General features: G+C 69.4%; 68 protein-coding genes (2 of these 68 only partly in view). 54 read left to right on the top strand and 14 right to left on the bottom strand.

The features are described 5' to 3' along the window. On the top strand, positions 1-196 hold the 3' portion of the coding sequence (locus AB0N02_RS35095; RefSeq protein WP_363955503.1) for a hypothetical protein. The gene continues 53 nt to the left of window position 1, outside the view; the window shows 196 of its 249 coding nt (coding positions 54-249); its start codon lies beyond the left edge, outside the window; its stop codon occupies positions 194-196. Positions 197-217: 21 nt separating this feature from the next. Here the strand turns inward: AB0N02_RS35095 and AB0N02_RS35090 are convergent, their stop codons facing one another. After that, positions 218-1,018 (bottom strand): hypothetical protein, encoded by an 801-nt coding sequence (locus AB0N02_RS35090; protein WP_363955500.1) that lies wholly within the window; start codon positions 1,016-1,018, stop codon positions 218-220. A 413-nt stretch (positions 1,019-1,431) separates the two neighbouring features. Between AB0N02_RS35090 and AB0N02_RS35085 the strand changes: the two genes are divergently transcribed. The 9 genes from AB0N02_RS35085 to AB0N02_RS35045 all read left to right on the top strand — a co-directional run bounded on the left by AB0N02_RS35085 (position 1,432) and on the right by AB0N02_RS35045 (position 15,382). Beyond that, positions 1,432-7,467, top strand: coding sequence for a hypothetical protein (locus AB0N02_RS35085; protein WP_363955497.1), 6,036 nt, complete (start codon positions 1,432-1,434; stop codon positions 7,465-7,467). Positions 7,468-7,538: 71 nt separating this feature from the next. Next, entirely contained in the window at positions 7,539-10,091 is a 2,553-nt protein-coding gene (locus tag AB0N02_RS35080; RefSeq protein ID WP_363955494.1) for a fibronectin type III domain-containing protein, read from the top strand. A gap of 73 nt (positions 10,092-10,164) precedes the next feature. Next, complete coding sequence (locus AB0N02_RS35075) at positions 10,165-10,647, top strand: hypothetical protein (protein WP_363955491.1); 483 nt, start codon at positions 10,165-10,167, stop codon at positions 10,645-10,647. 10 nt (positions 10,648-10,657) lie between these two features. Next, positions 10,658-11,119: a hypothetical protein gene (locus tag AB0N02_RS35070; protein WP_363955489.1), complete on the top strand. Its 462-nt coding sequence runs from the start codon at positions 10,658-10,660 to the stop codon at positions 11,117-11,119. Positions 11,120-11,128: 9 nt separating this feature from the next. Continuing rightward, positions 11,129-12,835 carry a fibronectin type III domain-containing protein gene (locus AB0N02_RS35065; protein WP_363955487.1) on the top strand — a complete coding sequence of 569 codons (1,707 nt, stop codon included), beginning with the start codon at positions 11,129-11,131 and terminating at the stop codon, positions 12,833-12,835. Between the two features lie 57 nt (positions 12,836-12,892). Next, positions 12,893-13,999 (top strand): hypothetical protein, encoded by a 1,107-nt coding sequence (locus tag AB0N02_RS35060; RefSeq protein WP_363955484.1) that lies wholly within the window; start codon positions 12,893-12,895, stop codon positions 13,997-13,999. Between the two features lie 15 nt (positions 14,000-14,014). Next, positions 14,015-14,494: a hypothetical protein gene (locus AB0N02_RS35055; protein WP_363955481.1), complete on the top strand. Its 480-nt coding sequence runs from the start codon at positions 14,015-14,017 to the stop codon at positions 14,492-14,494. A gap of 101 nt (positions 14,495-14,595) precedes the next feature. After that, complete coding sequence (locus tag AB0N02_RS35050) at positions 14,596-14,961, top strand: hypothetical protein (protein WP_363955478.1); 366 nt, start codon at positions 14,596-14,598, stop codon at positions 14,959-14,961. Between the two features lie 67 nt (positions 14,962-15,028). Continuing rightward, a complete protein-coding gene (locus tag AB0N02_RS35045; protein WP_363955475.1) occupies positions 15,029-15,382 on the top strand; it encodes a hypothetical protein in 354 nt (117 codons plus the stop codon). Positions 15,383-15,545: 163 nt separating this feature from the next. Here AB0N02_RS35045 and AB0N02_RS35040 read toward each other — a convergent pair whose 3' ends face one another. After that, positions 15,546-16,049 (bottom strand): hypothetical protein, encoded by a 504-nt coding sequence (locus AB0N02_RS35040; protein ID WP_363955473.1) that lies wholly within the window; start codon positions 16,047-16,049, stop codon positions 15,546-15,548. Between the two features lie 352 nt (positions 16,050-16,401). Between AB0N02_RS35040 and AB0N02_RS35035 the strand changes: the two genes are divergently transcribed. From AB0N02_RS35035 to AB0N02_RS34865, 35 genes are all read left to right on the top strand, one after another. Beyond that, on the top strand, positions 16,402-17,538 hold the full coding sequence (locus AB0N02_RS35035) for a hypothetical protein (protein WP_363955471.1): 1,137 nt from the start codon (positions 16,402-16,404) through the stop codon (positions 17,536-17,538). After that, entirely contained in the window at positions 17,535-18,269 is a 735-nt protein-coding gene (locus tag AB0N02_RS35030; protein ID WP_363955468.1) for a hypothetical protein, read from the top strand. The genes AB0N02_RS35035 and AB0N02_RS35030 overlap by 4 nt, the downstream gene beginning before the upstream one ends. Beyond that, positions 18,269-18,526, top strand: a complete 258-nt coding sequence (locus AB0N02_RS35025) for a WhiB family transcriptional regulator (protein WP_363955465.1) — start codon at positions 18,269-18,271, stop codon at positions 18,524-18,526. The genes AB0N02_RS35030 and AB0N02_RS35025 overlap by 1 nt, the downstream gene beginning before the upstream one ends. After that, a complete protein-coding gene (locus AB0N02_RS35020; protein ID WP_363955462.1) occupies positions 18,523-18,858 on the top strand; it encodes a hypothetical protein in 336 nt (111 codons plus the stop codon). Before AB0N02_RS35025 ends, AB0N02_RS35020 begins: the two co-directional genes overlap by 4 nt. A 443-nt stretch (positions 18,859-19,301) precedes the next feature. Beyond that, a complete protein-coding gene (locus tag AB0N02_RS35015; RefSeq protein WP_363955460.1) occupies positions 19,302-20,474 on the top strand; it encodes a hypothetical protein in 1,173 nt (390 codons plus the stop codon). Continuing rightward, positions 20,471-21,328, top strand: a complete 858-nt coding sequence (locus AB0N02_RS35010; RefSeq protein ID WP_363955457.1) for a hypothetical protein — start codon at positions 20,471-20,473, stop codon at positions 21,326-21,328. Before AB0N02_RS35015 ends, AB0N02_RS35010 begins: the two co-directional genes overlap by 4 nt. A gap of 9 nt (positions 21,329-21,337) precedes the next feature. Next, the gene (locus tag AB0N02_RS35005; RefSeq protein WP_363955454.1) at positions 21,338-21,721 is read left to right on the top strand and encodes a hypothetical protein; all 384 of its coding nucleotides are present in this window, start codon (positions 21,338-21,340) and stop codon (positions 21,719-21,721) included. Further along, on the top strand, positions 21,718-22,272 hold the full coding sequence (locus AB0N02_RS35000; protein WP_363955451.1) for a helix-turn-helix transcriptional regulator: 555 nt from the start codon (positions 21,718-21,720) through the stop codon (positions 22,270-22,272). Before AB0N02_RS35005 ends, AB0N02_RS35000 begins: the two co-directional genes overlap by 4 nt. Further along, positions 22,269-22,436 carry a hypothetical protein gene (locus AB0N02_RS34995; RefSeq protein ID WP_363955449.1) on the top strand — a complete coding sequence of 56 codons (168 nt, stop codon included), beginning with the start codon at positions 22,269-22,271 and terminating at the stop codon, positions 22,434-22,436. Before AB0N02_RS35000 ends, AB0N02_RS34995 begins: the two co-directional genes overlap by 4 nt. Positions 22,437-22,445: 9 nt before the next feature. Further along, positions 22,446-22,859 carry a hypothetical protein gene (locus tag AB0N02_RS34990; protein WP_363955446.1) on the top strand — a complete coding sequence of 138 codons (414 nt, stop codon included), beginning with the start codon at positions 22,446-22,448 and terminating at the stop codon, positions 22,857-22,859. After that, positions 22,856-23,077, top strand: a complete 222-nt coding sequence (locus tag AB0N02_RS34985) for a hypothetical protein (RefSeq protein ID WP_363955443.1) — start codon at positions 22,856-22,858, stop codon at positions 23,075-23,077. Before AB0N02_RS34990 ends, AB0N02_RS34985 begins: the two co-directional genes overlap by 4 nt. Next, on the top strand, positions 23,074-23,613 hold the full coding sequence (locus AB0N02_RS34980) for a hypothetical protein (protein ID WP_363955440.1): 540 nt from the start codon (positions 23,074-23,076) through the stop codon (positions 23,611-23,613). Before AB0N02_RS34985 ends, AB0N02_RS34980 begins: the two co-directional genes overlap by 4 nt. Continuing rightward, the gene (locus tag AB0N02_RS34975; protein ID WP_363955437.1) at positions 23,610-23,972 is read left to right on the top strand and encodes a hypothetical protein; all 363 of its coding nucleotides are present in this window, start codon (positions 23,610-23,612) and stop codon (positions 23,970-23,972) included. Before AB0N02_RS34980 ends, AB0N02_RS34975 begins: the two co-directional genes overlap by 4 nt. A 26-nt stretch (positions 23,973-23,998) precedes the next feature. Then, the gene (locus tag AB0N02_RS34970) at positions 23,999-24,664 is read left to right on the top strand and encodes a hypothetical protein (protein WP_363955434.1); all 666 of its coding nucleotides are present in this window, start codon (positions 23,999-24,001) and stop codon (positions 24,662-24,664) included. Positions 24,665-24,800: 136 nt separating this feature from the next. After that, positions 24,801-25,004, top strand: coding sequence for a hypothetical protein (locus tag AB0N02_RS34965; protein WP_363955431.1), 204 nt, complete (start codon positions 24,801-24,803; stop codon positions 25,002-25,004). Then, on the top strand, positions 25,001-25,402 hold the full coding sequence (locus AB0N02_RS34960) for a hypothetical protein (RefSeq protein ID WP_363955428.1): 402 nt from the start codon (positions 25,001-25,003) through the stop codon (positions 25,400-25,402). Before AB0N02_RS34965 ends, AB0N02_RS34960 begins: the two co-directional genes overlap by 4 nt. Before the next feature lie 69 nt (positions 25,403-25,471). Continuing rightward, entirely contained in the window at positions 25,472-25,837 is a 366-nt protein-coding gene (locus tag AB0N02_RS34955) for a hypothetical protein (protein ID WP_363955426.1), read from the top strand. A 237-nt stretch (positions 25,838-26,074) separates the two neighbouring features. Next, positions 26,075-26,389: a hypothetical protein gene (locus tag AB0N02_RS34950; RefSeq protein WP_363955423.1), complete on the top strand. Its 315-nt coding sequence runs from the start codon at positions 26,075-26,077 to the stop codon at positions 26,387-26,389. Between the two features lie 81 nt (positions 26,390-26,470). Next, complete coding sequence (locus AB0N02_RS34945; RefSeq protein ID WP_363955420.1) at positions 26,471-26,815, top strand: hypothetical protein; 345 nt, start codon at positions 26,471-26,473, stop codon at positions 26,813-26,815. 30 nt (positions 26,816-26,845) lie between these two features. Next, positions 26,846-27,031, top strand: coding sequence for a hypothetical protein (locus AB0N02_RS34940; RefSeq protein WP_363955418.1), 186 nt, complete (start codon positions 26,846-26,848; stop codon positions 27,029-27,031). Positions 27,032-27,216: 185 nt separating this feature from the next. Further along, positions 27,217-29,169, top strand: a complete 1,953-nt coding sequence (locus AB0N02_RS34935; protein WP_363955415.1) for a DNA cytosine methyltransferase — start codon at positions 27,217-27,219, stop codon at positions 29,167-29,169. 99 nt (positions 29,170-29,268) lie between these two features. After that, positions 29,269-30,477, top strand: a complete 1,209-nt coding sequence (locus AB0N02_RS34930; RefSeq protein WP_363955412.1) for a hypothetical protein — start codon at positions 29,269-29,271, stop codon at positions 30,475-30,477. 52 nt (positions 30,478-30,529) lie between these two features. Beyond that, positions 30,530-31,597 carry a phosphoadenosine phosphosulfate reductase family protein gene (locus AB0N02_RS34925; protein WP_363955409.1) on the top strand — a complete coding sequence of 356 codons (1,068 nt, stop codon included), beginning with the start codon at positions 30,530-30,532 and terminating at the stop codon, positions 31,595-31,597. Between the two features lie 101 nt (positions 31,598-31,698). After that, the gene (locus AB0N02_RS34920; protein WP_363955406.1) at positions 31,699-31,872 is read left to right on the top strand and encodes a hypothetical protein; all 174 of its coding nucleotides are present in this window, start codon (positions 31,699-31,701) and stop codon (positions 31,870-31,872) included. A 97-nt stretch (positions 31,873-31,969) separates the two neighbouring features. Next, positions 31,970-32,368, top strand: a complete 399-nt coding sequence (locus AB0N02_RS34915; protein ID WP_363955404.1) for a hypothetical protein — start codon at positions 31,970-31,972, stop codon at positions 32,366-32,368. Between the two features lie 60 nt (positions 32,369-32,428). After that, positions 32,429-33,376 (top strand): hypothetical protein, encoded by a 948-nt coding sequence (locus AB0N02_RS34910; RefSeq protein ID WP_363955401.1) that lies wholly within the window; start codon positions 32,429-32,431, stop codon positions 33,374-33,376. Positions 33,377-33,407: 31 nt separating this feature from the next. Continuing rightward, positions 33,408-33,806, top strand: a complete 399-nt coding sequence (locus AB0N02_RS34905; protein WP_363955399.1) for a hypothetical protein — start codon at positions 33,408-33,410, stop codon at positions 33,804-33,806. A 72-nt stretch (positions 33,807-33,878) separates the two neighbouring features. Then, positions 33,879-34,490, top strand: a complete 612-nt coding sequence (locus AB0N02_RS34900) for a hypothetical protein (protein ID WP_363955396.1) — start codon at positions 33,879-33,881, stop codon at positions 34,488-34,490. A gap of 89 nt (positions 34,491-34,579) precedes the next feature. Next, on the top strand, positions 34,580-34,939 hold the full coding sequence (locus AB0N02_RS34895) for a hypothetical protein (RefSeq protein ID WP_363955393.1): 360 nt from the start codon (positions 34,580-34,582) through the stop codon (positions 34,937-34,939). Positions 34,940-35,118: 179 nt separating this feature from the next. Further along, complete coding sequence (locus AB0N02_RS34890) at positions 35,119-35,418, top strand: hypothetical protein (RefSeq protein ID WP_363955391.1); 300 nt, start codon at positions 35,119-35,121, stop codon at positions 35,416-35,418. Continuing rightward, positions 35,415-35,609, top strand: a complete 195-nt coding sequence (locus tag AB0N02_RS34885) for a hypothetical protein (RefSeq protein ID WP_363955388.1) — start codon at positions 35,415-35,417, stop codon at positions 35,607-35,609. The genes AB0N02_RS34890 and AB0N02_RS34885 overlap by 4 nt, the downstream gene beginning before the upstream one ends. Before the next feature lie 30 nt (positions 35,610-35,639). After that, positions 35,640-36,332 (top strand): GTP cyclohydrolase I, encoded by a 693-nt coding sequence (locus AB0N02_RS34880; RefSeq protein ID WP_363955385.1) that lies wholly within the window; start codon positions 35,640-35,642, stop codon positions 36,330-36,332. Further along, the gene (locus AB0N02_RS34875; RefSeq protein ID WP_363955382.1) at positions 36,329-36,757 is read left to right on the top strand and encodes a hypothetical protein; all 429 of its coding nucleotides are present in this window, start codon (positions 36,329-36,331) and stop codon (positions 36,755-36,757) included. Before AB0N02_RS34880 ends, AB0N02_RS34875 begins: the two co-directional genes overlap by 4 nt. Further along, a complete protein-coding gene (locus AB0N02_RS34870; RefSeq protein WP_363955380.1) occupies positions 36,754-37,341 on the top strand; it encodes a hypothetical protein in 588 nt (195 codons plus the stop codon). The genes AB0N02_RS34875 and AB0N02_RS34870 overlap by 4 nt, the downstream gene beginning before the upstream one ends. Next, on the top strand, positions 37,338-38,801 hold the full coding sequence (locus AB0N02_RS34865; protein WP_363955377.1) for a hypothetical protein: 1,464 nt from the start codon (positions 37,338-37,340) through the stop codon (positions 38,799-38,801). The genes AB0N02_RS34870 and AB0N02_RS34865 overlap by 4 nt, the downstream gene beginning before the upstream one ends. 207 nt (positions 38,802-39,008) lie before the next feature. Here the strand turns inward: AB0N02_RS34865 and AB0N02_RS34860 are convergent, their stop codons facing one another. From AB0N02_RS34860 to AB0N02_RS34820, 9 genes are all read right to left on the bottom strand, one after another. Next, entirely contained in the window at positions 39,009-39,266 is a 258-nt protein-coding gene (locus tag AB0N02_RS34860) for a hypothetical protein (protein WP_363955374.1), read from the bottom strand. Between the two features lie 110 nt (positions 39,267-39,376). After that, positions 39,377-39,739: a hypothetical protein gene (locus AB0N02_RS34855; protein WP_363955371.1), complete on the bottom strand. Its 363-nt coding sequence runs from the start codon at positions 39,737-39,739 to the stop codon at positions 39,377-39,379. Positions 39,740-40,074: 335 nt separating this feature from the next. Then, on the bottom strand, positions 40,075-40,473 hold the full coding sequence (locus AB0N02_RS34850) for a hypothetical protein (RefSeq protein WP_363955368.1): 399 nt from the start codon (positions 40,471-40,473) through the stop codon (positions 40,075-40,077). 82 nt (positions 40,474-40,555) lie between these two features. Next, the gene (locus AB0N02_RS34845) at positions 40,556-40,882 is read right to left on the bottom strand and encodes a hypothetical protein (protein WP_363955365.1); all 327 of its coding nucleotides are present in this window, start codon (positions 40,880-40,882) and stop codon (positions 40,556-40,558) included. A 113-nt stretch (positions 40,883-40,995) separates the two neighbouring features. Then, complete coding sequence (locus tag AB0N02_RS34840; RefSeq protein WP_363955362.1) at positions 40,996-41,166, bottom strand: hypothetical protein; 171 nt, start codon at positions 41,164-41,166, stop codon at positions 40,996-40,998. Positions 41,167-41,403: 237 nt separating this feature from the next. After that, complete coding sequence (locus tag AB0N02_RS34835) at positions 41,404-41,784, bottom strand: hypothetical protein (RefSeq protein ID WP_363955359.1); 381 nt, start codon at positions 41,782-41,784, stop codon at positions 41,404-41,406. 62 nt (positions 41,785-41,846) lie between these two features. Next, positions 41,847-42,740 carry a hypothetical protein gene (locus AB0N02_RS34830; RefSeq protein WP_363955357.1) on the bottom strand — a complete coding sequence of 298 codons (894 nt, stop codon included), beginning with the start codon at positions 42,738-42,740 and terminating at the stop codon, positions 41,847-41,849. 207 nt (positions 42,741-42,947) lie between these two features. Beyond that, positions 42,948-43,394, bottom strand: a complete 447-nt coding sequence (locus AB0N02_RS34825; RefSeq protein ID WP_363955354.1) for a hypothetical protein — start codon at positions 43,392-43,394, stop codon at positions 42,948-42,950. Positions 43,395-43,450: 56 nt separating this feature from the next. Beyond that, complete coding sequence (locus AB0N02_RS34820) at positions 43,451-43,795, bottom strand: hypothetical protein (RefSeq protein WP_363955350.1); 345 nt, start codon at positions 43,793-43,795, stop codon at positions 43,451-43,453. Positions 43,796-43,893: 98 nt separating this feature from the next. Between AB0N02_RS34820 and AB0N02_RS34815 the strand changes: the two genes are divergently transcribed. From AB0N02_RS34815 to AB0N02_RS34790, 6 genes are all read left to right on the top strand, one after another. Beyond that, entirely contained in the window at positions 43,894-44,532 is a 639-nt protein-coding gene (locus tag AB0N02_RS34815) for a hypothetical protein (protein ID WP_363955347.1), read from the top strand. 62 nt (positions 44,533-44,594) lie between these two features. Continuing rightward, positions 44,595-44,822, top strand: a complete 228-nt coding sequence (locus tag AB0N02_RS34810) for a hypothetical protein (RefSeq protein WP_363955344.1) — start codon at positions 44,595-44,597, stop codon at positions 44,820-44,822. A gap of 116 nt (positions 44,823-44,938) precedes the next feature. After that, positions 44,939-45,988 carry a DUF3560 domain-containing protein gene (locus AB0N02_RS34805; protein ID WP_363955341.1) on the top strand — a complete coding sequence of 350 codons (1,050 nt, stop codon included), beginning with the start codon at positions 44,939-44,941 and terminating at the stop codon, positions 45,986-45,988. Positions 45,989-46,110: 122 nt separating this feature from the next. Then, the gene (locus AB0N02_RS34800; protein WP_363955338.1) at positions 46,111-47,343 is read left to right on the top strand and encodes a hypothetical protein; all 1,233 of its coding nucleotides are present in this window, start codon (positions 46,111-46,113) and stop codon (positions 47,341-47,343) included. Positions 47,344-47,403: 60 nt separating this feature from the next. Further along, complete coding sequence (locus AB0N02_RS34795; RefSeq protein ID WP_363955336.1) at positions 47,404-48,210, top strand: N-acetylmuramoyl-L-alanine amidase; 807 nt, start codon at positions 47,404-47,406, stop codon at positions 48,208-48,210. Between the two features lie 344 nt (positions 48,211-48,554). After that, positions 48,555-49,313: an SAM-dependent methyltransferase gene (locus tag AB0N02_RS34790; RefSeq protein ID WP_363955333.1), complete on the top strand. Its 759-nt coding sequence runs from the start codon at positions 48,555-48,557 to the stop codon at positions 49,311-49,313. Here the strand turns inward: AB0N02_RS34790 and AB0N02_RS34785 are convergent. After that, a complete protein-coding gene (locus tag AB0N02_RS34785) occupies positions 49,310-52,096 on the bottom strand; it encodes a BTAD domain-containing putative transcriptional regulator (RefSeq protein ID WP_363955330.1) in 2,787 nt (928 codons plus the stop codon). The genes AB0N02_RS34790 and AB0N02_RS34785 overlap by 4 nt on opposite strands. A 232-nt stretch (positions 52,097-52,328) precedes the next feature. Between AB0N02_RS34785 and AB0N02_RS34780 the strand changes: the two genes are divergently transcribed. Then, a complete protein-coding gene (locus tag AB0N02_RS34780) occupies positions 52,329-53,810 on the top strand; it encodes a hypothetical protein (RefSeq protein WP_363955327.1) in 1,482 nt (493 codons plus the stop codon). Positions 53,811-53,910: 100 nt separating this feature from the next. Here AB0N02_RS34780 and AB0N02_RS34775 read toward each other — a convergent pair whose 3' ends face one another. Together AB0N02_RS34775 and AB0N02_RS34770 are read right to left on the bottom strand one after the other, a co-directional pair. Beyond that, on the bottom strand, positions 53,911-54,339 hold the full coding sequence (locus tag AB0N02_RS34775) for a hypothetical protein (protein ID WP_363955324.1): 429 nt from the start codon (positions 54,337-54,339) through the stop codon (positions 53,911-53,913). Further along, on the bottom strand, positions 54,336-55,022 hold the full coding sequence (locus tag AB0N02_RS34770; protein ID WP_363955321.1) for a hypothetical protein: 687 nt from the start codon (positions 55,020-55,022) through the stop codon (positions 54,336-54,338). The genes AB0N02_RS34775 and AB0N02_RS34770 overlap by 4 nt, the downstream gene beginning before the upstream one ends. A gap of 147 nt (positions 55,023-55,169) precedes the next feature. Between AB0N02_RS34770 and AB0N02_RS34765 the strand changes: the two genes are divergently transcribed. Further along, entirely contained in the window at positions 55,170-55,913 is a 744-nt protein-coding gene (locus tag AB0N02_RS34765; RefSeq protein WP_363955319.1) for a hypothetical protein, read from the top strand. 19 nt (positions 55,914-55,932) lie between these two features. After that, positions 55,933-56,265, top strand: partial view of a hypothetical protein gene (locus AB0N02_RS34760; protein WP_363955317.1) — the 5' portion only. It continues 87 nt past the right edge of the window; 333 of the gene's 420 nt are visible here — the first part of the coding sequence; the start codon lies at positions 55,933-55,935; its stop codon lies off the right edge, out of view.

Genomic DNA, 56,265 nt, shown 5'->3' with positions numbered 1-56,265 from the left:
GCTGGCCGCCGTTCACCACGAGCAGACCATCGTGGTCGCTGACAAGCGGCGCAAGAAGGAGTGGCGGTGGCCGCGGCCGACGTGGATGGAGGAGGCGGAGAAGGAAGCCAAGCGCCTTCGTGGCGGTCAGCCGTCGCAGGCGAGCATGGACCGGGCGATGAACATGATGATGGCCACCGCCCGGCCCCGGAAGTGAGACGCTGGTGGTGCTGATGTCTCAAGTCCGGATAGTGGGTTCGATGCCCGCGGACCGCAGATCGGCGTAGATCGTTTTGCGGTCTACGCCCAACGCTCTGGACAGGGCGTTGACGTTCCGCGCGCCCGCGCGCCAGACAGCAGCAACCAGCAAAGGCCGGGGGACGGGGATGAACGTGGTGCCCCTCCGCAAGAGCCCTTCCATGGCCTGGGTGAGCCGTTCGGGGGCGGTCACCACCACCTGCTCGGGGTGGCCCTCCGGCCACACGGCGAGCCCATGGACAGTTTCGTCAGCGGCGCGACGCGCCGCGGCCGGGGTGTCTCCGGCGGGGGCGAGGAGGGTCTCGATGCTGGCGGTGGCAGGCTCGGCCACCTGGTAGCGCGCCCAGCTGTCTGGCAGGTCCTCCTCACTGGCGGTGATCCGCTCACGTTCGGCAGCGATCCATGTTGCGACTGCCTCGCCGGCCTGGAGGCTGGTGAGTAGGCCTTGGCGGTAGGTCCGCTCTACCCGGCCGAACATGGCCTCCAGTAGGCCGGAGGCCGCGAGGCGGGCGAGGAGCGTCTCGACCTGGCGCTCGGGGAGCGTTCCGAGGCGGTACCAGATGGTGTCGGCGCCCTCGCGTGGGCCGAGTTCGTCGATCCCGCCGAGGAATTCCATCGTGATACTGACGGCCCGGATTTTGATGATGCTGACCGGCTCGGGGTCCTCCTGCGGTTTGCGGTCGCTGCGGTTCCATCCGCTGATAGAGACGGCGTATTCGTAGCCGCGGGAGAGCGTCCTGGCGGGGAGCGTCCTGACGGGGTCGATCTCGTAAGTTGTCATGTGGAAAATTCTACATGTGGAATATTCCACACTCTAGGCTTTCCTTGGATTAGTTGGGGCTCCAGGGGTGACAACACTCCACCTTCGCGAGGGATGGGAGCGGTGCGGCGGATTGCCCGCCAGCGCGTCGGTTTTCGACTCGTGCACCATCGCCCGGTGCTCCGACGCACGTTCGGCCAACACGATCTGGGCGGGCAAGGGCTACCCCACCAGCCGCGAGCGGTGGTTACCGCCGCCACACGTTGACCTTCTCAGTCACCAGCAGCGGAGCACCCTCCGGACCCTTCACATGGGACGGGATCCACGTCTTGCGACGCAGCTCCGAATGCTGCCCCTTCTCGTCGCCGGACAGTAACGGTCCTTTTCGGCAGCCTCCACCCCTGACGTACGGGGGTGCGCAGGTGGCTGACGGGGTGGACAGCGTCGAGGCAGGGCGGATCGAGCTCGAGGTTGTCGCCGAGTTCGGGCGGGACTTCGAGCGCAAGCTGAAGCGTGAGGCGGAGGCGCGGGTCCGCGATGTGCAGGTTCGGATCCGCGCGGAGGTCGACGCGCGCCGTTTGGCGGTCGAGGCGAAGGCGGCGGCGCGCGCCGCGCAGGCTGAAGCGTCGATCAAGCTCAAGGCGACGCTCGACGATACGGCGCTGCGGCGGGATCTGGCGGCGCTGGTTCGGGAGCTCAGCGGATCCGACGTGAAGGTGCGCGTCACCGCCGACGTCGACCGGCGGCAGCTGCGTGACGACGTCGCGGCTGCGGCGCGCGACAGCGAGACCAGCATCACGGTGCCGGTGAAGGGCGACACGAAGCCGGCCGAGGAGGACACCGACCAGTTCCGCCGTAAGCAGCGGAGCAAACCGGTCACGCTGCCGTTCGGGCTGCACTTGCCGGATGTGCAGAAGGCCGGGCAGGTCGTGGCGACGCTTGGGCGGGTCGGTGCGACCGCGGCCGGGTTCATGCTGGCCGCGGCGGGCGCGACGGCGCTTGCGAGTGGGCTGGTCGCGGTGGCCGGTGCTGGGTCTCAGGCGATCGGCGTGTTGTCGATCCTGCCTGGGGTGGCCACGGCCGGTATCCAGGGGCTGGCGACGCTCCTGGTGGGTTTCAACGGCGTGGGGACGGCGCTGGGGGCGCTGAGCAAGGCGGACAAGGCGTCGGGGGCGTCAGCGGCGTCGTCGGCCGCGGCGCGTGAGGCGGCGGCCGAACGGATCAAGTCGGCCGAGCGGGCGATCCGCGACGCGGTGCACGCCCGGATGCTGGCAGGCGAGAGGGTCGAGGACTCCAGGGACGCCGCTGTTCAGGCGGCCAAGGCCGTCGTGGCGGCCGAGGAGCGCGTCAAGGAGGCGGTTGCCAGGGTCGGCGCGGCACGCGAGCGTGCGGCTGAGGTCGCCGCGGAGGCGGCCGACCGGCAGGCGTCGGCGGCTCGCGCGGTCGAGATGGCCGAGCGCCGCTACGCCGAGGCCCAGCGCTCCAGTCAGCGGGCCACCGAGGCGCTGAGCGAGGCCCGCAAGATCGCCAAGGAGCGCATCGAGGACCTCGCGCTGGCGGTGCGCGGTGGCGCTCTGGACGAGCGTGGGGCGCAGCTCGGTATCGAGCGGGCCAAGATGCAGCTCGATCGGGTCAACGCCGACCCGTTCGCCGACGACCTCAGCAAAAGGGAGGCACAGCTCGCCTACGACCAGGCGCTGTTCCGGCTGGACGAGGTGCGCGAGCGTAACGGTGACCTGGCCGAGGAGCAGGCGGAATCCGACCGTCGCGGGGTGGAGGGGTCCAAGGAGGTCGAGGCGGCAAAGGAGCGGGTCACCGACTCGATCCAGGCCGAGAAGGACGCCGAGTACGCTCTCAGCCAGGCCCGGAAGGAATCAGTCAAAACCGCCGTTGAGGGCGCAAAGGCCGTAGAGCGGGCAAATGATGACATAGTGGCGGCGTTGCGGGGCGTCAAGGACGCCACTGACGACGTCGAGCAGGCCAAGAAAGCGCAGATCCGCGCCGAGCGCGACGTCCGCGAGGCCTTGTGGTCGCAGATGCTCGCAGTCGAGGCCGTCACGGACGCCCAGAAGGAACTGGCCAAGGCCAAGAAGGCAGCGGCAGAGGCCGGACGCGGCGGCGGGGGCGGGGGCGGGGTCGATCCGGTCGCCCAGGCCATGGCGGACCTCTCGCCCGGCATGCAGCAGTTCGTGCTGTACCTGCACAACGTCGTCCGCCCTGAACTGCGGAAAATCCGGGAGGACGTGCAGGAGGCGATCGCGCCGGGCCTCAAGGCCGGCGTTAAGGCCGCCATGCCGGTCCTGAACACCCTGCGCGGTGGCCTGTCGGCCACCGGGTCGGTGATCGGCACCATCGCGAAGAACCTCGGGGAGTTCCTGGGCAGTGACAGCTTCAACCTGGACCTGTCGCAGATCATGGGCCGCAACAACCAGGCACTCGCATTGTTCGGCAAGACCGGGCAGTCGTTCCTTCGGGGGATCGTCGACATCCTCGTCGAGTCCGGCCCGTTCGTGGTCAAGTTCGCGGAGGGGCTGGAGCGTGGCGGGGAGGCCTTCGCTCGGTTCACCGATCGGACCCGCCGAAGCGGGGAGATGGCCGACTTCTTCGGCCGGGCCTGGGAGATGGCCTCCAAGCTGTGGCGCATCGTGTCCAATCTCGGTGGGGCGATCGGCGGGCTGTTCAAAGCCGCCTCTCCCGCTGGCGGGACCCTGCTGGAGGACCTCGCGAAGGCCGCGGAGGACTTTAACAAGTGGATCAACCAGCCGGAGACCCAGAAGCGGCTGACGAAGTTCTTCGACAACCTGGTGCCGCTGATGCGGCAGGCCGGTGGGTTGATCAAGGACGTCGTGGTGTTCCTCGGCAAGCTCACCGAGGCCGTCGTCAATGACGGCACGCTGACCGACTTCATCACCTTCCTGCGGGACTTGGTCGGCTGGCTGACGGGTCTGACGGAGATCCCGATCATTGGTGACCTGATGAAGTGGGTGCTGATCTTCGGGCTGGTGGCGGCTGCGGTCGGCACGCTGATAGCGAAGCTGGGTGGGCTGATCAAGGGGATGCGGCTCCTGCTCAAGTTGGGCAAGGGGCTGGGCAAGTTGACGGGCCTGTCGAAGCTGTTCGGTGGCGGCAAGGGCAAGGGGGGCGGCGACGGAGGGCCGGAACTGCCGGACATCGGTGGCGGTGACGGCAAGGAGAAGGGCCGGAAGAAGGGAGGCAAAACCGGCGCGGGCGCCGGTCTCGACGCCGGCGACCTCGCTGACGTCGCCGCGGACCTGGTTGATCTCGGTGACAGCGCGGACAAGGCCGATAAGAAGACCCGCGATCTCGGCAAGGGGCTCGACGATGTCGGCAAGAAGGCCGACGTCGGCGGGAAGAAAACGGGCCTGTTCTCGAAGGCGCTGGGCGGCCTTAAGGATGTAGCGGGTAAGGCCGGGGGGCTGCTGGGGGATCTGGCGGCAGCGGCTGGCCTGGACAAGCTCGGTGATCTGGCGGGGAAGGTCAAGACGGCGTTCTCGAAGGTCGACCTGGCGGGCGCAATCAAGAAGCTGAACCCGGCGATGCTGATCGACAAGATCAAGGGGAAGATCGATCCCGGGGCGTGGATCGGCAAGCTGAACCCGAAGAACCTGCTGTCGAATATCGGAGCGAAGATCAACCCGGCGGGGTGGCTGTCGAAGCTGAACCCGAAGAGCCTGCTCAACAGCATCGGCTCCAAGATCAACCCAGGGGCGTGGATCGCCAAGCTCAACCCGAAGAACTTGATCGGTTCTATCGGGGCGAAGATCGACCCGTCCGGGTGGCTGTCGAAGGTCAACCCCGCAGGCATCTTCGGCAAGCTCAAATCGAAGATTGACATTTCGTCGTGGTTCTCAAAGGTCAACCCGGTCGACCTCATCGACGACGTCGGCGGCGGCGCGGGCAAGGACGGAAAGGGTGGCAAGGGCGGCAAGGGAGGCAAGGGAGGCGTCGGCGGGAAGGCTCTGGCGGGTGCCGGCCTGGCTACCGCTGGGACCGCCGGATTACTGGTCACAGGTGGTATCGCCGGACTGACTGGGGCGATGCAGGCGACCGGCGAGCCGATGGACCATCCGGTCAACGTCGGTCTGGCGAGCCTCGGGAATATGTTCGGTATCGGGGAGATCTCCAAGGCTTTCGCCTTCGGGGATGAGTACTGGGCCGACCAGAAAAAGAAGATCAACGAAGTCCTTGGCGTCTTTCGGTCGGCGCCGGAGCGCGCGCAGCAGTACTGGGGCCAGCTGTGGGAGTCGGTCGCGAAGGGGACCGACATCGGAGCGTCTGGCACCGCGGCCCGGCTGGGCGCGTTTCTGACCACCACTCAAGGTAAGTTCTCGCAGCTCAGCAGTGACGCGCCGCCGAAGGTACAGCAGATGTGGGCTGACATCCAGCGGGACCTGGCCGCCGGGGTCACCCCCAGCCAAGCCAAGATCGACGCGTTCGTGCAGGCAGGCGGCGGCAAGTTCCTGGAGCTGTCGAAGAACGCGCCAGACGCCCTGAAGCAGGGATGGTCGGCGGTGCAAGCCGGAATTGACTCGTTCACGTCGATCGCCGCGAACAAGTTGGGCGAGTTCGCCAACTCGGCGAATGCAAAGTTCCTCACCCTCAAGACGAACGCGCCGAGCCATCTTCAGGCGATGTGGTCGGACATCCAGGCGAAGATCACCGCTGGGACGCCGGTACCGCAGAAGATGATCGATGACTTCGTCGCGGCGGGCGGCGGGAAGTTCCTCGGTCTGCGGAAAGACGCGCCGCAGGCCGTGCGGGACATGCTCACCGATATCCAGGGGAGCCTGACGGCTGGGCTGGCGCAGGCCGCGCAGAAGATCGGCCAGTTCATCTCGGATGGCGGCGGGAAGTTCCTGCGGCTGCGGCAGGACGCGCCGAAGCACATCGTCTCGATGTGGTCGGACATCCAGCGTGACATTGACACTGGTCGTCAGCCCAGCCAAGCCAAGATCGATGCGTTCGTGCAGGCGGGCGGCGGCAAGTTCGTGAACCTGTCGAAGGACGCGCCCGCGTCCATGCGTAAGACCTGGACCGACATCCAAGCCGGGGTCGACCCTGGCCTCGATCCGGCGAAGAAGAAGGTCAGCGAGGCGACGCTGGCCATGGCGAAGTCCTTCGGCACCGCCAAGGACGGCATTGGCCGCGAGTGGGAGAAGATCCCCGCGGTGTTGAGGGGGCCGATCGCGTGGATTGTCAACAACGCCTACACGGGTGGCGTCAAGCGCATCTGGGACGCCATCGCGGGCCCGATGGGGCTGACGCCGCTGCCAGAGGTGAAGCTCGGGTTCGCGCGGGGTGGTGTCGTGCCGGGGCCTGGCGTGGTGCCGGGGTATGCGCCGGGGCAGGACCGGATGCTCGCGGCGGTGGCCCCTGGCGAGGGATTCCTGCGGCCGGAGCTGGTGCGGGCGCTCGGCGTGGCGTGGGTAGACGGCGGGAACCAGGCCGCACGCATGGGCGGTGTGGCGGGGGCGGCGCGGTTCCTCGCCGAGGCGGGGACCCCGGGGATGGGCTTCGCGTCCGGTGGTGTCGTGCCGGGGCCTGGCGGGAAGGCCACGGCGAAAGGCACAGCGAAGGGCGGTAAGCAGCCGACCGCGCTGGAGCGGCTCTTGGCGGGTGTCGGCACACAGTTCAGGACCCTGTTCGCCAAGGGACTCGGCGCGGGGGCGAGAACCGCGCTCAACCCGATCAAGGCGGCTATCGCCGCGGCGATCGGAGACCGTACCCAGTTGCAGCGGCTGCTGGGCGCGGTGCCACGCAAGATGATCGACAACGTGATCGCGAAGTTCGACGCGCGAGACGTCGAGCTCAACCGGGACTCCGGGGGGCCGGTGCCGCCGGGCCGGTCGCTGGTCTTCAACGGCACCGGTGAGGACGAATGGGTGATCACCGCTGATGCGGTGGATGCGCTGGGCGGTCCGGCCGCTGTCGCGGCGCTGAACGCCGGCGCGGTGAGTCAGACGGCTGCGGTGGGGAATCCGCTGGCGGCGTTTGGCCTCGATGTGCGCTCCCCGGAGCAGGCTCGGCAGGCGGTTGAGGCGGCCCAGGCCGCTGACCAGCTCGCCACGCGCATCACCGCGGCGATCCGGGACGCCTACTCGGGGCCCGGCGGTGTCATCGAACTGCTGCGGACGCTGACGTCCAGCACGGCCGGAGGAAGCGGGGCGAGCAGCGGCGCCGGAAGCGCTCCGTCTGCCGGGGAGATCGGCACCGCGGTGGCCGACGCCGTCTCTTCCCAGGATGGGCTGGATCGCAGGGTGGTGGAGAAGCTCGTGACGTCGTGGGGGAGCGTCGTGTCCGCCGGGTCCGGGCTGGTGGAGGGCCGTTCGTCCGGCGGGTCGTCAACGGCGCCAGGGAAGATCGAGGTCAACGTCTACCCGCAGCCGGGCCAATCGGAGTTGGAGATCGCCACGATCGCGGCGCGGAGGGTGGGGGCGCTCATCCGCTGATGAGGAGGTCGTGGGCGGACCGTAGCGGGCCGGTTCGCCCATGATGCGCCCTGACATCGGAGGGGGCGTGGATGAGCTACGTCGTGCAGGAGAAGGTTTACACAGCCGGGTCGGCGTCGTCGTCGCATACGGTGTCGTTCTCCTCGACGCGCGCGAACTCCCGGGTCGTGGTGATCGTCAACTCCTACGCCGGAGTGACGGGCATCAGTTCCGGCTACGGGCAGCATGAGTGGACGGCGCACACGCTCGGTATTCGCCTGTACAGCAAGCTGTCGAGCGGTGGTGACACGTCGATCACGGTGAGTCTGAGCGACGCCACCGACCGGATCTTCATGTGGATGTTCGAACTGGCGGACGCCCCGACCTTCTTCGGGTCCGCCACGGGGTTGAGCAGCGGGGCGGCGTATTTCTCGGCCAGTAGCCTGCCGGCTGGGTGTGTGGCGGTGGCCGGGGTGTCGCACTACCTGACCGGCCCTACCGATAACTCCAGCACCTCGTGGCCGAGCGGGTTCTCCGGCCGCGGGTACGCCTTCAAGGACTGGATGGACTCCGGTCTCCGGAAACGCGTGTGGTCGTCGGCGGCCGTCAACGACTCGGTTTCGGAGTCGCTGAGCTTCAGCCAGGACCTGGTGGTGGGCGACTCCTTGCAGACGGCGTGGGTGGTCGGTGTGTGGGGGCCCAACCCGGACACCGAGCCGCCTACGGTACCGACCGGGTTACGCCTGACCGGGATGACGAATACCAGCGTCACCGTGGAGTGGAACGCCTCCAGCGACGCCGGGGTCGGGGTGTCGCGCTACAGCGTGTATCGCGACGGCGCATGGGTGGCCGACTCCTACGAGCTCACCGCGACTGTCAGCGGCCTGACCGCAGGGCAGACATACCTGATCGGTGTGGACGCGGTCGACTACAACGGCAATCGGTCGGAGAAGGCTACGACGTCGGTGACGGTGATCGCCGATACGACGGCGCCGACTGTGCCAGGCAACCTGCGGATCACCGCGCTGGGTGCCGGGTCTTTCAGCCTGGCGTGGGATGCCTCGACCGACAACATCGGCGTGGTCGGCTATGGCATCTACCGCAACGGCACCAAGGTCGGTAGCGACCAGACCGCGTTGACGAAGGCGTTCTCTGGGCTGGTCAACGGCAGCACGCACACCGTCGAGGTCGACGCCGTCGACATGCACGGCAACCGCAGCGCACGGGCGTCGATCACGGTGCTGGCCGCGCCCGACAGCACGCCACCGACCGTGCCGGGCACCCTGCGCACCACCGCGGTGTCGGGGGCGAGCATCGCCATCGCCTGGGATCCGTCGACGGACGCCCACATCGGCCTGGCCGGGTACGGCGTCTATAAGGACAACATCAAGATCGGCGGTGACATCACCGCGACGAGCTACCGGTTCAACGCCCTCACCGAGAACCAGACGTATCTGCTGGCCGTCGACGCTGTGGACCGGGCTGGCAACCGGTCCGCGAAGGCGTCGATCAGCGTGCAGGCGGTCACCGAGACCGTGCCGCCCACCACGCCGGGAAGCCTCGTGGTGACGGAGGCGACGCACACAACGATCAGCCTGTCCTGGACAGCGAGCACGGACAACGACGAGGTGATCCGCTACGACGTGCTCGTCGATGGAGTCCGGCGCGGCGACACCGCAGGCCTAGTGTTCACGGTGCAGGAGCTCACGCCAAACACGACGTTCGTGGTGGCGGTGCGGGCGGTCGACCGGTCCGGCAACGTATCGGGGCTCGCCGAGGTGGTGGCGGCCACGACGGAGCCGCCGTACGTGCCGCTTGCGACGCCGGTGTATCTGCTGGCCGGGTGGGCGGGCAACACCCGTGACAGCGACGGCGTGCAGTGGGTCGTTGAGGAAGAGGATGGGTGGTCGTCGTCGGCGGAGGTGACCGGGCTGGGCGACGACCAGGACGGCGATGACGGCGGATTCGCCGGGCCCGGCCGGTTCGGAGGCAAAGTCATCACTCTGTCTGGGACGGCGGTCGCGCCTGACCGCGCCAGGATGGCGCAGGCGATGGATCGGCTGGCGGCGATCCTCCACCCCGGTCAGCTGACGGAGTTGCGGGTTGTCGAAGAGCACATGACGCGGCGGGCGATGGTGCGGCTGTCAGACCAGGTGCAGATCACGTCGCGCGGGAGCAGGGCGTTCGGGTGGGAGTTCACCGCGGCCGCCGACGATCCACGCCGGTACGGCACACCGATCCGGCACGAGACCTCTGGAGAGGCGCCGGCCCCGGTGGAGGTCGTGGTGGAGGTGTACGGCGACTACCCGGACGGGATCCCGGCCGCGTTGACGATCCAGGACGCCATCGCCGCCCCGCGACTGTTGCACGTGGAGACCGGCGTACAGATCACTTTCGACGACGATGTGATCATCAACCCGGGGTACACGGTGCGGGTGGACCTGCTTGCCCGGGACGTGACCGTGTTCAACCCCACCTTGCCGGTCGGGCAGCAGACCGCGTCGGGCATGCGCTCCATGATCGCCTCATCGACGTGGTTCCAGTTCGTTCCCGGCCCTAACACGGTCCGGCTGTTGGGACAGTCGCACCCGACGACGCCGGGCCCGGTGACGCTCATGGTGGATACCGCGGACTGCTGGACCTGAGGGCGGACGGTAACCGGCGCCGGTCGGCATGCTGCCCTCCGGTAACGCAAGGAATCGCCTCCGGGGGGATGACATGGGCGGGTACACGGCGACAGCGGACGCGGTCGCATCCGGGACGGCACAGAAGACCGTGCTGCAACTGGCCAATCCGGCGGCGAACCCGGCGTCGCACCGGATCGCGGTGTACGGCATCTGGGTGGGCATGAAAGGCACCACGTCCAACGCGGTGCCGCCGCGGCTGCTCATCGCCCGCCAGACGACCGCCGGAGTCGGCAGCGCCGCGCTGGCCGCCGGGCACGGGCCGGTACCGCTGGACTCGGCGTTGCCCGCCTCGGCGATGACGGCCGTCAAAGGACCCGCCGGCACCTGGGGGACGGAGCCGACGACGACCGATGTGCTGTGGGCGCGGGAGATACATCCCCAGACGTCCGGCGGCGAATACATCCCGCTGGGCGACGAGATCCGGCTGGCGCCCGGCGGCTACCTCGGCGTGCTCATCATCGCCGCAGCGACGGTCCAGGTGACCGCCCAGCTGTACTGGCGCGAAGGCCACTGAGGCGGTCGGCGTGCTCGTCGAGGACTTCGAAGACACCAACTACATCTTCACGATCACCAGCGCGGGCGGGTGGGCGCGTAACAACAGCCGCGCCAAGACCGGCTCCTGGTCGTACAAGTCGGCCGCGATCAGCCACAACGCGACAGCGGACGCGGTCATCACCGTCCCTGCGGGGGCGCTGACGGTCCGGTTCTGGTACACGGTGGACTCCGAGCCCGGCTACGACTTCTTCCGCTTCAAGGTCGGCTCCACACAGCAGCTGGAGGCGTCGGGAAACGTCGACTGGACGCAGACACCGGAGTACCCGCTCGGCGCGGCAACGCAGATCACGTTCTCCTACTCCAAGGACGGCTCCGGCTCGAACGGCGCGGACGCCGTGTGGGTGGACGACGTCACGTTCACAATGCCCCTACCGCACCTGGTGCAGCCGCCGCGCTCGGTTGCGGCGCTGCATCGCGCGTCTCGCTGGTGAGGTGAAACCGTGGCACGTTTCGGCCGTAGATATCCGGCGCCGCCGTTCCGGTCACGGTTGCCGCTGTCGACGCTGCCGCCGCCACCGGAGAACCTGAGAGTCACCGCCTCGGCGCCGACCACGGTGACGATCACCTGGGACGCTCCAGCCGGAGGCGCGGCCGGGTACGGCGTTTATCTCGACGGGGCGGCGCAGGGCCCCGACCAGACCGGCCTGTCGTACACCGTCACCGGCCTGGTCGAGGGGCACACCTACCTGGTCGAGGTCGACGCGGTCAACGGTAGCGGCAACCGGTCGGAACGGGCCTGGCTGAGCGTCACCACACCGGACGTCACCGTACCCACCACGCCAGCGAACCTCGTCGCCACCGCGGTGTCGCACACCGCGATCACCGTGGGGTGGGAGGCGGCGTCCGACAACGTCGGCGTGACCGGCTACCAGGCCTACCTCGGCGGGGCCGCGCACGGCCCGCAACAGACCGGCCTGTCGCACTCCTTCACCGGCCTGTCGCACGGCACCGCCTACCTGGTCGAGGTCGAGGCGGTCGACGCCCAGGGCAACCGCAGCATCCGCGCGCAGCAAACCGTTGCCACGCTGGTGGATCAGCCTCCTTCGGCGCCGCCCGGCTTGACCGCCGAGCACGGCGAAGAACAGGTCACCCTCACGTGGGGTGCCGCCACCGACGATCTCGGCGTCACCGGGTATGAGGTCCTCGTCGACTCTCAGGTCGTCGCCACGTTGGGGCCGGCGGCGCGCACGTACACGGTGCTGGACGTCGTGCCGGGCATCACTGTGGCGTCAGCGGCGGTCCGTGCTCTCGACACGGGCGGGCACACCGGCCCGGAGGCGTCGGTGTCGCTGCTGGCGCCGTACATGCCGCTCGACATGCCGGTGTATCGGCTGGGCGGGTGGGCGGGCAACGTGGTCGACGAGCACGGCGTGCAGTGGGTGGTGAAAGAGGAGGAAGGCTGGACATCGTCTCCGGCGGTGCGGGCACGCTCGAGGCCGCGCGGCGGCCTGGACGGGCAGATCAGCAACCCCGGCCTGTACGGGCGGCGCACCATCACGCTGAAGGGGACGGCGGTCGCACCGTCCCGGCTGGAGATGCTGGCCGCGCAGCAGCGGCTGGTGTCGGTGGTGTCGCCGCGCAGGGAGGCGCTGCTGCGGGTGCTGGAGGTGCACCGTGCCCGGCAGGCCCGGGTCCGGCTGGTGGGGCAGGTGCAGATCACCGACCGCGGTTCCCGGGTGTTCACCTGGTCGATGACGGTGAGGGCGGCTGACCCGCGCCGGTATGCGCTGCTGCCGACACGGGGGGAGGCGGTGATCGATGCGTTGCCGGGCGCGGCTGAGGTGCGGGTCGTCTTGGATGGGACGTACCGGTACATCCCCGGGGTGCTGCACCTGTGGGGGCCGATCCGGAACTTCCGGATTACACACGCCGAGTCGGGTGGGCAGCTGGTGGCGGCGGCCGGGGTGGAGATCCCCGCGGACCCGGATTACAGCGTCGCGATCGACCTGGGGGCACGGTCGGTGACGGCGTACGTGCCGGTCTCGGTGTGGCCGGAGCCGCGCCCTGGGCGGGGCTTGCTGCGGCACCCGCCGGCCTGGTTCACCCTTCAACCCGGGCTGAACACGCTGCTGGTGGAGGGGCAGCCGGTTGTCGGGCAGAGCGGGGCGCCCCGGCTGGCGGTGGAGACCCGCGACGCCTGGGCGTGACCGGACGTAAGCCGTTCCGCTCGGCAGGGTCCGCCACGAGCGGACCCGGGGGGCGTGGTGGCGGAGCAAGAGCTGTGGGAGTACGTGTTCTACGACTGGGCGTCGCACACCCCGATCGACGCGTTGCCGCTGCAAGGGGTGACGTTCAGTCTGGGGATGCGCGCGACGGGTCAGATGAGCGCGAGCATCCCGCTGTACGACTCCCGGTACAACATCTCCCGGGTGACTGCGGCGACGCTGCCGGAGCGCACCATCTGCGTGATCTTCCGCGACCGGCGGTACGTCGGCGCGTACAGGATGATCGACCCTCAGGACTACGACTCGGCGACCGGCGTCATGAGCATCACGGGAGAGGAGCTTCCGGCGATCCTCGCGTTCCGGTTCGTCAACTACACCGGGCCGCGTACGGCGACGCCGTACAACGAGGTCAAGTGGCTGATGGAGCATGCTGCGGATCCGGCGGACACCCGGTGGGTGCCGTGGATCTACGGGTCCGGCGGAACCGGCACGGTGACCCGCGCCTACCGGCGGGAGGAGTTCATGCCGATCCTCGACCAGATGAACGAGGTGACGGACGTGCCGACCGCGTTCGACTGGTGGGCAAGACCAGAGTGGGACACCGCTCATGACCGGCCGGCGTTCGCGATAAAGGGTGTCGGCCGGGGGACACCGGAGCCCGCGGGGCTGGTGCTGGAGTATCCCGGCAGTGCGGAGCGGTTCACCCGTAAAACCAGGCGGGGGCTGCTGACGAGGGTGCATGGCCGTCTCCAGACCGATACCGCGGGAACGGTCATCGAGACGGTGGACCGGCCAGGGCGGCGCGCGGCGGGGTATCCGTTGATCGAGCAGGTCTTTCAAATCGACTCCGCCACGTCCCGGCAGGACCTGATCGACCAGCTCACCCGGATCGCGGACACTGCGGCCGGGCCGAAGCTGCTGTTCGAGTGGGATCTCGGGGTCAGCGCTGCTACGGAGTGGTGGGGGTGGGAGCTGGGCACCTATCCACGGTGCCTGGCGACGGACTACCTGTATCCGGCGTTGCCTGACGGGTCGGCCGGGCTGGACCGGCCGATGCAGCTGGTGTCGGTCGAGGTGACGCCGCAGGGCGACGACGGGGAGCGGGTCAAGGCCCTCACGGGCGAGTTCACGCAGGCCACGGTGTAGAAGGAGGGGGGCAGGGTGACGCGGTGGAGTCATCTGGAGCTGCGGGAGCGCAGCATGGTGGAGGTCGCCGGGGATCTTCGGACCCGGACGGGACGGCTTGAGAATGGGGCGGGATCGGCGCGGCCGGTGGCGCTGCACCCCATCGACCTGTTTTGGAGAGAGACGGGGTCGGGGGCGGCGATCACGCATCAGGGAGTGCTTGCCCGGTCGGGGACTACGATCACGTGCCTGGTCGTGGTGGCTCCGTCTTCTGGGACGATGTCGTGCCGCCTGGTCGCCGCTGTCAACGGGGTGTTGACGTACGGGGCGGCGGTCGTGGCGGGGAGTCCCTCGCCGATCCCGCCGGGCGGGGTGGATGACGCCACCTGGGGCGGGGTGCGGATACCCGTGGTGATGGATCTGCCTGCCGCCTGGCTGCCGGGAGACTCACACACGCTGGCGCTGGAAGTGACCGGGGTCGGCTTGGTCGGGGTGTTGTCGGCCTGGCAGCGCTGACCGGCCTGCTTGACGGCGGGTCGGTTGGAGGCTGACGTTACCGCTGGTCGGCGGGCAGCATGCGGCACCGACAGGCAAGAGGGGACGAGGCGGGGGCCGACATGGTGGACGAGCAGGAGCCGACAAGGGGTGAGCTCGCCCGGACGATGCGCCGGTTCGAGGACGCGTTGAGCGAGATCCGCGCCGATATCAAGGCCTTCGCGACGACGTGGAGCAGCCAGGCTGCGGCCGCGAGCGTACTCACCTTGCGGGTGGAGGCGCTCGAGGCGTGGAAGGGCGACATCACCCGGGAGTTCGACCAGCAGGACAAACGGCTGGACGCGGCCGAGCGGGACCTGTTTGCCCGGCAGGACGCCTACGAGCGGGAGAATGAGCGGCGCCGTCAGACGTCGGGGCGGATCTCGATCGGCATCGCCGCGGTAGGGGCGGTCGTGGCGATCGTGGCGCTGATCCTCAAGCTGAACTGAGAGCAGACGCAAGCCCTGCCGGGTGGCAGCCTCCCGCGGTGTCATCCCCGACCCTGGAGGCTTTCCGATGCGAGACACAGTCCTGTCCTACATCCGCACGTTCGTGCCGGTGTGGGTGGCGTCCCTGGTGGCGCTGGCAGCCAAGGCGGGCATCGACCTGCCACTGAACCAGACCACGATCGTCGTGCTGGCCGCGGCGATCTCCGGCTACTACCTGATCGGCCGGCTGCTGGAGAAGGTGCCGCCGCTGGCGTGGCTGGGCAAGCTGCTGCTGTCGGCCGGGCTGGCGGGTGAGCCGACCTACGGCGACCGCGGCCGTTCTTCGCAGGGCGGCAGCCCGTACGCCTACGGCGGGTACGTGCGTGGCGACGACGGACGTCTGGGCAGGGGCGACACCGGGAGCGGTTACCCGGGTAGTTGATCAGCCCCTACACTGACCGGTGAACTCCGGCCGTGAGGTTGGTGTTCCTTTCCGGTGCGCCGCTCGGGCGCGTCTGGGGATCGGGACCCTCTTCGTGAGGGGCCGCACCCGATCTTTAACTGGGCGTGCCTGGGCGGCGCATTTTCATGCCCGCCCGCCGGAGTTACAGGTGTGCGCTGACGGCTCGTTCGGGGGCGTCGGTGGGGTGGTCGTCGGGCTGGTTCCAGCGCCGGTACCAGTCGTCGAGTTCGGCGGCCGCGGTCTCGGGGGTGGGGGCGCATCCGCCGGGGATGGGGTTGATGCAGGTCTTTCCGAGGATGTCCCAGACGGCTTGACCGGGGCCTGCGGCGTGCTCGCAGAGGTCGGCGTGACCGAACTGGTGCCGGACTTCCTCTTCGCCCATCCGGAGGCGGTCGGCGATGACGGGCCAGGGGGTGCCGTTCATCCGTTCCATGGTGACGCAGCGGAACAGGATCTCCATCGTCATGTTGCGTAGTCGGCGGCCGTAGTCGATCCAGTCGCCTGGGGCGGCGTGTTCGTCGCTGGTGGTGGCGACACGGCTGGCGGCGAATTCGGCGACTTCGCGGAGGCCGGCGGATACGCCGACGCGTGTGGCTTGGCGGCCGTCGAGGGTGGGGTGGCCATCGTCGTGGGGGGGATGAGACACCGAGGTCCTCCGGGGTGTGGCGGGCGTTCGGGTCCGCGTTGGTATCAGGGTAGAGATCTGCGGTTGCTCTGCCCAGGGTTTACGTCTCTATACATCTCGGAAACCTGTTGCTTACCCAAGAAAACCCGAATACGCTGTATTCAAGCTTCATGTGAGTCCACGGGTTTTTGTGTGGGATCGGACGTAAGGCAGGGGTGCGCGGCACGCTCGCCTGCGATGGCCGCCTCCCTACTCGGACCTGTGTAGTGCGGCGTCTCGGACGCCGGGCGCGGGAAGCGGCCCCGCTGCCTGGCCGAGACGAAGGAACAGGAGAGGAACACCTATGACGTTTGCTTTTGCCCCTGCTCAGCGTGTGGCTGAGCATGCCCGGATCCTGCTGGACGGTTTGCCGGGTGCTGGGACGCTTCCGGTTGCGCTGCGGATCGCTCGCGGCCTGGTGGGTGAGGACGGTGTGATCGGCGTGGTCGACACCCAGCGGGGTGCCGCCGCCCGGTATGCCGACGAGCACCGGTTCCTGCACCTGCGGGTCGACTCGTGTTCGCCGAAGGCGATGCCGGACATCGTCATGGCGGCGGTCGCCGCCGGGGTGGATTGCCTGATCGTCGACACGTTCACGTCGTTCTGGTCGGGCCGGGACGGGCTGCTGATGCTGGTCGACCAGCACCGCAAGTCACCGACGCAGTCCGGGTGGGCTGAGGCTCGCCCGTACGAGCAGGCCATGATGGACGCCCTGCTGGACTACCCGGGCCACATCATCGCGACCCTGCGGGTCCGCTCAGAGATCGCGGTCGGCGCCGACGACACCGGGCGCCCCTCGCCGTGGAAGGTCGCGCTCAAGCCCGACCACCGCGACGGCCTGGAATACGACTTCCAGGTGGCCGCGTCCCTCGGCCTGGACGGCGCGCTGACCATCACCTCGACCTGCGTGGAGGACGTCCTCGACCTCCAACTCGGCGCGGTCCACGCCAAGCCGGGGGAGGAGTTCGGGCAGCAACTCGCCGCCTGGCTCGGCCAGGGCGTCGTCGAGCCGACGTTGCGTGACTACCTCGCGCGGTGCGCCGCACCGGACGCGACCAGCGCGGAACTGTTCGCGCTGGCTGAGCAGGTGCAGGCGCGCGGCATGGCCGGGCTGACCGTCCGCAACCGGCAGGGGCAGACCGGGCCGCTCATCTCCCTGCTGACCGCGAAAGCGAAGTGGCTGGCCCGGCGCGAGCAGCAGACGCCTTCGCCGCCTCCGGCGCCGGACACCAGCAGCTTGGTCCCGCCCGCCTCGGGTGTGCCGGACTACGTGCCCGACGACAAGATGACCGTCGCCGAGTTGACCCTGCGGATCGCGCACGCCCCCGACCACGACGGGCTCAACACTGTCGAGCAGGACCTCGCCGACCTCAAGGCCAACAACGTCATCAGCTCCAACGACCACGGCCACCTGTACCGGCAGGTGGAGCAGCGTCGCTACAACCTCACTCACGCGGGGGCCCAGCAGTGACCGCGACCCTGCCTGAGACCCTGCCCGCCCCTACGGCGCCGCCTTCGGTCGAGCGGCCGGTCAAGGTGCGGTGGCCGCGCCCCACGACCGGCGCCCGCGCCGTACGGTGTGCGCCGTCGCGACGGGACGTCGCGACCCAGCTCGCCAAGCGGAGGCTGCTGGCCGAACGGCTCGCCGCGCTGATCGCCGCCAACGTCGCCCAGCTCAAGCAGGTGCAGCGTGACGGGCGGTCGTGGATGTGCCCCGGTGACGACGAGACCGTCTTTCTCGGCGCCGAGCGGATCGGCTACGTCAGCATGCCCGAGACCGGCCACACCCTGTCGATCAGTGACGAGGACGCGTTCTTCGCCTGGCTGATCGATGAGGGGCACTCCTCGGAGATCGTGTGGCGGATCGAGATGACCGCCGCCCAGTTCCAGCGGTTCCTGGGCGGTGAGGCCGCCCCGGGCAGCGACGCCCCGGCCACGCCGTCCGTACGGCCCGCGTTCTGGAAGCTCCTGACGGACGCGGTGAAGACCACCGGCCGGACCGTGCACCCCCGTACGGGCGAAGTGAGCCCCATCCCCGGCCTCGCCGTCGTCGCCACAAACCCTTCTCCCGCGTTCAACAAGGCCCCCGGAGTCAAACACCCGAAGATCGCCTGCGCGGCCCGCAGCGGCGATCTCAGTGCCGCAGACGTGGCTTCCCTGCTTGATCTCCCCACCCCCACCGTTCAGAGCGGAGACTCCTAATGCGTTTCACCAACACCCCGCTGTGCGCCGACCCCGCCGTCGACCCCGAGATCTTCTTCCCCATCAGCGAGATCGACCCGCGCGAGGTCGAGCAGACCGAGAAGGCCAAGGCGATCTGCCGGTCCTGCCGGGCTCAGGAAGAGTGCCTGGAGAAGGCTCTCGACGGCGGCCCGTTCACCGCCTTCGGCGTCTGGGGGGCCCTGACCGAGCAGGAGCGCCGCAACCTCAAGCGCCGCCGTGCCCGGAGCGCGGCATGAACATCTCCCCACAGGAACTGCCTGGTCACTGCCCGGCCACCGGCAAGTACCGGTACGCCACCCGTGAAGAGGCCCGCGCCGCAGTGCGCCGCTACCACCCGGGCCTGCGCATGGTCGAGTACGACGACTGCCCGCACTGCTCCGGCTTCTGGCACTGCGGCCGTCCCCGCTACTGGGGGCGCGTCCCCGGCGCGATCTGCGGTGTGTCCACGGACCCGGCGTTCCGGCGGGAAGGTGCGGTCCGCGCGGCGCACATCCTCGCCGGGCCGGGCCACGCCGTGACCCGCTGCGGCAGCCACTGGCACCTCGCGCCGGTCCCGCTCGCCGCCTGAAAACGGACATACCACTGGGCGGTATGTGGGTCGGGGGCGGACACAAGCCCGCCCGGTCTGCTCCCATCACCCTCCCCTGCTCGTCCGCTCGGGCCAACGGGTCCGCCGACCCCGCCATCAGGTGGCGGTTAAGGCGCCTACCCGGCCCCAGCCGGCGAGCGGGGGACACCTCCGCCCGGCACACACCACGAGGTCCTCAACATGCGTCATCTCCCCGGCCACGCCGCCCAGGACGGCGACCGCCTGGAGGCCGGAAACCACAACGGCGACCCCCGCAAGGGTCGCCGCCGCAGCCGGGCGGACGGGCCAACGTCCGCCGGACTGCCTCGCTCATCCACGAACAAGCACCATGAGGAGGCCACCGTGAGCGTAACCGACGCTCCACGCGGTCTTGCTGAATCCGCTGCTCTCTGCCCCTCCGAGATCCTCACGGAGGTGTCGGCGTGAGCAACATCTCTGAAGAGTGGGCGATGTACCACTCCCCGGTGAAGACCCCGGTGGAGCGGCTTGTCCTGGTCGCGCTCGCACAGCGAACCGGCGACGACGGCTGCGACGGCTACAAGTCCGCCAAGACACTCGCCAAGGCGGCGCTCTGCCACCCCGACGTCGCGTCGCGGACCCTGCGGGAGCTCAAGGCTCGCGGGATCGTCAAGCTCGGCGACCAGAGGGCCGCCGAGCACATCGCCGAGTACTGCCGCCCCGTCGTTTACGACATCCAGATCCCTTACTCCTGGTACAGCGCCGCTCAGATGGAGCACCTCAACCAGGAGCGTGCTGCCAAGGGGCGCGCGCCGCTGATGCCTTCCGGCCGGCCGGATCTTGCGCCTGCCCCGGAGCGGACGTCCCGCAGCGACAAGGGCAAGAAGGCGCCGCAGCGCCGCCCGAAGTCTCTGGGCCCGCGCGAGGAGGTCGCCAGCGACGAGCAGCACGAGGGGACTGACAGTCAGGGGGGGACTGAGAGTCCGGGGGGACTGACAGTCACCGGAGGGGGGGATTCTCAGTCACCGGAGGGGGGGACTCTCAGTCACTCAGGGGGGGACTCTGAATCTAACAATTCCCTTAGAGAACTCCCTGGGGTTAATTCCTCTTCTTCTTCGGACTCCTTCGCTAACGCTCAGGAGTCCGCGGGGGAGGGGCAGCAGGCGAGCCTTCTCGGCGACGACGACCCCACCCCGGCGCCGAAGAAGACCAGCCGCAAGGGCAAGACCAAGGAACGCACCGAAGACGAGCAGGCCCGGTTCGACCAGGCGCACGCCCTCGCGACCGGCTGGTGGGAGCGCTGCGAGGCCCTCGGCATCCCGAACATCAAGCGCAGCAACACCGGGCCGAGCGGCTTCGTCGGCTTCCGGGCGATGCTGGAGCGCGCCCTGGCCTCCGACTGCACGGTCTACGAGATCAAGTGCGCCCTGGACAGCCTGCGCACCCCGTTCCCCAGCGTCACTCGCTTCCAGGACGCCGTCGCCAAGCAGCGCGGCATCGCCTCCGCCCCGCAGAGCAACTACGGCAAGCCGCCCAAGCCACGCGTCCACAACCCCGCCGTTGACGCCGACGACCGCGCCGCCGCCGCAGCGGCGTTCGGCGAGACCCCCTCGACCTCGTTCGGAGCTTCCTGGTGACCCAGCCTGCCCGGCGCCCCAACCGCCACCACATCCCCGTCCACCAGATCGAGACCACCCAGGCGGGCAACGGCCTGGCCGACGTCGTGCCCATCACCGGCCGCGTGCCCGCCCACCTCGCTGACGTCCTGCGCGGCAAGAAGCAGATGAGCCCGGAGGAGGCCGCCCGCGCCGACGCCCTCATGGCGCGCGACGAGCAGGCGGCATTCGCCGACGCTGCCGCCCGCCGCGAAGCAGGCCGGGCCCGTCTGTGGGCGCGCCGCTGCCCCCGTAAGTACCAGGCCGCCGCCTACGCCCAGTTCCACCCCCAGCAGGACCCCACCGGCACCCACCTGGCCACCCGCACCAAGACGGCCAACGCCGTCACCACCTGGCTGGACAGCCCCCACCAGGGCCTGCTGCTCAAAGGGCCATCCCGGCACGGCAAGTCCTACGTCGCCTACGCCATCGGCCACGCCGCCCGCGCCCGCGGCCTATACGTGTCCGCCTGGTCCATCCCTGTGCTCAACAAAGCGCTGCGTGGAGACCTCGGCGAGAAAGAAGCCGCCGCCGCGTGGGCCGAAGCCTTCGACTCCGACCTGTTCCTCGTCGACGACCTCGGCCAAGAGAACACCACCGGCTGGACCAAGGAACAGCTCTACGTCATCGCCGAATACCGGCTCACCGCCGGAGACGACGACGGCGAAGGCGGCACCCGCCCCTACCCACGCCGCATGGTCACCACGACGAACTTCGGCTACAGCGAGCTGGCCAGCATGTACGACGACCCGCTCATCGAACGGCTCCTCGAAGACACCGTCGTCGCCGTCATCGAAGGCCAGAAGCTCTCCGCCTTCGCCACCGACCCCTTCTGAGAGACCACCGTGATCACCCTCGACCGGGCCGCCCCGTGCATCAGCACGGGCGGCCACGCCCTCAAGGCGTGGATGGACAGCGAGGCGAAGCCGCCCCGCCCGATCGGCCTCACCTGCACAAACTGCGGCTCCTGGTGGCCGATCGCCGTCAGCCACTACGTCATCTTCATCATCGAAGCCTGGCGGGGCCACAACGTCGGCCACACCATCGACGGCCGCCACCTCGACCGCACCCGCTGCGGCATACCCATGACGCCCGGCACCTGGACCACCACCGAACACCCCCGTCATGGGTGCACCGCCTGCCTGCCCACCCCCAACCGCGACGACACCGAGACCGGCACCGCCGGAGACGGGGAGAACCAGCTCGGCCTGTGGCAGGACGTCCAGTGAAGACCACCGACCGGCAGAAGTACGACGCCGCGCTGCGCGCCCAGCAGCGCGCCCGCACACAGTCGCCCACCCCGGTGCCGTACCGCATCACGACCGCACTCGACATGCGGATGCTGTACGGCCCCGAAGTCGACCGCGCCCTCGGCGTAGAAGAACCCGCCGTCGACCAGTGGGAGACCGGCGAGCTGGTCCCCACCCGCGAGCAAGTCGAGGCCCTGGCCAAGCTCACCGACTACCCGGTCGAGTTCTTCTACCGGCCCGTCGACCCCACGGACCGGGGCGCCACCGGCTTCCTGTGCAGCAGCAGCTGGCCGAAGGGCCGTCGCTGCGAACGCATCGAGCTCGGCCCGCCCCCGCCGGCCGCCCCCGTCATCCCGCTGCCCGGCCGCGGACGCCCCGTCTGGTACTGCCGCATCCCCAGCTGCCGATCGCCCGGTCCGCACTCTGCCTCCACCGCCCAGGCCGCCGCCGCGGCCTGGCGCCGCCACTACCTGTGTGAACACTTCCAGCCGCCCGCCCCGACCCCGGCCCGCCCGAAAGGATCTCGATGAACCGCCGCCGCAACCTCCTGCACGGCCTCGGCTGGCTCCTAGCCGCCACCGCCTTCCTCGCATTCCCGCTGCTCGGCCTGTCCCTCTGGTACGTCCCTGTCGTCTTCTGTGCGTGGGTCGGCGTCATGCTCGTCGCCCAGGCCGCCCTCAACGTCGAGGAGTAAGGCCCCGCCATGCCCCGCACAACCCATGACCGCGTGTTCCGCGTCTGGCGCACCCTGTCCTTCACCGCCGCACCCCCCGGCTGGCGGCTGATCTACATCGTCCCCGACGAACCAGACGGCATCCTCGCCGTGCCGATGCCCGGCTGGGTCACCCAGGAGGCATGCCTCCTCAACCCGGTCACCGACACCATGACCCGCGCCCCCATCCCCGAAACCCGCGTCGTCGCCGCCAGCACCCACGACAACGGCGAGATCGAAGAAGCCTGTCTCACCGACAACCTCTGGCTCGCCCTGCCTCCCGACGCCGACCTGCCCACCGCCGACGCCATCCAGGAAGCCGCCGCCGAGTACCGGCAGGCAGCCGAACGGCGCCGCACGACCGCCGAGCAGCACCGCCCCGCCGAACAGGAGACAGCCAGGTGAGCACCCACGAGGCACAGCAGCCGATCTACGAAGTCCGCTGCAACCACGACGGCTGTACGGCAACCTTCACCCCGGAGACCGGCTTCTCCAGCCGCTTCGCCCGCCAGGCCCGCCATGCCGCCAAACAGGCCGGATGGGACGTCCCGCCGCCGTACGGTAAAGGCTCCCGCTCTCCACTCGACTTCTGCCCCGAGCACGTCCAGCGGCGCCCCCGGTGACCACCCGCCCCCACCCGCAGCCCGGCACCACCGCGTGCCGGGCCTGCGGCGGCACCCTCCCCGGCGACGGCCCCAACGAGACCGTCTGCCGATGCGGCTCCATGTGGGAGACCAGCGAACCCGACTGGCGCACCATCCGCCACCGGCTCGCCCTCCGCGCCGGCCACGCCTGCGAAATCTGCGGCGCCACGCTCGGCCCCGGTCGGGAAGGCACCGTCCACCACCGGCAGCCGCGGGGGATGGGCGGCACCCGCCGCCACACCATCCACTCTCTGGCCAACCTCATGCTTCTGTGCGGCGGACGGCTCGGCGGCATCACCGGCTGCCACGGCCTGCGCGTCGAACTCGACCGCGCCGCCGCCCAGGCGCTCGGCTGGATCGTCCCGCACGGCGGCGGTCCCGACGCCGACCCCCGCAGGGTGCCCATCGTCCTGTGGCACTCCGGCCGCCGCGTTCGCCTCGACGACGTCGAAGCCACCTACCTGCCGCCCCTCGACGGCCCCGCCTACTACATCCCGACCCTGGAGACAGTATGACCACCGACCAGCCCACCACCGCTACCGAGACCGAGACCGAGGAAACCCGCGGCTGCCACCGCGTCGGCTGCACCTTCGAAGTCGTCACCGCCCACGCGCACGGCCCCATCGCGATCGTCTGTACCGGCACCTGCGGCCGCTCCTGGCCGGTCACCCCCGCCGAGAACGTTGCCGGGTACCTCGTCGTCAGCACCCGCGGCACCGACACGAGACTGTGGAACGCCCCTCGGATCTGCCGCACCCCCGCAGAAGCTAAGACCGAACTCGCCTTCTGGCAGAAGTCCCACGCCGCGATGAACCGCGACATCACCCTCCGCACCGCCGCGGTCGTCTTCCTGCCGGATCAGACCGGACAGTAACGACGATGCTCAGCAGACTCCCCGCCATGACCCTTCACAGCGAAACCACAGCACCTGACACCAGCACGGCCGACACACCGCGCCTACCCAACTGGCCGCGGGCGGACAACGGCGGCGGCATCGGCTACCCCCGCCTCCTCCAAATCCGCGGCGCAGGAGGAGCCTGGCATCTCTTCATCGACGGCGAGGAATTCCCCTACTTCTACGACCCGAACGCGGTCGTGCCCATCGCCCGAGACAACATGCCGGGAGTGACGATCACCCTGCTCGCCCGACACTTGCAGGTCGACCAGACCCTCACCCCAGCCGACGAGAACCCCAACGCCTGGGACACCTCCCACACGCCGTACGTCACCACCCGAGAGGAGACCGCCAAGTGGGCACGCACCGTCCGCGACCGGCTCCAGGAAGACGAATACGGCCACACGAACGGCGCCCAGGGCCTCGCCGGGCTCGTCCAGGTCCACCGTAGCTACCGGGGGTGGAGGCTGGTCATCGACACCATCCCCTTCCCCTACCTGCTTGCTCCCGACGCCGTCGTTCCCGTCCGCAGAGCGGAGCTTCCCACCGTGGAGATCACTCTCCTGGCGCAGCGCGTCCAGCTCGACCTTGCCGTTCCCTTCGCCCTTCCCCACCCTGCCGCATGGGACACCAGTACGAACCTCGCCCCCGACCAGCGGCCGACTCCCTGAACAGCAACAGGCTCCGCGCCGTTCAACGCGGTGCGGAGCCCAGCTTCCCCCTGCAGAAGAATGCCTCCATGACCAGCCACTTCGATTTCCCTTAACGGCATGGAGACACAAGCCCCCGCCTGGGTACGCTGAACACATGCACGCCGCCCCCGCCCAGAACGCCGAGACCGTCGACTACACCGACGAAGTGCGAGACGCCGCACTCGACCAGCTCCGCGAGCTGTTCGGCGGCCAGCCGCCCGCCGAGGACCTCATCACCCGCGCCCGCGCGTTCGCCGCCGACCCCAGCACGGCTGCCGCCTTCCACACGCAGGCCGACGCCGCCGAGCAGCCGGAGTGATCGGAGGCCGCGTACTCGACACCAGCGCCCTCTACGCCTGGAGCCGACGCTCCCCCTACCTCGAAGCCGTCGCGTGGTCCAGCCTCCAGGACCACATCGTGATCGCCGTCCCCATCCCCGCGCTCGCCGCCGCCTACGGCCAGATCCGCGACCGCGACCGCGACATCCTCGACGTCCTGCTGAACCTGCCGGTCACCATCACCACCGGCGAACTCACCCGAGCCAACGCCTCCAGCCTCGCCCGCACCCTGCGGTCCGCAGGCGGCCACGCCCCCGCAGCACTCACCGCCGCCTCCGTCGTCGAAGCCGCCACCTCCAGAGACTGGCCCGTCCTGACGGCCGAGCCGTACCCACTGCGGGCCCTCGCCCCGCACCTCGTCATCGAACCCCTCCCCTGATCCGCCCCGCTCAGAGACGAGCGAGCCGTTCGCCTCTCCCCGGAGCGTTCCGGCTGATATCCAAGGCGGATGGCCTTAGACGATGAACCCCAGTGGCGGGAGCTCCTCGAGCGCGCCCACGCCGCAGGAGTGGACGCCTTCCGCAGAGCCGCGACCGAGCCCTACGCCGACCTCTGCGGCGGCGCGAAAGTACTGATCACCCCGGAAGACGATGACCTCGCCCGCTGGCTGACCCGAACCGGCGGCTTCCACCCGGACCCCGACCACAAGGGAGCGGTCAGCAGAAGAGCCGAGGTCAAACCGGAGGAAGCCCCCGGCATACGACCTCCGATCGTCGCCCAGTCCTACCTCGCGGCCCACGCCTACGCCGGCGTCTACGTCGCAGTCCTGGTCACGGCTGGAGTTTCCGCGCACCCCCGTTCCTGGCTGAACTGACCCCCGCCCTCGGCCCGCCGCCCCTCCCCGGGACGGCGGGCTTTCGCATACCCGCCCCGGGCACCCGCACTGAGGCCAGACACTAACCCTCCGGCCCTGCCATCCTCCCCGCGTCGTCCTGACAGCCGGACCGCGAGGAGACGCCACCATGGCCATACCCGCCTGCTCACCCGTACCCCGCCTGCCCGCGCCCCGCCATCCTGGGCGTGCCCGGCGGGCCGGCCGATGAGGCGCCCAGTGCCCGCCGTCGTCGCCTCCGTCCTGGCCGCCAACGCCGCCCTGCTCCTGGGGGCCGCCGCCATCGCCTACATGGCCGGCCACCGCCGAGGCCGACGCGAGAACCGGCAGGAGATCGCCCGTCTGACGGCGCGCCTGGGCACCTTCACCCGGATCCTCCGCCCGCTCCCGGCGTCGCTCCAGCTCGGCAACAAGGGCGTCCGCCTCCCGCCGGAAGACCTCGCGACGCTCGCGATCCTGGTCCGCCACCCCGGCCCGGACGGTGAGCAGATCCTCGCCCTGGAAGCCACTTTCAATTCCCCGGAAAACCCGTAGACGCCAATTCAAAGAAGCATTATAGTTATGGGTGTCGAGAGGGGCATGCGGCGCCCCTCCCCACACCGGAAAGGCACACCAGTGCGCGAATACCTGAACCACCTGGCCGACGACCTGCGCGCCGCCGGATTCCCCGCCGGAGCCAACTCCTTCGAGGACTACCGGGTCCGCGTCTACGACGCCAACGACGACGTCCACGTCGCCATCAACACCGAGACCGGCCACGTCACCATCGCCCGCCTCCTCCCCAACAGCCCCCGCGACATCCGCTGGGAGATCGACTACGGCAACCCCTGGCCCGTCCTCACCGGCGACACCCGCCCCGCCTGGGAAACCCGCTGCACCCCCCACACCCCGGCCGCCATCGTCCTCGCCATCACCCGCGAGGCCCACACGCTGCGCCGCTTCGAGCCCACCCCCGTCTGACCCGCCAACCACCTGCATAGGAAAAACAGAATGAAGATCATCGCCCTCCTCGGGTTGGTCTGCTCCATCGGCCTCCTCGCCTTCGGCATCTACGACGTGGCCACGATCGGCAACGGGTGGACCCAGATCCTCTTCGGCAGCGCTGGCCTGGTCATTCACGCCCTTTATCTGCGACCGAAGCGCACGCCCAGCAGCCGCACCAAGACCACCCGCTGACACTTCTGCCGCCCCCGCCCAGCGGGGGCGGCCCACGAGCCTTCAAGAGGAAACCTCGTGATCACCAACCTGTTCGCAGGCCCAGCCGGATGGGACATAGGCGCCAGCGTCCTCGGCCTCGACACACCCATGCACGGCTACGACCACCGCCGATGCAACCCGCATGTCTCTCGGAAGGAGTCTCGGTGAGTCGCCGCCCTTCGCAGCAGCGCCGCGTTGCGACACATCGCCCCGCCGTACGCCAGCGCCGGTTCCGCCACGACGGGCTCATCGCCGTAGACCTGTTCTCCGGTTTCGGCGGGCTCACGAAGGGCATCGAGCTCGCGGGATTCACCACGATCATGGCGGCGAACCACGACTCCTACAAGGTCGAGGTCCACGAGGCCAACCACCCGCACGCCGAGCACTGGATCGCGGACCTGGTGGACCCGGAGTCGTCCGACTACCACTCCGCCAGGGACCTTCCCCCGGCTGATCTCCTGGTCGCTGGCGTGAGCTGCGTGAACCACTCGCAGGCCAACACCCAGAAGGCATACGAGCAGCGGCTGTCGCTGTTCGACCTCGACGACCCCGAGTTCGAGGCGCGCGTCACCAAGTCAGAGCGCGACCGTGCCACAGCGAACTGCGCGCTTCACTACACCGCCCAGCATCACCCTCGGATGATCCTCATCGAGTGCACCACCGAACTCACCTCCTGGGGCCCGGCGGTGCCAGGCAAGAAGTACGGCGACGGCACCACCTTCCGCTGGTGGATCAAGCAGTTCGGTATCGAGGGCTACAAGCACCGCGTCCTCTACCTCAACTCGATGTTCTTCGGCGTCCCACAGTCCCGGGACCGGATCTACATCGTCTTCTGGGACAAGCGCCTGCCCGCCCCGGACCTTGACCACAGGCCCGAGTCGTGGTGCTCCTTCTGCGACACCCTCGTGCAAGCCGTGTGGACCTGGAAGACCGGGATCCCGCCCACCGGCAGCGTCCGCTACGGCAAGCAGTACGAGTACCGGTGCCCCTCATGCAGGGGTCTCGTGATACCTCCGTTCGCGCCGTCGCTGCATGCGCTCGACCTCTCCAACCTCGGCACCAAGATCGGTGACAAGCCGCTCCGCGAGTTCAAGGACAAGGAGACCGGCGAGATCGTCCTCAGCCCACTCGCGCCAGCCACCATGGCCCGAGCGGAGCGATGCAGACAGCGGTTCGCCGACTTTCCCGCCGTGCTCATGCCAGCCAAGGCTCAGCGCGGCTCAGAACGCCACCCCTGGCAGCCCCTCGTGACGCAAACCAGCCAGCAGGAGACAGCGGTCATCTCGACCGGCGCGCTCATCGCCGCAGCGAGCAACACCTACGAGCGCCCTGGCTCCGACTGCCGCACGCGCGATCTGGGCGCACCTATGCCCTCACAGACCGCGACCAACACCCAGGCGTTGCTCACGCCCCCGGCCGCCATGGTGACCGGACAGGTGATGGTTGCGCATCGTCACAACGGCGACGGCCAGCACATCACCCGGCCGATGGACACGGTCACGAGCACGCACGAGAAGGCGGTCCTGCTCGCGGTGAACAACTTCCAGGGGGTGCCTCGCGGCGTCAACGAGACGCTCCCCACACAGGGCGGCTCGGAGACCCTGTCGCTGCTCTCCACTGGTGTCCTCCCGTTCCGGAAGAACACCACCCCAACGGCGCATGCCGAAGCCATGCCGACCGTCACGTCCGATCAGATTCCCGGCGTGCTCACCGCAGCCGGGACCATCAAGAACAACGGGTCGATCGACGAGGCGAAGTACCGCGCCCACGGCCTCGACGACCCGCTCGGCACTGTCGTTGGATCCGCGATCACCCAAGGCATGCTCTTCTCCGGCTGGCACGAGCAGGACGGCACCGAACTACCCCACGCCGAATGGCGCGAGGTCCTCGCGACCCTGAAGCTCGAAGACTGCTACTTCCGCATGATGGGCCCGCACGAGGTCGGCCGAGGCTGTGGCTTCGACGTCGACTTCGCTGGCCGCCCCGGCACCTTCACCGTCTGGGGCTCAGCACGCGACCAGGTCGACGGCTTCGGCAACGCCGTCAGCCCCCCGGTCGGGCACTGGATCGGCAGCCGCCTCCGCGCCGCCCTCCACGCCGAAGAAGGCCGCGCATGACCACCAGCACCGACGACTGGTTCGACCTCGTCGACGACGCCTGACCACCGTCCGCCTGGGGCGGCGCCCACCGCGCCGCCCCTCACGCCGGAGACCACCTTGAGCACCAACACCACCCACGCCACCCCGGCCGCCGCGCCGGTAATTCTCTCCTACGGGCTCGGCGTGGACTCCACCGCGATCCTGCTCCGCTGGCTCCTGGAACCCGAGACCCGCGACTTCGACCTGGCCAACCTCGTCGTCCTCACCGCCCAGACCGGCAACGAATGGCCCGAGACCGGCCGCCTCGTCGAGCAGCACATCTACCCGCTGCTACGCGAGCACGGCATCCGCACCGTCCAGGTGGCGCGCGCCACCTCCTCCCAGAGCGACGGCATCACCATCCTCGGCGACACCCGCACCCCGGAACGCTGCTACATCGCCGGGGCCTACACCCTGGCCGAAGAGATGTTCGCAGCGGGCACCGTCCCGCAAACCGGCGGCGCCCGCCTGTGCTCGGTCAAGTCCAAGGGCTGGTGCCTGGACCAGTGGATCAAGAACCACACCCAGGGCGGCCCGCACCGGCACGTGATCGGCTTCGAGGCTGAGGAGATGCGGCGCGTCCTGCGTGACTCCCAGCTCGGGCTGCCTGGCCGCATACCCTCCTACCCGCTGGTCGAGTGGGGATGGACCCGCCAGACATGCGAGGACTACATCCTCGCCCACCTCGGCGTCGCCTGGCCCAAGTCCGCGTGCTCGTTCTGCCCCTATGCCCTGACCAGCCAGGCGGGCCTGGAGCGCACCCTGACCCGCTACATCGCCCACCCCGAGGAGGCGATGCTGCCCCTGCTCATGGAACACATCGCCGTCGCCCTCAACCCCCGCCAGGGACTCATCGCGGGCGACCGCCTGGCCGACGCCCTCGTCGCCCGGCCCGACGCCGGGCCGCTCCTGGCCGCCTTCGACGCCCACCTCGACGCCCAGCCGTGGACCGTCTACGAGGTCAAGCGCGCCTTCCGTGCCCACCCCGACGACATGATGCGCCCCGCCAACGCCGTCCGGTCCCTGCAACGCTTGGCCGAGCTGGACGGCACCCGCACCGACGCCCTCAACCGCCTCAACCTCCTGGCCGACCTCCACGAGACGCCCGTCGAGCACGACGGCGCCCACCGCCGCGTCTGGCTCCGCCACCGCAACATCTACTACCCGTGCGCCGAACACGCCCTCGTCGCCGCGCCCGCCCTCGTGCCCGACAAGGTCGGCCCCGGCTTCGACACCGCGTGGGACACCGCTCAGCGCGGCCCGTCTCAGCTGTCCCTCCTCACCTGAACCCGCCCCGGGGCGGCGCTCACCGCGCCGCCCCACCCGCCCGGAGACTCCTGTGCAGCTCACCCTCGACGCCCCCGAACTTACGCCGCCGCCCGCGGCCTTCCCGAACCTCCACGACCACGACGCGATCGTGATCTGCTCCAGCGGCGGCCAGGACTCCACCGCCATGACGGCCTACCTCGCCGAGCAGATCACCACTCAGAACTACACCGACCCCGTCGTCGTCATCCACAACGACCTCGGCACCACCGACACCGGTGAACCCATCGAATGGGCCGGCGCCGAGCAGCTCGCCCGCGAGCACGCCGCCGCCTACGGGTTCCGCTTCGAGGTCCTGCGCCGTGAGAAAGGCGGTCTGTGGCAGCAGCTCCTGACCGAACGGCACCTCTGGATGGGGGAGCGGGCCCGCTGGTGCACTGCCGACCAGAAGACCAGCCAGGGCATGAAGTTCGTCACCCGCCTCACCACCGAGCTCCGCGACCAGCTCGGCATCACCGGCCGGCCCGTCCGCGTCCTGTACTGCCTGGGGCTGCGCGCCGAAGAGTCCGCGGGCCGCCGTAAGCAGCCGCCCCTGGCCGTCGACACCGCGCACTCCAGCGGCGCCCGGACCGTCACCCGGTGGCTCCCCATCCACGCCTGGACCCTCGACCAGGTGTGGGAGCAAATCCGCAAGGCGGGCCTGCGCACCCACGACGCCTACACCCGCGGCATGGCCCGCCTGTCGTGCCGCCTGTGCATCCTCGCGTCCGTCGACGACCTCATGCTCTCCGGCGCGCTGAACCCCGCGGTGCTCGCCGACTACCGGCGGGCCGAACGCGAGCTCGGGCACCGCTTCACCGCCACCCTGTCCATCACCCAGATCACCGCCGCCCTGACCGCCGCCCGCCTCGCACTCACCAACCCCGACCTGGCAGCCGTCCAGGAGGGCACCCTCTACCACCTCACCCGGGAGATCGTGGACGAACAGAACGAGCTGCGCACCGGCACCTATGTCCGCACCGGCAAACCCCGGCGATGGACCGCCCAGCAGGTCGACGAGCGTACCCGCGCCCGCGTCGCTCAGCTCATGGTCTCCGCTCGCCGGGCCATACGGCTCGCCACCTCACCTCTCGTGCAGTAAAACCCGTAGACGCATCTCCAAAAAAGCATTAATATTTGAGGTGTGGAACGGGATTGACCTCCGCTCGCAACGCCCCAAGAACCTTCGCAAGGGAGATGCCAATGGCCGAGATGAGCCCCGGAAGCCGCGCGATCCTCCACCAGGCCATCACGGACGCCCACCTCGCCGACCGCACCGGAATCGACACCAGCCAGCTGCTCCACCTGGACGGCATGTCCGAGGAGGACGCCGCACCAGCGATCGACGACGTCTACGGACAGATCCACTTCGACTAGCCGAAACAGGCGGCGGGCCCCCACCCGCCGCCTCCTCATCTCCCCGCCCGACACGCCGTACCCCTCATCACAAACCGCCATCAGGCAGGAGCGCCACATGAGCACCACCCCCACGCCGATCAGCGCCGACGACGTCGCCGAACTCTTCACCGGAAGCGACAACGACCTCTGCGAGGACCTGAACGCCTGGCCCGGCCTGACCAGCAAGGGCAACGTCGTCTTCATCAAGATGACCCCCGCGATCGACGGTGAAGCCGACAAGAACGCCGTCACCCACTTCCGCGCCGTCGTCGCCCCCGTCACCGACGAAGCCCTCCAGTACGGGCCGCTGGAGGAGCCGATCATCACGGCCAAGGGTGAGGTGTACATCCCCTACCCCGAGGGTGGCGGCGTGTTCCTGACCCCCGAGGAGGCCTACGCGCAGAGCGCCGTGTTCGCTGCCGCCGCCGGACTCGCCGAGAAGGCCCGTCGGTCCGCCGCCCCTGACGAGGACTAACTCCGCCCGGCCGCCCCACCACCCGGGGCGGCCCCCTCACCCCTGGAAGGGAGGAACAGCGTGATCTGCGACGAGGAAGACCTGCACTTCTACCTCGGCACCCACCGGCCCGGCTGGATCCATACCGCCCCGGCCGGCGTGTCCCTGTTCATCTCCCACCGGGTCCTCCGCACGTACAAGACGCTCCCCACCCTGGAATGGCCGGTCCATCGGCACGTCGCGATCGACTCCGGCGCGTTCACCGAACTGTCGCTCCACGGCGAGTTCGTCACCACCCCCGAGGAGTACGTCCGCGCGCTGGCCCGCTACGACGACGAGATCACCGACCTGGACTGGGCAGCCCCCCAGGACTGGATGTGCGAGCCGTTCATGCTCGCCAAGACCGGCCTCACCGTGGCCGAGCATCAGCGCCGCACCGTCACCAACTTCGTCCGCCTCGTCGAGCTGTGGCCCCAGTACAGCGACGCCACCGAATGCCCCGTCATGCCCGTCATCCAGGGCTGGACCGTGGACGACTACCTCGCCTGCGTCGACCTCTACGAGCAGCACGGCGTCCGCCTCGCCCAGGACTACCCGGTCGTCGGCGTCGGCTCCGTCTGCCGCCGCCAAGCCACCCGCGAGATCGGCGACATCTTCCGCACCCTCGCCCAGCTCGACCTGCCCCTGCACGGCTTCGGCGTCAAGCTCGCCGGAATCCGCCAGTACGGCCGCTACCTCACCACCGCCGACTCCATGGCCTGGTCCTACGCCGGCCGCCGCACCCCCACCCAGTGCGGCTCCACCACCCACCGCTCCGAAGCGAACTGCCAGACGTTCGCCCTGGCCTGGCGCGACCGCGTCGAAGCCGCCGCCGCCGAAGCCAAACGCGAGCGCTTCACCCCCGACCAGCTCGACCTGTTCCCCACCCCGCGCCGCACCACCCCAGAGCACACCGCCAAGCCCGCCCAGCAGACCACGACCGAACAGCGCAGCCAGTCCACCCAGCTCGGCCTGTTCCTCGCCGCCTGACCCATCACCAACCAGAACGGAGCACCACCCCGTGACCGACATCAACGACTGGAACGACGACCGCAGGCCGTACGACGACTCCCCGGAACCGCCCGAGGAACCGCCGCTCAACCTCGACGACGTCGCCAAGCACTACCACAAGGCGCTCGCCGAGGACATGACCGGCATCCCGAAGCACTCCGCCGAAGCGCTGGCCGCCGTCCCCGAACTCCTGGCCCGGCTGCGCTTCGCCGAGGCCGAGGTCGAACGCCTGCGCAACCTGCCCCGCACCTACCAGTACGCCGTCACCAAGGGCAGCCCGCCGACCGCCCGCACGCGCCCCGTCACCCGGGAGGAAGCCGAAGCCGCATGGAGGCAGCCCAACCGCGTCCCCTGGGTCCAGACCCACATCACCGACCCCTGGGGCGTGATGGAGGAGCCCCCCTTCTGACACACCGCCCCGAACCTGACCCCGGCCGCCCCGAACCCGGGGAGGCCCCCACCCGACAAGGAGCTTCACACCGTGAGCATCGACAACCGTGTCCTCACTGCCCGCGTTCACACCAGCGTCGGCCCCGACATCATCGAGATCGGCCGTTCCTTCCGGGACGACCCTCTCACCCCCTACATCACCCACCGTGACACCGACGTCGACGACCGCGGCTACCACCCCGGCGGGCAGCGCATCGACTCCGCCGACCTCGTCCTGCCCGCCACCGGCCTCGACAACGTCATCGGCGTTGTCCTGCGCTTCACCGACCCCGACGACGTCCTCGACGTCATGAACCGCCTTCACGGAATCCGGGAGCGCCTGTCGAAGCGCTTCACCGACGACGACTTCCGCGACCTCACCGAAGACGAGGCAGTGAAGGCAAACGACCAGATGCTGAACGATCACATCGACCAGATCGACGAGCTGGAAAAGGCGTGGACGGAGATCCACTACGGTCCCGGCACATACCGATCCGGGGCCGACCACGACCTCGACCAGCGCCGATGGGACGCCCTCGTCACCGCGAAGAACAAGATCGGCATGTGCCTGGAACCGCACTGCCGCAGCATCGGCCTCTGCCAGGAGCACGGCACCGGATCCCCCCGCGACGCCTCCCAGGCGACCGCATCCATCGCGATCTGAAGACCTCCGCCTACCCCTGAGCCTCCCGCCTGCCCCCGCGCGCACCACGCGGGGGCTATCACTTCGAGCACACCCGAAGGGACAACTACATGAACGCCCCTCGCAGAACCGCGCTGGACATGCTGACCAGCCGAGCTTCGTCTGACGACATGATCGAGGAGCTCGCCACCGCGTTCCTCGACAGGCTCGCTCACGAACACCCGAAGCCAGGCGAAGGAGAAGACTGGTATTGCCTGAACCTGACCTCGTTCATGGGGGAACGCATGGGCGGCGTACTCGTCCGCCTCCGCGAGGCCGAGACCGAGGTGAACCGGCTCCGCACCGAGCTGGCCTCCGTCCAACAGGACGCCACCAAGTGGAGGCGTATCGAGTTCGAGATCGAGCGCGCCGCCGACCACGGCGCCTCAGACGCCCAAGACCTTCTCGCCACCGCCAACGGCGAGAACTGATCACCTGTTCTGACCCCGAAAGTCACCGCCGAAGGCGGGATCCGGGACTCGCACTTCTCTCAGAACGTCACGACGGCGGCCACCCCTCGCGCAGGGACGGCCGCCGTTCGCGTTCCTCGACTCCAACCCTTCCGGTCGAGACCAGACGTAAACCCCACTGGCCCGCTACACCAGCCCGTATGGACACGCACGCAGCCCTGACCAGCCCCTTCCACGCCGCATGGTTCACCACCGACCCTGGCACCCCCATCTACGACGACCTCACCCGCGAACGCGGCATCACCCCCGCCGGACTGCCCAGTCCCCGGCCGCGCGGCATGTTCGAACCCGCCGTCCCCGTTCCCGTTGAGGCCTCCACCCGCCAGGCGCACCCGAACCCGTACCCGCCAGCCGCCGGGGCGGACGAGCACCGTGGCGAGGTCGACGAGCCGACCCAGGTGTACCCGCGACATCCCGCCCGCCCCCTGGCGGCGCGATGAGCCACCGCCAACCCGGCCAGGAACCCGGCGCCTGGTGGGCCACCGCCGCACTCCACACCGGGCTCCTGGCCCTCGCCGGGATCCTCGTGTGGGCCGCGGCCACCACCACCATCACGCCGCTGCGCTACGCCGCCTACACCGCCGCCGCCGCGGTCGTCCTCGCCGAGATCGCCCGCTTCACCCTCACCTGAACCCACCTTCGAGAAAGCCGGAGCCCAGCTGTGACCTCTCCCGACACCGTCGCCCGCACCGCTGTGACCACCCGCATCACCGACAACCTCCCCGGCCCCTGGGAGCCCGCCCGCGACGAAACCAGCAGCCCCGCAGCCGACGCGGAGGGCCTGTCCCTCAACGACCACGCCACCGGACTCCTCGAAGGCCTCGGCATCGACACCACCTCCAGCCCCACCAAGGGCACCGGCCGCCGCTTCGCGACGGCGATGCGCAACCTCACCTACGGCCTGCACGTCAACCCCGGCCGCTACCTCGAAACCCTCACCCGCCACACCCCGGACGGCTTCCACACCCCGGCCGCCCACATCGCCGTCTGCGCCATCCCCGTCCGCGGCATCTGCACCTGCCACGCCCTGCCGTACACCGGCACCGTCGACGTCGCCCACCTGCCGCCCGGGGGCGGCGTCTACCCCCACGCCGGGCAGATCACCCGCTTCGTCCAAGCGCTCGCCGCCCGCCCCACCAACCCCGAGACCCTCATCCACTCCATCGTCGCCGTCCTCGCCGGCCGCCTCGGCGCGCTCACCAACGGAGTCGCCGCCCGCGTCACCCTGCGCCCCATGTGCGACCTCATGCACAACGGCTCAAGCAGCGCCGCAGTCACTGCGTTCCACGCCACCGGCGACCTCCTCGACCCCGCCCAGCACACCGCCCTCCTCACCGCCTGGAGCACACGATGACCACCCCCAAGCCGTCCGCCATCGCCACCGTCACCCTGCCCCGCGACCTCGCCGACGCCCTGATCGCCGCCGGCGTCGCCACCCCCCACGGCGCCGACGACACCCTGTTCCCTCTCACCTCCCCGGCGCCGGTCGAGGCGAGCAAGCACCGATACGCCGCCCCCGGATCCGCTGTTGAGAAAGCCGAGCAGGTCTACGCCGCCATCGTGCAAGCCGGAATCAACGGTGTGTTCCGCTCCGCCGTCGACTCCATCACCGGCAGCGAAGGCAGCAGCAAGCACGCCCTCGACACCCTCATCCGGCAGGGCCGTGTCTTTCGCGTCGGCAAGTCCATCGCCACCCGCTACTACGCCACCTGCCACCGTGCCGCCCTGGAAGCCGACCTCATCGCCCGCACCCTCGGAACCATCACGGAGAAGCCATGACCACCAGCCAGGACTTCACCACCGCGGACGGCCAGGAGCAGGAGGAGGAGAACGGCAAGTTCGGCCGCAAGACGAAGCTCACCCCGGAACTTCAGGAAGAGCTGTGCCGACACCTCGCCGCCGGCCAGTACCTCAGAACCGCCTGCGACCTCACCGGCGTCCATGAGTCGACTGTTTACCGGTGGCTCGACCAAGGCGAACCTGAAGACGCGCCGGAGCTGTTCCGTGACTTCCGCGACGCCGTCACCCGCGCCCGCGCCGAGGCAGAGGCCGAGATGGTCGACGTCGTGGTGCTCGCAGCCAAGGGCGGCGCCGTGGTCAAGGAGGTCACCCGCACCCGGCCGGACGGCTCGGAGGAGACCGAAACCCAGTACACGCCACCTGACGGAAAGGTCGCACTGGAGTACCTGGCCCGCACCCGCGGCAAGGACTGGAGACCCGTCAAGGCCGTCGAGGTGTCCGGCCCGGACGGCGGCGCCGTCCACCTCTCCCACGGCGTCAACCTCGACGCGCTCGCCGCACGCGTCTCGAAAGCCCGCCAGGACCACGAAGCCAACCAGACCCCCGAGGAGTCCCCGAAGTGACGCCATGCGACTGCACCACGAAGACCGCGCGGGCCGAACTCCGCACCGAAGCCGCCATCCGCCGCCTGGGCCAAGTGGCCGACCTCGCCGCTCAGCACCTCGCCGACACCCAATCCCGCAACGGTCGGCCGCCCATCGTCGGCCTGACGGCCGGAGGGCCCGCGGTCGCGCACCTCGCCGAGCTGGTGCTCGCCCTCACCGGCCCGGCCTCCCCTTCGAGGGGAGGGCTGTGGTGGCCGGAGCGCGGCCGTGAAGACCTGTGGATGGTGCTCCTCGACGCCGTTCGCCACCGCAGCCGGGGCCTGTGGGAGCTCCTCACCCAGCGCTGCGTCACCATCGACCTGAGCTTGCCCGGCCTCTATCCCCCCTCCGCCATCCGGATGCTCACGCTCGGGTTCGACGGCGACGACGCCAACTCCAACTTCCTGTACCTGAACGGGTACAGCCGCGTGGGTGAGCTGCTGACCGCCATCACCGGCACCCGCTGGGACGTCGACTCACGTGTTGACCCGCCCGTCTTCGCCGAGCTGCCCACCGCCCCAGCCGAACTCGATGAGAACACCATCGAGGGGCGAGTACGGCACGACATCGCCGCCCGCCTCCGCGGCCAACAGCAGCGGTGTCCGGACCACCCGCCGGGCTCCGGCGTGCGCCCCTCCTGCCAGGTGTGCAGCGTCAACTTCACGCTGCGCGCCGCCGAGCAGATCGCGCTCGGCCAGTGGAACCCCTCCACAGGGCAGAAACCCCTCAGCGAGGTCCCGGAGTACGGCACCCCGGAGTACGACTGGTGGATCGCCGGGATCCGCCGCGCCCACCAGTACGCCACGGACGGCCTCGGAGGCCAGGCGCTCGAGTTCCTGGAGACTGCCGAGACTCTCGCGCGCCGTCACCCGGCCGCGACCGCGGCCGACCTCGCCGGGGACCTGGCCGCTGCCTACCCGCACGCTGACACCGGGACCGCCGCAGAGCCGGCCCCGCCTGCCGTGGCCGACATCGTTGAGCGTGCCCTGACCGCGGCACAGCAGAGGATCGAAGCGTCCGCAGCCGAAGCGTTCGACCGCCTGGTGATCGGCGACCGCGAACCACGCTTCACTGGCATCCTCGGATACCCGGCACCCTTCACCCCGCAACTCCTGCGGGATGCCGTGGAGAAGGTCCGCCGGGCACCTGCCTGGACGCCGCACGCCTACTTCCGCGGCCCCGCCGAACCGTGCCCCTGGACCGGTGACGGTCTGCGGTGGGAGCCGAAGGAAGCCCCGGCCACACCTGCCCGGCCGAGCGGTCCAGTGCGGGAGACGAAGGAGAACCCCGCCCCCGACGCCCACCCTGAAGACGAGCCGGACGACGACACCGAAGACGACGCCCCACCCTCGATCGCCTGGCTACGGTTCGGCGTCGACTTCGCCAGGCCCGGGGATCCGGTCCTCTACGACGCGGGCACGCGCCAGTTCCTGTCGTAGAAACGCCTGTGGGCGCCAGCTGTACAGTACGGCTGGCGCCCACAAACTCCTGGTGCTTCCTCCTACGAGGTGTACGTGACCTGAATATCCCTCTTGCAGGTAGGGCACGTGACAGTCATAGCGTTTTCCGGCACACGCAGTTCTCCCCCGCAGGGACCGCAGTACATGATGTAGACCTTCACGATGACGTCCTTCGGTTCCGTGGGGTCAGCAGTCGCCGATCGCGGCCTGCTCGTCGTAGTTCTCGACCGGCTCCGGCGGTGTATCCGACGCCGTCCCGGCTGGGGCGGGCTCACACTCCTCGACCGGCTCTGGCGCCTTCTTCGACTTTTTGTGGTGAACCTCCTGAGATGACGAGCTCCCCGAGGAGCGGGAGTCGCCGCCGTCGACGGGCGTGCACGCGGTCACAGCGCCGACCAGGACCAGCGCGGCGACGGCCGACAGAACAAGGCGGATTTTGGGCATGGCGGAACGCTCCTTCACGGGTTGGGGGTTTGACGTTCCGTCCTCCGCCACTCCCACCACCGTCCGGCACGGTGGGGGAGAGGCGGCCAGCGCAGCGTCAGACGGCCCAGTCAGACGGTCCACACGACGAAGCTGGAGTCGTAGCCCACGTCGAGCTCGTCGGGGTTCTCACGCGACCACCGGACGAGCCGCTCCGCCTCCTGCCGGGCGCGGCGGCCCGCCTCGGCCATGCCGCCGGGCGGCCCGCCAGGGGAGGCGTACAGCAGATCCCACGTCAGCACCTCGACGAGCGCGGCCATCCACTGCCCGGCCTCGGCGTACGACCTCGTCTGAGCCTCGGCAGTCCGGGTCGCGAGCACCAAGCACGCGGTCGCGAACCGGTCCGGCTTCTTGTCCTGCTCCTCCAGCTCCTCGGCGAGCTGCGCGGCCAGCTCCTGGATTCGCGCGGCGGCCTTCGTGGTGCTGCTGTTCATGAGCGAACTCCTCAGGTCGGTGTTGTTCAGGTCGGTGATGCGTCGCCCGGTGCCCGCCCCGATAGGGCAGCCGGGCGGGAGAGGAGATCAGGCCCCCGCGCCGGGGCGCGGGGGCGTCGGATTCATCAGCAGGAACGGCAATCACGGTAGGTGTTGCCGCTTCCGCACTCGCAGGGCTCGTCAAAGCTCCAGCCCATCTCATCTCCCTCAAGGAGAGGAGGAACGTCGCGATCCGGCATGTGATCTCCTCTGTTGAATTGTTGCCCCTGTGAACACCTAAAACTCTAATGTCTTTACAGAATGGCGTCTAGGGGTTTATTTGGGGAAAGTTATGGTTACGCTTCACGGTTCCGGAAGAACTCCTGCAACGCCCTCAGATGCGCCTCCTCAGCCGCCGCGACGTCTCCCGTGTCCCCGTGACCGGCCGCGAACTCGCACCACGCCACAGCCGTGCGCAGGCCGTCGAACTCCGCCCCCGGCTCCTGCTCCACGGGCTCCGGCGGCGCGGTCACCGCGTCGTAGCGCCGCTCGAGCTCGCCCCACACCGCGGCGTCGTCCTGGCCGGCCGCCCGCCACAGCAACGCGATCTCGCCGCCCGGCAGCGCCTCGGCCTCGCCGCCGACGATGAGCACCCCGTAGGCGCCCGTGATGCGCAACTCCACCACACCGGCCGGGCCGTCCAAGAAGAACCGCAGCGAGTCGGCGGTGTGGGCGGTGAAGCGGTTGCGGTTCATGCGGCTCTCTCTCCTCGGTGGCCGGTTCTTCTGGAAGCGGTGGCCCGCCCGAGACGGGCAGGCCACCGCCCGGCGGGCAGGGTTACCCCCACACCACCGGCACATGGTGTTGGTGAGCCCAGCAGGCGAGCTCCTGGAGTTCGGCGAGCCGCCCGGCCAGGTAGCCGGGGGCCGTGCCGCATGAGACGAACCGACCGTCGAAGACGGTCAGCCGCCCGTGCTCGTCATCGGTGGCGATGTCGAGCAGGCCCAGGGCGAGCAGGGCCCGGCCGAGGAAGTCCTCCGCCGGAGCCTGCCCCCACCCCTCCTGTCCGTCGTAGCCGAGCAGGCCAAGCAGCCAGGCGGCGTTGCCGTTGGCGAGGTTGACCTCCGGCCCGATGCGGAGCGAGGTGTGGAAGGTGATCGACATGGTGACCTCCGATTTGTTGGGTATCGGTGGCCCCGGCGCGTAGCCGGTCCTGGAGGTCCCGTGTCGGTCCTTCTCCTGGGCGGGCGCCCGGGGTTACCTCCGGGCGCCGAGCGTCAGCCGCACAGAACCTGGCGGAGGGCCCAGGCACGGGCCTCCTGCGGAGTCCCGGGGTAGGGCGCCTGGCGGAGGAACTGCCCGCCGGGGGTGTAGATGTTGACCCGCTGAACGTGGACTCCGTCGCGGAACCGCTCGGCGGGAACCTCCCTGGTGGCAGTGCTGTGCATGGTGACCCCTCTCGCATTCGATGTCCTGGCGACACTTCAAATATTAATGTTTCTTTTAAATGGCGTCTATAGGTTTGAGTGGGTTGATTTGGGGTGTCCGCCGCACGGCGGACACCGGGTCACAAGCCCGCGAGCGCCGCCAGCCCAACGGCCGGCCCCCTTGGGCATCGCCGAGACCTTCGGCGCAGGGGAGGGGCGCCCGCACCCCCGATCGGAACGGGCGCCCCAAGAGGAAGATCAGGCAGGAGAGGAAGACTCGGCCTCGGCGTCCCACCGGGCGTCGTAGTCCGCCCACATCGCCATCAGCTCCCGTGTGACGATCTCGGCCGCACGCGCGTCCTTGGCCTGCGCTGCTGTCTGCGCCTGCATCACCGCGATGTTCTGCGCCCGGTTCGCCGCCCGAGCAGCACGCCACCGAAGCTGTGTCCGCTCCAGCTGCTCGGCGGTCCACTCGTCACTGCGCTGCTCGTGCTGCCCCTTGGCCCTGGCTACTGCCGTGCTGGCATCCTCCAGCTCCCGCATGGGCTTGAGCTGGTCTCGCCCCCACTCCAGGTAGCGGTTCGCGGCCGTGCAGCCCGTGGCGGCCAACCGGTCACGGACCACGTGCCTCTGCCTCACGATGTCCTCCTCTCGGGAGCCGCCCCCGCCCCGCACGGGACGGGGGCGGCCATGATGACCGGTCAGACCTCAGAGCGTCCGGGCTCGCGCCGGTTCCGGCTGGCCATGAACAGCCAGACGACGAACCCGACCGCACCCACCGCCATCAACGTGGCCACGACCACGATGAGCGCCACACCCAACCCGCCGTCACCGGCAGCCACCGGCGCCATCTGAAACGCCATGGGAGGCTCCGGAGCGGCCAGTGTGACCACAGGCAGCACCACGGGCATCTGCACGTCCCTGGACGTCTCAGAGACCGCCGGGAGCGCAACCACCGGGGCGGGGGGCTGAGCAGGCGGCGCGCTGCTCACGAGCGGCGCCGGAGAAGCCACAGCGCGCGCCACACTCGGCGTCGCCGTTACCGACGCGCTCGGCGTCGGGCTCGGCGTCGGGGTCGGCTTCTTGGTGGGCTTCGGTGACATCGTGACCGTCGCGACGACCGTGGGGGTCGGTGCCGGGCTCTGCGCCGCCGTTTCCCGGGGCGCGGTCGGCGTCGGGGACATGGTCGGCGTCTCAGTCGGCGTGGGGGTCGGCGCGATGGTCACGGGGGCAGCCACCACACCCACAGCGCGCGATGCCACCGTGAGTGTGCCTTCGGCCACCGCGACCGTGTGCGTGCCCGCCATGGTCGGCGTCCACGTCCCCGACAGGGTGATGGTGGCGGTGCACAAAGCACCCCCGTTGCCGGTCGCGACCCGCACCGGCTCACCGCCGGGCGGGGTGACCAGTAGTTCCGGGGCACACACCCCCGATGCGGTCGCTTCGAAGACGACCGCCTCACCAGCGGTCAAGACCGCCCCCTCGGCGGGGGAGACGACGGCGCCCTTGGCGGGCGCCGCGACGGCGGGGGAGGGGAGAGCAACGGCGACCATGGCCGCCGCCAGGGCCATCAACAGGCCCATGATGAAACGCATCAAGGCGTTCCCTTCCGGTTGAAGCTGGGCAGCGGCCCCGCATGGCCGCCGCCCCGAACACCTCAAACTCTAACAGTTCTTTTATGTGGCGTCTATGGGTTTTTTGGGGTTCGCGTGAGTGGGGAAACGTCACGACCAGGAACAACACCCGCAAACACCAACAGGGGGTCGCGCCCCACCCGGACGCGGCCCCCTGTATCGCCTACCTCACCTCCACCACAAGCGCACCGTGTGCGGCCGCGCATCCTCCCGCGGCCTGCCCTCGCGCACGCCCCCGTCCTCGTCAATCCACGTCACAGACTCGGCGCCGCTCCGCCGGCCGACCTTCATTAGCTGCCGCGCGGTCCTCTGCATGCCCTCCGCAGGGATGAGCCGGTTCTCCGACTCGGTCCGGTCGCGCTGCTGGTAGGTCTCAGACGCGATCCTCGCCACGATCAGCGGAGACGTCGCCCGCCCCACCTGAACCCACCGCAGCTTCCCGAACAGGTCCTCCGACAGAAGGCCAATGACCTCCTCGGCGTCGAACCGGTTGTACCGGCGAATCGCCCGCAGGCACTCCCGGAACGTCGCCAGGGTGGTCACGTTGACCAGAAACTCCGTGGACGCGCCGCAGTATCCGCGCCGCACGAACTCCACCACGTCGTGATTCAGCATCGTGTTCCTTCCCAGGGGTGAAACGGGGGTCGGGCCGCTCCCGACCCCCACGTAGATCAGCTTTCGACTTGTCCCACCAGCCGGACCCGGCCGTGCCTCGGGATGCCGATGTGCTCCGGCCCTCGCCAGCACGAACCGCACAGCGGGTTTCCGTCGCGGTTGCGGCGCGCGTCCACGCTCAGAAGGGTTCGGGGGCACCGGTAGCAGGTGACAAGGCATCCGCAGTCCCCATCGTCGGCACCGTGGCATGCCTGCTCACCGCAGCACGTCGTTTCCATCCCCTCCCCCGCCTCGACCGTCCCAGGGAACGGCGTGCCGCAGTTGGGGCAGTGCAGGTCGGTGAACGGGTTTGCCGGGGGAAGGTCGATGGACGGGTCGAGTGCCTTGACCAGCAAAGTCATGGGGTGGGTGTTCCTTCCGATGGGGCGGTGCCGCTCACCGCCACACCCCAAACATACCCCTTTTAACCCATAGACGCTAGATCAAAGAAGTGTTAGAGTTGGAGGTGTTGGAAGGGGTGGCCAAGCGGGGCCACCCCGGCACCGGAAGGAACATCTACATGGCCACCACCCGTAACGACAGCCTTCACGTCGTCTACCTCCTTCGCCTCGCGGCGACCCTGCTCGGCTGGAAACCCATCAACCCCCGGCGGGACGGTCTCACCCTCGCCCGCCAGATCGACGCCCTTCACGACCTGACCAGCCGCCACGAGGACGACCCCACCGCCTACCGCGCCATCACGGCCAACGCCGCCGTTGCGCTCGCCTACATGGGGCGCCACCTCGCCGTGTGCAACGACTTCGGCCACGTCCGCGCGGACTTCATCACCGTCCGAGACATGGCCAACGCCTACCTGCGTAGCCTCACCCCCGACCAGCGCCGCATGCTCGCCGCGTTCGAAGGGTTCAAGCACGCCCATCTCGTGGAAGAGAACACCCGCCCCGGCGGCGATGGTGCGCTCGTGATGTGGCTTAACCCCGTCTACGACTCCCAGACCAACCCTGACCTGCTCAAGGTCCAGCACAAGGCCCTGAACCGCTACGCCGAGCGTTACCCCGACCTGGAGACGGCAGACCAGGAACTCGGCCTGATCGTGGGTGACGCTCCCGCCAACGTCACCGTCCTGACTTTCGTCTGATCCACCCCACACAAGCCGTCCCGCCACCCGGGCGGGACGGCACTCCGACCTGAGGAGGGTCCATGCTCACCAATAACCCCGCTGACGCCGACGATTACACCGTCAGTGTCCGCGTAGGCGACCGCGTCCGCCACGTTCAGGGCGGCCGACCCGGCACCGTTACGGGCGACGCCGAACCCGCCAGTTACGACACCGGCGGCGAGATTCTCGGCAGCGCCTATGTCCACTGGGACGGCACCCACGGCCCCGGCATAACCGGCGTCGCGGTGAGCTTCCTCACCGCCGCCTGACGGCCTGCGCCCCTGCCCACACAGGGCAGGGGCGCCAGACCGTCGCATCATCCAGCGAGAGCCGCACAAGCGGCGTGCGGCTCCCAACCCATGCTCTCCTGGAAAGGCACCACCCGTTGATCACGGTTCACTGTTCATCCGCCGAAGGCATCACCGTCACCGGCACCAGCCGCGCAGACGGTTCCAACAAGCTCCTTGGCAACCGCTCCAAGGGAGGCCTCGGCCTCAAGTGGGGCAGCCACATTGACGCCTGGTACGTCCCCCACTCCCGCGACCGCCACAACAGCCTCAACCGCGCCCGCGTCGAGGAGATCGCCACCCGGCTCCGGGGCGCCGGGTTCACCGTTGAGGTCGAATACAGCGACCAGACCCGCACCGCCGAGGCCCGCGAGACGGAGCTGTACGAGCGGGCCGACGCCCGCGCCGACGCCTACACCGGGTTCGCCCGCAACGCTGCCCGCCGCTCCGACACCCACCGGGAGACCGCTCGCGCCGCGACCGCCGGGATCCCACTCGGCCAGCCCATCCTCCTCGGCCACCACTCCCAGCGCCGCCACGAAAGGGCCCTGGAGCGCAGCGACAACCACACCCGCAAGGCCATCGCCGAAGGCGACCGCGCGGCGCACTGGGCAGGCCGCGCGAACGCCGCCGCCCACCTGGAAGAACACCGCAAGAACCCGGGCGTCACGCGTCGCCGCATCGAACGCCTAGAAGAGCAACTGCGCCGCGTACAGCGCGCCATCGACGGCACCCCGCCGCCCGGCCGCCGACGCTGGTACGGCGAGCCCATGCCCGCCACGGGCGAGCACCTCGACCGCCTCCAGCACGACAAGGCCCAGCTCGCCGACGAGATCGCCCACTGGGGGGCGATCATCGCGCAGGCCGAAGCCGAAGGCGTGAAGATCTGGGGCCCCGACGACTTCCAGCGCGGCGACTTCGTGCTCTACTCCGGCACCTGGTGGGAGATCAAGCGCGTCAACAAGAAGACCCTCACCGTCCCCTGGGGACACCTCGGCATCGGCCGGACCATCATGCGCTTCGCTGACGCCTACAACCGGCACGGCCAGCTGTCCACCGACACCGACACCCTGCCCTACGACAAGGTGCAAGGCCACATGAGCGCCGCCGACGCCGCCGAAAAGTTCCCGCCACCCGCCGCCGTCTGACCCCTGACAGCAGGCGGCCCCCTCGGAAGGAACCCAGCGTGAAAAGGCGCCCGCCGCACGGCGGGCGCCCCTCGCCGTGCACTCCCCAGATCGAAGCAAGACACAAGCCCCGCCCATCCGGCATGGTGCCCGCCATGACGACCCCCGCAGGCATCGAAGCCCCCGCCGAACCGGCCACCATCACTCAGATTCGAACCCTCGACCAGGCAGGCCACGCCCCCCGCGCCATCGCCACGCAACTCGGCCTGCCCTCGTTCCGGCTCGCCCCCGTGCTGGCCCTGGCCGACGACGACCTCACCACCCGCCACCGGGCCGGCCAGTCCATCGCCGACATCAGCGCCGATGTCGGCCTCCCTCCCCGTCTGATCCGCTGCATCCTCATCCGCGACGGAGAGCACCCGACCGCCCCGCCCAAGACGCCGGACCCGCAGGTGAGCGGTAGGCCCACGTTGCCCAGCAAGGTACGCGCCAAAACGGGAATCAGCCTGACCCGCGTCTGGACCCTGCACGAGGAAACCCACACCGTCGAGGACATCGCGCGCCACTACAACACCACCCCGGAGCACATCGCTCAGCTCCTGGCCATCACTGACGACGACCTCACCCGCATGTACGACGCCGGGCAGACCATCCAGGAAATCGCCGAACACCTCGACGTCGCGCGCGGCAGCGTCCACCGGGTCCTCAAGAACGCAGACGTCACCTTCCGCCCCTCCAGCAAACGGCCGTGGTCGCAAGCCGTCGCGGAGCGCGCCATAGCCCTCTACAAGGACGGCAAAGCGATCCGCGAGGTAGCGGCCAACCTCGGTGTCTCTCACAGCGCGGTGCACAGCATCCTGACCGAATACAACGTGCCGCGGCGCCCGCCCACCCGCTATGGCCTCATCACGGCTGCGGAGAAAACCGCGATCCTCGCCGCCCACGACGCCGGCCACACGCCGGGCGAAATCGCCCGCATGATGAGCCGCTCCGACTTCGGCGTGAGGTACGTGCTGAAAACCCACGGCAAGACCCCCAACCGGCACGTCTCACCGGTTCGGGCCAACATCGACGACATCGCGCGCCGCTACGCCGAGGGCGCCTCGATGACCCGCATCGGCGCCCAATACGGCACCACCTACGGCACCATCAGCGCTCACCTCAAGGCTCACGGCATCGCGGTCCGGAGCCCACGCAACGAACCGCTGACCGACCGCAAGCGCACCGCGATCCTGGACGCCTACCGATCCCAGGAACCGGTCAAACACATCGTCACCCGCCTGCACACCTCCCTCAAAACGATCTACACAGTCGTGGACGCCGCCGGAGCCCCCCGCCGCAATTCCACCGCCGCCCGCCGCCGGGCCGAGGGCTGACGTTAACCGCCCGGCCCGCGACCCTTCCCCTGAACACGACCCCGCCCTGGGAGGACCCCGATGGCCATCGACCTGATCACCCGCCACGAGTGGGGCGCCCGCGCGCCCCGCAGCGCCTACACCTACCTCACCTCCACCCGCGGTGTGAAGGTCCACTACACCGGCGGATCCGTCGACCCCGGCATCGTCCGCGACCACGACATCTGCGTCGCGCTCGTGAAGGCGTTCCAGCGCCAGCACATGGACAGCAACGGCTGGATCGACCTCGGCTACAGCATGGTCGCCTGCCCCCATCGGCAGGTGTTCGAAGGCCGCGGCCCCCACCACCTGCCCTCGGCGAACGGCGCCGGACTCAACACGGGCCACTACGCTGTGCTCGGCCTGGTGGGCAACGCCGGATTCACCCAGCCGAACGACGGCGTCCTGTGGGGCATCCTCGACGCCGTCGCCTACCTCCGCTCGAAGGGCGCCGCGGGCAACGACCTCAAGGGCCACCGCGACGGCTACGGCACCGACTGCCCCGGCGGCCCCTTGTACGACTGGGTCCGGCGCGGCTGCCCCGCCCCGGCCACCTCCGGCAAACCCGCCACCCCGGCGCCCAGCAAACCCGCCACTCCATCCGCCTCCGGCCGGCTCCTCATGTATGTCCAGGGCCGCCCCCTCATGCGTGGCGCCGACGTCGAGGACTGGCAGACCACCCTGAAGCGGCTCGACTACGTTCTGACTGCGGATGGCCTGTACGGCGAGCACACCGCCGCCATGACCCGCCGCTTCCAGAAAGACGCGCGCCTCGCCGTCGATGGCATCGTCGGCCCGGACACCAGTAAGAAGGCCGCCGCGGAACTCGCCGCCAGGAGGCTGCGATGAACGACGCGCCTTCACTGTTCGTTCGGCTACGTGACGCCCTGGTGATCCTGTCGTTGTTCGTCGCGATCTACTCGTCGGACTGGCCCGCGGGATCGCCCCAGGCGTCACGATCGCCGTGTATGAAATCCCCATTTATGTCCGATTTGAGGGGATCGAAAGGCGGGTTGGTCCTATTCGCGCGCCGTTCGCTCAACCAGACATGAAGCGCAATTAGCGTGAAAGGGGATCGTCTACCCGAACAGCTCAGGTAACGCTCCCCTTCGTTAGGTCCATGTGTGCACCTACAGCAAATGTGGTCAAATTTCGCTGTCCCCACACGGCTGGTTAATTTTAGGAAACAGGCCATGATGAACGAGGTCGACCTCTCCACCCCGTCCCCTGCCCGGGTCTACGACTACCTCCTCGGAGGTACACACAACTCTGAAGCGGACCGCAGGGTTGCGGAACAGGTGATGCAGGCCTGGCCGGTGCGAGAGCTCGCCCTGGCCAACCGGCGTTTCCTGGTGGCCGCAGTCCAGCACCTCACCTCGCTCGGAATCCGGCAGTTCATCGACATCGGCAGCGGCCTGCCGACCGGGCAGAACGTGCACCAGGTCGCCGCGCCGGACGCCCGAGTCCTGTACGTCGACAACGACCCCTTGGCCGTGACCGAAGGACGACTGCTGCTGGACGGGGAAACCACCAGCTACATCGAAGGTGACCTACGCGATCCGCAAGGCATCATCGACCACCCCGAGCTCAACCGGCTCCTCGACTGGACCGCCCCGGCGGCCCTGTTGCTGATCGGCATGATGCACTACATCAAAGCCGCCGACGACCCGATCGGTATCATCCGCGGCCTGATGTCCCGGCTCGCCCCGGGATCCTATTTGGTCATCAGCACCGCCACCGATGAGCTGCCCGCCGAGATGCGCGCCAGGATCGACGAGTACTACCGCGCCCCGAACAGCCTGCTGGTGTGGCGCAGCTGGGCAGACGTCGAGCAGTTCTTCGACGGGCTGGAACTGGAGCCGCCGGGCCTGGTGCCGGTCGAGCAGTGGCCCGACACCACCGCCACTCCGGGGCCGTGGCGCGTGGCCGCCGGAGTGGCGCGCATGCCCTAACCCCCCAGCGAGGCGGCGCGCTTGGCCACCACCCGGCCCTGCCGCGGATCCCCAGTCGCCGCGAACAGGCCCGCCGCCTCCTCATACAGCCCCGTCGCCTCTTCCAGGCGGCCCAACCCCACCAAGGCGCCCGCGATCTGCACGACGACTTCGGCTTCCGCCGATGGAGTCCCGACTCCGCCCACGCTGAGCCGCGCCTGCTCCGCCACGGCAAGCGCCTGCTCATAGTGGCCGGCCTTGAGCAGCACAGCGGCATAAGCCACCGCCGCCCAGATCTGGTACGTCTGCTCACCACGCTCGGCCGTGATCCGGCCTCCCAGCTCTACTGCCTGCCGGGCGAAGTCGATCGCCCGGTCGTATTCGCCGTGGACTCTGAACAGCAGGCCGAGCGCACGCAGGCATGCCACCTCGGCATACCGGTTCCTCGTCTGACGTGCCAGCTCCAAGCCGCGGAGCGCGTCCGCGACCGCGTCTCCCGCCGGAGGGACACCACCGTCCCGCATGACCATGTAGTCGCACGTCGCGCGGAGCGCCAGCGCACGCGCCAGCCCCTGATAGTGGCCGATCGCCTCGAACGACATCGCGCACAGGTCGAGCATCGGGCGCGCCCTGCTCGGCCCGCCCGGCTCCTCGAGGATCAGCGACGCCACATGATGGCGCGCCTCTTCGGCCAGCCAGGCGTCACCGCCAGCTACCGCCGCGTGCATGACGGTGCGCCACATCGCTTGGCTTTCCCGCCACAGCCCACGCCGGAACAGGTACGCGGACAGGCGTGCGGCGATCCCATGAGCCAGGCGGTGCCATCCTGCATCGCACGCCTGACGCACCACGCCGATGATCGTCGTCGCCTCGGCGCCGAACCAGGAATCCGCATCCTTGGTGATCAAGTCCCGGGCCGCCGCCGGCATGTACCTCTCCATGCCCAAGGCGAGCGGAGGCGGGTAGAACGGCTCTTGCCCCGTCGCGGTCTGCTCGGCGAGCGCGACCAGTTCGGCCCAACCGCACATCAGCCGCTCCAAGGCAACGTCCCGCTCGGCCGAGTTCTCGGCCAGCCGCTCGGCGGCGAACGCCCGCACCAGGTCATGCATGCGGTGGCGGGGGTGCCCCATCGCGTCGATCCCGGCCGGGGTGAGCAGGCTGTGCATCGTCAGCATGCTCAGCGCGGCCTCGCCGTTCTCCTTTCCGAGGAGCATCTCCGCCAGCCACATCGGCCAGTCCCCGGCTCCGGCCAGTGACAGCACCCGGAACGCGTGCCGCGCGTCCGCCCCGAGGGCGTCGTAGCTTTCGGCGATGGACGCGGCCACCGCGAGGCCCCCGTCCGCGAGCTCGACAAGCTGGTCCTTCACCCGGTCGGCGAGCAGCCGGATCGGCCAGTGTGGTTGCGTCGACAGACGGGAGCCGACGATCCGCACCGCCAACGGCAGGCCAGCGCACACCGCCAGCACCTGGCGGGTCGCCTCGGCCTCTCGGCCGGTCCGGTCCGGTCCGACGATCTCTTCCAGCAGCCGCAGTGCTTCAACCTCGCCCAGCGGCTGGAGCCGCAGATTACGGATCCCGGGGCCGGTCAGCACCGACCGGCTGGTGATGAGCGCGCCGCACCCGGCCGTGCCGGGAAGGAACGGCTGCGCGTGCGCCAGCCCGGCCGCGTCGTCAATCATGATCAGGATCCGCCGCCCAGCCAGAGCCGATCGCAGCAGCGCGGCCCGGCCCGCGACGGACGCAGGCAAGTCATGAGTCGGCACCCCCAGCGACATCAGCAGCTCGGCCAGCACCTCCGCAATCGGCCGCTTCTGGGACATGGCCGCCAGGTCAACGAACAGCTGCCCGTCCGGGTACATCGGTCGAAGCAGGTGGGCGGCGTGCGTCGCGAGGACGGACTTGCCGACGCCTCCCAGGCCAGAGATGCCGACGACCGGCACAGCCGTTGCTCCGGGGCGCGGGGTGAGCCACTCGATCAGCTGCGCCACCTCCGCTGTCCGGCCGGAGAAGTCCGCGACATCCAGGGGAAGCTGAGCCGGGGAAAGCAGAGCAACGGCCGAAGTCGCGGTCGACGGGTTGCCATCTCCGGTGGCTTCGGCATGGGCTTGGCGCAGCGCGGCGCCCGGTCCGCGACCCGTCACCTCGGAGATGACCCGTACGGCGTCGTCGTAGTGCCGCAGTGCGTCCGACCGCCGCTCCGAGCGATACAGGGCCCGGATGAGCAGCGCGTGCAGCTCCTCGTCCAGCGGATCATCGGCGCTTTCACGCCGCAGGTCCGCCAGGATCTCCCGCTGCTGCCCGAGCTGTAGCCGCGCCTTGACCAGCTCGACAACGGCCGTTTTGCGCTCGAAAAGGAGGGTCTCGCGAACTGCGGAAAGGACATCCTCGGGCAAGTCAGCCAGCGGGAGCTCCCCCCACAACGCCAGGGCTTCCTGAAGGGCCGCAGCACCCGCCGACAGGTCCCCCCTGCCCACAAGACCGTCACCTTTCGTGACCAACCTGCGAAATTGATCTACATCGAAAGTGTCGTCCTTATTCAACACGATCCGGTATACGGACGACGCCCCCGCCGGAATACAGCCAGGAAGCAACCGCCGCAGCTGGGCGATGCAGGATTTCAGCGACCCCATCCGAGCATGGGGGAGGGCATCGTCCCAAATCGCTTTGACCAGTACTTCAGTCGTCAGACCATGCTGCCCGGCAAGCAGCAGCGCCGTCAGGACACGTCGTTTCGTCCGCGAGATACGGACAACCTCACCATCGGGCAGCGTCACCTGAGCCTGTCCCAAAATGGCGAAATGCACACCGCCCCCTCTCACCGTCACAGCCGATAGTCGGGATAGCGTACTCGGGATTTGCCACCGATTTACGACCGGTTCATAACCCTGCTGCAACTACGCAACGCCTATCAGTCGCTAACGTAGAGACGACTACCGGCACAACTACAGACACAGCAGACACTGTGTGGTGATACAGCTCCTGCCGTTCCTGCCGCTCGGCCCCCGCGACTGAAGGCTCATCCCGGAGACATCCCCTGTGGAAGATCGCCCCACCCCGCCGTCAGCCCAACCGGACAACACCCGGCTCCTCCTGCTCGACATGTTCCTCACTGGCAAAACCAAGGGCCGCGACCCCCGCGACCCCATGGCCTTCCTCGACCTCATCAACGCGACCTTGAAGCAGGCCACCGCCGAGGTGGAACTGCTCACCGCGCTGCGTGACCTCGAGATGGTCCGGCTCGCAGACAGCAAGGAAGCACTCGTCGAACGCATAGGCGCACGCTGCGGCATGAGCAAGGGATGGGTGTCCCAGCACAACGCGGTAACCCGCGGCGGAGGACCACAGGCAACCATCGAGCGAATCCTCGCCGAGCAGGCCACCGAGGCGCGCAGGAAAGCGGACGATCCCGAAACTCCCGACATAGCCCGCATGGTGGCCCGCACCCGGGCACAGAACTTCTCCACCGTCCTGCACCGATGGATGGAACGTTTCAACGCCCGCAGCGGAGCCGCCGCTTTCATCCCCTTCGCATCCATCCCCACCCTCCGCGGATGGGTCACCACGAAGGCCGCCGCCCTCACCAGCACAGGCGGGACAGCTGGCGTCGCCAGCGCGGCAGGCACCGCCGCCGTAGCCGTCCCCACCGCCGCCCTCACCGAAGGCGGCCTCATCACCGCGGCCGTCGCGAAGCTCGCCACCGCCGCCGGCACGACCGCGACCGTCGCCGCCACCGGCGCCACCGCCGTGACCGTCGCCCTGGCCGCTCCCGTCATGCCCGTTGTGGCCGACACGATCATCCCCGATCTCGACCGGCCCGCCGCCACCCAGACTCCCACCCCGGCCTTGACCCCGTCGCCAGTGCTGTCGCCTTCGCCGACCAACGACAGCCCGACGACGGCCGGGGTGGGCAAAACCACCCTCCCGCTCAGCCCAGAACAGATCACACCCACTCCCACGCCGCCGCCCCCCACCCCCACCTCGGCGCCGTCCACGGCGGCGCCCTTGCCGACGCCCACGGTGCACCCCACTCAGACCCCATACCCGGCACCGACCATCAAACCGGCGCCGACCGATGAGCCCGCCCAGGCGATCCCGGGCCCGGCTTCCGTTTCACCCACACCGGCCCCCGCTGCGTCGTCCGCGCCAGCAACCCCCGCCCCGGTAGCCTCTCCCGCCGTGGCACCTCAAGTCTCTGCCCCGCCCCAGTGCATGAACGGGGCACCCCCCGACCAGAGCACTTCATCGCCGGCCTGCCCCGCCACCTCCGATACACCAACTGGCCCGCCGCCGACCGAAACCCCTCCCACCGACGCGGCCAGCCCCGCCAGAACGGACCCCACACCCGACACCGGCTCAGGAAACTCTCTGGAAGGCGCCGCCCTCGGCATGGAGCCCTTCACCGGACACCGCAGCGCCCACTCCCGGGAAATGCCCGGCCCGCTCCGTACGGCGGTCGTCCCCTACGCCTGGGGGTACGAGCCCGCCCCGGCGTGGCCCCTCGTTTTCTCCGGACGCTGACCGGAGAACCCGCGATGCTCCCTCCCTTGTAGGGGAAGGGAGGGAAGCACCGCTGCGGTGGCCCTTCCCGGCATGGGGGAAGGGCCACCGCCTACGAAGATCAGGACTCCGCTGGGCGTTCGCCCGCGCGAGCCGCTTCCCAGCCCGCCCGGTACGCCTCCGCCCACAGCTCGTCGGCGAGCTCGACCGGCTCGACGGGCGTGCCGTCGACGCTCATGAAGCCCAGCACCCGCTCCACCCATTCCACCGGCGCGGCGGGCGGCTCCTCACCCAGCACAGGCCCGACGCGCAGACCGCGTTCCTCAAGGGCGGCAGCGAACTCAGGGGAGTAGATCGCGGCGAACACCGCGTCCACGATCGACGCGGTGAGTGCGTCGGCCACCATGTCGTACGGGCTCGCCGTCTCCGCCCGCGCCGCCCGCCCGCCGTTCACCTCCCGCGCTGCCTGCTCGAACGCGTGAGCCTTCACCCGCCGCTCCTCGGTTTCCTGCTCCTCCAGCGTCCGCCACTTCGCCCGGGGGAGTGTCATGACCGAGAGCCTTCCGTCGCACGGAGCATCGCCTCAACGTGATCGGCCCCGGTGGCTCGGTCGACGAGGTAGCGCCGCAGATCCATCTGCTCGGCGACCGCCTGGTCGATCTCGGAGGCGAAGACTCCCATGGCCACCGCGAACTCCCTGACCCTCGCCAGGTCAGGCACCGGCCGGGACAGTTCCGCGTCGAGCTCCGGGGAAAGCAGCGGGGCGGCCTCCACCCATTCGCGCTGCATGGCCTCCATCACCCCGGCCCACTGCTGCGCGCGCATCGCCGCCTCGACGCCGGCCCGGGTGCGGAACCTCGCCTCGGCGCGGTGTGGGCCGAGCAGGGTGAGCGTCCACGGCTTGTTGTGAAGCATGCTGACCCAGTGCAAGGCGTCGCGGAGCGCGTCAGCCCAGGAAACCCCGACCTCTCGTCCCAGGAGCTGCCTGTCGGAGTCGCGATGGACTTCGGCGGTCCACAGGAAGTCGACGTCGCGCTCGCCGACCGCCGCCGGGGGAGCGGTGCGCTGCGCGGCCAGCCGGTCGAGGGCGAGCAGGAGCAGCTCCCCGGCGGTCCAGTCGCTGCGGCCGTCCTCCAGTTCGATGCTGAGCGACACCACGGCGTCGGGATCCACGCCGAGCGTGCGGGCGAGCCGCTTGGCGGCGTGCAGCAGATCGTGGTTCCGGTGGCTCACAGGAGTCCTTTCGAACACTTGTCCCGACGTATATATAGGGGCCATTTTGCGTCACCGACTCTATCCAGAGATTACTAACGAGAAGGCAAGTTCTAGAAAGTAATCCTTGATAGGATCATCGAGCACCCCGGAAAGGAGCACCCCCTGATGATCACCGCGACCGCCGCCTCGACCGGCACCGCCACCCTCGACCTGAAGACCCTCACCATCGGAGGCCGCAAGGTCACCCTCACCGTCTTCCGGCAGATCCGCGAAGCCGCGCTCATCGCCGACGACGGAACCCTCAACGGCCACCCCTGGGGCGTCGTCAACTATCACCCTGACAAGTGCGGCGACTACCTCCCCCACTGGCACATCGTGTGGCAGCGCGACAGCGAGATCCTCCGCTCCCGCGTCTACGAGAAGGCCACCTTCGACTGGCCCACCAGCTACGCCTTGGCCGACCCGATCTTCCAGTCCCCCGAGACCGACCAGTACGTCACCTCCAACGTCCACGAATGGATCAACGGTCGCCTCGACGAGGCCCCGCTGAAGGAACGAACCGGCGCACGCGGCTACCGGTCACACCAGACCTTCACCGAAGGAACGCTCACAGTCCGGGGCGACGCCTCCACGGCAGCGGCCTCCGCCGCCGCCCGCCACCACGACGTTCTCAACCCGCCCACCTACGACTCCTACGGCTACCGCCCCGACCCCGAGAGACTCGCCGCCGAGTTCAACCAGGCGCGCGACCGTCTCGCCGAGGAGATCGCAGGCTGGGAATCCACCCGCGAGCAGATCATCACCGCCTACCAGACCACCGTGGCCAGCGAGCAGAAGCGACGCCAGCGCCACCGCGACCTCCGCGCCCAGCTCGCCGCCGAACTGCCCCAGCTCTTCATCGCCCTGTAAGGATCGAGGACGAAGACCAGTGACTACCTCAGACCAGAACTCCGACCAGACGCCCTCCGCCGACCTCGACCCTCAGCCCAACGCCTCCGCGTGGGGACGCCCGGCCCTCTCAGGCTCCTGCCCGCCGTGGTGCACAAACACCGGAGCAAGCCACGACGGCTTGGGCGGCGTCCGCGTCCACGCCACCGATAGCATCGGCCGACTGTCCGGCGCCACCGTGGCGCTGGAGCAGACCGAAGCGTTCGGCAAGATGGGCGCCTCCACCGTCTACCTCATCTCCAACTCCGGGGCTCACGTCAAATTGCTGCCCGCCGACGCCACCGCCCTGGCCGACATCCTCAACGACCTCGAC

Origin of the sequence: Streptosporangium sp. NPDC051022 (genome assembly GCF_040683035.1) — a bacterium.
GTDB lineage: Bacteria > Actinomycetota > Actinomycetes > Streptosporangiales > Streptosporangiaceae > Streptosporangium.
The sequence above is the reverse complement of the archived record's forward strand: the minus strand, read 5'-3'. Positions and strand labels throughout refer to the sequence as shown.

Coding starts and splice junctions, on each gene's coding strand:
- AB0N02_RS35090 (WP_363955500.1), bottom strand. CDS start 1,018: ATGACAACTTACGAGATCGACCCCGTCAGGACGCTCCCCGCCAGGACG.
- AB0N02_RS35080 (WP_363955494.1), top strand. CDS start 7,539: ATGAGCTACGTCGTGCAGGAGAAGGTTTACACAGCCGGGTCGGCGTCG.
- AB0N02_RS35075 (WP_363955491.1), top strand. CDS start 10,165: ATGGGCGGGTACACGGCGACAGCGGACGCGGTCGCATCCGGGACGGCA.
- AB0N02_RS35050 (WP_363955478.1), top strand. CDS start 14,596: ATGGTGGACGAGCAGGAGCCGACAAGGGGTGAGCTCGCCCGGACGATG.
- AB0N02_RS35045 (WP_363955475.1), top strand. CDS start 15,029: ATGCGAGACACAGTCCTGTCCTACATCCGCACGTTCGTGCCGGTGTGG.
- AB0N02_RS35025 (WP_363955465.1), top strand. CDS start 18,269: ATGCGTTTCACCAACACCCCGCTGTGCGCCGACCCCGCCGTCGACCCC.
- AB0N02_RS35020 (WP_363955462.1), top strand. CDS start 18,523: ATGAACATCTCCCCACAGGAACTGCCTGGTCACTGCCCGGCCACCGGC.
- AB0N02_RS34995 (WP_363955449.1), top strand. CDS start 22,269: ATGAACCGCCGCCGCAACCTCCTGCACGGCCTCGGCTGGCTCCTAGCC.
- AB0N02_RS34990 (WP_363955446.1), top strand. CDS start 22,446: ATGCCCCGCACAACCCATGACCGCGTGTTCCGCGTCTGGCGCACCCTG.
- AB0N02_RS34975 (WP_363955437.1), top strand. CDS start 23,610: ATGACCACCGACCAGCCCACCACCGCTACCGAGACCGAGACCGAGGAA.
- AB0N02_RS34970 (WP_363955434.1), top strand. CDS start 23,999: ATGACCCTTCACAGCGAAACCACAGCACCTGACACCAGCACGGCCGAC.
- AB0N02_RS34965 (WP_363955431.1), top strand. CDS start 24,801: ATGCACGCCGCCCCCGCCCAGAACGCCGAGACCGTCGACTACACCGAC.
- AB0N02_RS34955 (WP_363955426.1), top strand. CDS start 25,472: ATGGCCTTAGACGATGAACCCCAGTGGCGGGAGCTCCTCGAGCGCGCC.
- AB0N02_RS34940 (WP_363955418.1), top strand. CDS start 26,846: ATGAAGATCATCGCCCTCCTCGGGTTGGTCTGCTCCATCGGCCTCCTC.
- AB0N02_RS34920 (WP_363955406.1), top strand. CDS start 31,699: ATGGCCGAGATGAGCCCCGGAAGCCGCGCGATCCTCCACCAGGCCATC.
- AB0N02_RS34915 (WP_363955404.1), top strand. CDS start 31,970: ATGAGCACCACCCCCACGCCGATCAGCGCCGACGACGTCGCCGAACTC.
- AB0N02_RS34895 (WP_363955393.1), top strand. CDS start 34,580: ATGAACGCCCCTCGCAGAACCGCGCTGGACATGCTGACCAGCCGAGCT.
- AB0N02_RS34890 (WP_363955391.1), top strand. CDS start 35,119: ATGGACACGCACGCAGCCCTGACCAGCCCCTTCCACGCCGCATGGTTC.
- AB0N02_RS34885 (WP_363955388.1), top strand. CDS start 35,415: ATGAGCCACCGCCAACCCGGCCAGGAACCCGGCGCCTGGTGGGCCACC.
- AB0N02_RS34875 (WP_363955382.1), top strand. CDS start 36,329: ATGACCACCCCCAAGCCGTCCGCCATCGCCACCGTCACCCTGCCCCGC.
- AB0N02_RS34870 (WP_363955380.1), top strand. CDS start 36,754: ATGACCACCAGCCAGGACTTCACCACCGCGGACGGCCAGGAGCAGGAG.
- AB0N02_RS34860 (WP_363955374.1), bottom strand. CDS start 39,266: ATGCCCAAAATCCGCCTTGTTCTGTCGGCCGTCGCCGCGCTGGTCCTG.
- AB0N02_RS34855 (WP_363955371.1), bottom strand. CDS start 39,739: ATGAACAGCAGCACCACGAAGGCCGCCGCGCGAATCCAGGAGCTGGCC.
- AB0N02_RS34850 (WP_363955368.1), bottom strand. CDS start 40,473: ATGAACCGCAACCGCTTCACCGCCCACACCGCCGACTCGCTGCGGTTC.
- AB0N02_RS34845 (WP_363955365.1), bottom strand. CDS start 40,882: ATGTCGATCACCTTCCACACCTCGCTCCGCATCGGGCCGGAGGTCAAC.
- AB0N02_RS34840 (WP_363955362.1), bottom strand. CDS start 41,166: ATGCACAGCACTGCCACCAGGGAGGTTCCCGCCGAGCGGTTCCGCGAC.
- AB0N02_RS34830 (WP_363955357.1), bottom strand. CDS start 42,740: ATGCGTTTCATCATGGGCCTGTTGATGGCCCTGGCGGCGGCCATGGTC.
- AB0N02_RS34825 (WP_363955354.1), bottom strand. CDS start 43,394: ATGCTGAATCACGACGTGGTGGAGTTCGTGCGGCGCGGATACTGCGGC.
- AB0N02_RS34820 (WP_363955350.1), bottom strand. CDS start 43,795: ATGACTTTGCTGGTCAAGGCACTCGACCCGTCCATCGACCTTCCCCCG.
- AB0N02_RS34810 (WP_363955344.1), top strand. CDS start 44,595: ATGCTCACCAATAACCCCGCTGACGCCGACGATTACACCGTCAGTGTC.
- AB0N02_RS34800 (WP_363955338.1), top strand. CDS start 46,111: ATGGTGCCCGCCATGACGACCCCCGCAGGCATCGAAGCCCCCGCCGAA.
- AB0N02_RS34795 (WP_363955336.1), top strand. CDS start 47,404: ATGGCCATCGACCTGATCACCCGCCACGAGTGGGGCGCCCGCGCGCCC.
- AB0N02_RS34790 (WP_363955333.1), top strand. CDS start 48,555: ATGATGAACGAGGTCGACCTCTCCACCCCGTCCCCTGCCCGGGTCTAC.
- AB0N02_RS34775 (WP_363955324.1), bottom strand. CDS start 54,339: ATGACACTCCCCCGGGCGAAGTGGCGGACGCTGGAGGAGCAGGAAACC.
- AB0N02_RS34765 (WP_363955319.1), top strand. CDS start 55,170: ATGATCACCGCGACCGCCGCCTCGACCGGCACCGCCACCCTCGACCTG.